The organism is Mycobacterium sp. Aquia_213 (genome assembly GCF_026625985.1).
Lineage (GTDB): Bacteria > Actinomycetota > Actinomycetes > Mycobacteriales > Mycobacteriaceae > Mycobacterium.
In genome coordinates, this window is sequence record NZ_CP113116.1 from 2682125 (window position 1) to 2736982 (window position 54858).

Annotated in this window: 60 protein-coding genes and 1 pseudogene (2 of these 61 only partly in view); 22 read left to right on the top strand and 39 right to left on the bottom strand. The window is 65.2% G+C overall.

What is annotated here, in order from left to right:
- On the top strand, nucleotides 1–540 hold the 3' portion of the coding sequence (gene katG / locus LMQ14_RS12560) for a catalase/peroxidase HPI (RefSeq protein ID WP_267735030.1). 1665 nt of this gene lie to the left of the window's left edge; 540 of the gene's 2205 nt are visible here — the last part of the coding sequence; its start codon lies off the left edge, out of view; it ends in the stop codon at nucleotides 538–540.
- A gap of 196 nt (nucleotides 541–736) precedes the next feature.
- Nucleotides 737–1612: an alpha/beta fold hydrolase gene (locus tag LMQ14_RS12565; RefSeq protein WP_267735031.1), complete on the top strand. Its 876-nt coding sequence runs from the start codon at nucleotides 737–739 to the stop codon at nucleotides 1610–1612.
- Nucleotides 1613–1620: 8 nt separating this feature from the next.
- Here LMQ14_RS12565 and LMQ14_RS12570 read toward each other — a convergent pair whose 3' ends face one another.
- From LMQ14_RS12570 to LMQ14_RS12590, 5 genes are all read right to left on the bottom strand, one after another.
- A complete protein-coding gene (locus LMQ14_RS12570; protein WP_267735032.1) occupies nucleotides 1621–2421 on the bottom strand; it encodes a DUF1906 domain-containing protein in 801 nt (266 codons plus the stop codon).
- A gap of 28 nt (nucleotides 2422–2449) precedes the next feature.
- The gene (locus tag LMQ14_RS12575) at nucleotides 2450–3241 is read right to left on the bottom strand and encodes an alpha/beta hydrolase (protein WP_267735033.1); all 792 of its coding nucleotides are present in this window, start codon (nucleotides 3239–3241) and stop codon (nucleotides 2450–2452) included.
- A 78-nt stretch (nucleotides 3242–3319) separates the two neighbouring features.
- The gene (locus LMQ14_RS12580; RefSeq protein WP_267735483.1) at nucleotides 3320–4876 is read right to left on the bottom strand and encodes a GMC family oxidoreductase; all 1557 of its coding nucleotides are present in this window, start codon (nucleotides 4874–4876) and stop codon (nucleotides 3320–3322) included.
- Between the two features lie 140 nt (nucleotides 4877–5016).
- The gene (locus LMQ14_RS12585) at nucleotides 5017–5469 is read right to left on the bottom strand and encodes an SRPBCC family protein (RefSeq protein WP_267735034.1); all 453 of its coding nucleotides are present in this window, start codon (nucleotides 5467–5469) and stop codon (nucleotides 5017–5019) included.
- Nucleotide 5470: 1 nt separating this feature from the next.
- Nucleotides 5471–6283, bottom strand: a complete 813-nt coding sequence (locus LMQ14_RS12590; protein WP_267735035.1) for an SDR family NAD(P)-dependent oxidoreductase — start codon at nucleotides 6281–6283, stop codon at nucleotides 5471–5473.
- A gap of 61 nt (nucleotides 6284–6344) precedes the next feature.
- Here LMQ14_RS12590 and LMQ14_RS12595 point away from each other — a divergent pair, with 61 nt between their 5' ends.
- From LMQ14_RS12595 to LMQ14_RS12610, 4 genes are all read left to right on the top strand, one after another.
- Complete coding sequence (locus LMQ14_RS12595; RefSeq protein WP_267735036.1) at nucleotides 6345–6968, top strand: TetR/AcrR family transcriptional regulator; 624 nt, start codon at nucleotides 6345–6347, stop codon at nucleotides 6966–6968.
- 318 nt (nucleotides 6969–7286) lie between these two features.
- Nucleotides 7287–8543 carry a glycosyltransferase family 4 protein gene (locus tag LMQ14_RS12600; protein ID WP_267735037.1) on the top strand — a complete coding sequence of 419 codons (1257 nt, stop codon included), beginning with the start codon at nucleotides 7287–7289 and terminating at the stop codon, nucleotides 8541–8543.
- A complete protein-coding gene (locus LMQ14_RS12605) occupies nucleotides 8537–9295 on the top strand; it encodes a class I SAM-dependent methyltransferase (protein WP_267735038.1) in 759 nt (252 codons plus the stop codon). Before LMQ14_RS12600 ends, LMQ14_RS12605 begins: the two co-directional genes overlap by 7 nt.
- Nucleotides 9282–10358, top strand: a complete 1077-nt coding sequence (locus tag LMQ14_RS12610) for a prenyltransferase (RefSeq protein ID WP_267735039.1) — start codon at nucleotides 9282–9284, stop codon at nucleotides 10356–10358. Before LMQ14_RS12605 ends, LMQ14_RS12610 begins: the two co-directional genes overlap by 14 nt.
- On the opposite strand, the gene LMQ14_RS12615 is transcribed toward LMQ14_RS12610, so the two are convergent.
- The gene (locus tag LMQ14_RS12615) at nucleotides 10339–11022 is read right to left on the bottom strand and encodes a class I SAM-dependent methyltransferase (protein WP_267735040.1); all 684 of its coding nucleotides are present in this window, start codon (nucleotides 11020–11022) and stop codon (nucleotides 10339–10341) included. The two genes, LMQ14_RS12610 and LMQ14_RS12615, sit on opposite strands and share 20 nt — an antisense overlap.
- Nucleotides 11023–11147: 125 nt before the next feature.
- Here LMQ14_RS12615 and LMQ14_RS12620 point away from each other — a divergent pair, with 125 nt between their 5' ends.
- Nucleotides 11148–11822, top strand: coding sequence for a cutinase family protein (locus tag LMQ14_RS12620; RefSeq protein ID WP_267735484.1), 675 nt, complete (start codon nucleotides 11148–11150; stop codon nucleotides 11820–11822).
- On the opposite strand, the gene LMQ14_RS12625 is transcribed toward LMQ14_RS12620, so the two are convergent.
- A complete protein-coding gene (locus LMQ14_RS12625) occupies nucleotides 11823–12617 on the bottom strand; it encodes a glycerophosphodiester phosphodiesterase (protein ID WP_267735041.1) in 795 nt (264 codons plus the stop codon).
- A 218-nt stretch (nucleotides 12618–12835) separates the two neighbouring features.
- Between LMQ14_RS12625 and LMQ14_RS12630 the strand changes: the two genes are divergently transcribed.
- Together LMQ14_RS12630 and LMQ14_RS12635 are read left to right on the top strand one after the other, a co-directional pair.
- Nucleotides 12836–13477, top strand: a complete 642-nt coding sequence (locus tag LMQ14_RS12630) for a carboxymuconolactone decarboxylase family protein (RefSeq protein ID WP_267735042.1) — start codon at nucleotides 12836–12838, stop codon at nucleotides 13475–13477.
- A 1-nt stretch (nucleotide 13478) separates the two neighbouring features.
- Nucleotides 13479–14174: a GntR family transcriptional regulator gene (locus LMQ14_RS12635; RefSeq protein WP_267735043.1), complete on the top strand. Its 696-nt coding sequence runs from the start codon at nucleotides 13479–13481 to the stop codon at nucleotides 14172–14174.
- A gap of 11 nt (nucleotides 14175–14185) precedes the next feature.
- Here LMQ14_RS12635 and LMQ14_RS12640 read toward each other — a convergent pair whose 3' ends face one another.
- Nucleotides 14186–14425, bottom strand: coding sequence for a hypothetical protein (locus tag LMQ14_RS12640; protein ID WP_267735044.1), 240 nt, complete (start codon nucleotides 14423–14425; stop codon nucleotides 14186–14188).
- The gene (locus LMQ14_RS12645; protein ID WP_267735045.1) at nucleotides 14395–14874 is read right to left on the bottom strand and encodes a hypothetical protein; all 480 of its coding nucleotides are present in this window, start codon (nucleotides 14872–14874) and stop codon (nucleotides 14395–14397) included. The genes LMQ14_RS12640 and LMQ14_RS12645 overlap by 31 nt, the downstream gene beginning before the upstream one ends.
- 744 nt (nucleotides 14875–15618) lie before the next feature.
- On the opposite strand from LMQ14_RS12645, the gene LMQ14_RS12650 reads away from it, so the two are divergent.
- Nucleotides 15619–16446, top strand: a complete 828-nt coding sequence (locus LMQ14_RS12650) for a glycoside hydrolase family 16 protein (RefSeq protein ID WP_267735046.1) — start codon at nucleotides 15619–15621, stop codon at nucleotides 16444–16446.
- Between the two features lie 9 nt (nucleotides 16447–16455).
- Here the strand turns inward: LMQ14_RS12650 and LMQ14_RS12655 are convergent, their stop codons facing one another.
- The 3 genes from LMQ14_RS12655 to LMQ14_RS12665 form a co-directional block, all read right to left on the bottom strand.
- Nucleotides 16456–17112, bottom strand: coding sequence for a hypothetical protein (locus tag LMQ14_RS12655; RefSeq protein ID WP_267735047.1), 657 nt, complete (start codon nucleotides 17110–17112; stop codon nucleotides 16456–16458).
- 53 nt (nucleotides 17113–17165) lie between these two features.
- Nucleotides 17166–18017: a TIGR03560 family F420-dependent LLM class oxidoreductase gene (locus LMQ14_RS12660; RefSeq protein WP_267735048.1), complete on the bottom strand. Its 852-nt coding sequence runs from the start codon at nucleotides 18015–18017 to the stop codon at nucleotides 17166–17168.
- A 174-nt stretch (nucleotides 18018–18191) separates the two neighbouring features.
- On the bottom strand, nucleotides 18192–19031 hold the full coding sequence (locus LMQ14_RS12665) for a class I SAM-dependent methyltransferase (protein WP_267735049.1): 840 nt from the start codon (nucleotides 19029–19031) through the stop codon (nucleotides 18192–18194).
- Between the two features lie 58 nt (nucleotides 19032–19089).
- Between LMQ14_RS12665 and LMQ14_RS12670 the strand changes: the two genes are divergently transcribed.
- The gene (locus LMQ14_RS12670; protein ID WP_267735050.1) at nucleotides 19090–20100 is read left to right on the top strand and encodes an NADP-dependent oxidoreductase; all 1011 of its coding nucleotides are present in this window, start codon (nucleotides 19090–19092) and stop codon (nucleotides 20098–20100) included.
- Here LMQ14_RS12670 and LMQ14_RS12675 read toward each other — a convergent pair.
- Entirely contained in the window at nucleotides 20097–20465 is a 369-nt protein-coding gene (locus LMQ14_RS12675; RefSeq protein ID WP_267735051.1) for a hypothetical protein, read from the bottom strand. The genes LMQ14_RS12670 and LMQ14_RS12675 overlap by 4 nt on opposite strands.
- Before the next feature lie 128 nt (nucleotides 20466–20593).
- On the opposite strand from LMQ14_RS12675, the gene LMQ14_RS12680 reads away from it, so the two are divergent.
- A complete protein-coding gene (locus LMQ14_RS12680) occupies nucleotides 20594–22060 on the top strand; it encodes an amino acid permease (protein ID WP_267735052.1) in 1467 nt (488 codons plus the stop codon).
- Between the two features lie 117 nt (nucleotides 22061–22177).
- Entirely contained in the window at nucleotides 22178–22432 is a 255-nt protein-coding gene (locus LMQ14_RS12685) for a hypothetical protein (RefSeq protein WP_267735053.1), read from the top strand.
- A 65-nt stretch (nucleotides 22433–22497) separates the two neighbouring features.
- Here LMQ14_RS12685 and LMQ14_RS12690 read toward each other — a convergent pair whose 3' ends face one another.
- Both LMQ14_RS12690 and LMQ14_RS12695 read right to left on the bottom strand, forming a co-directional pair.
- Nucleotides 22498–23952 carry an aldehyde dehydrogenase family protein gene (locus LMQ14_RS12690; protein ID WP_267735054.1) on the bottom strand — a complete coding sequence of 485 codons (1455 nt, stop codon included), beginning with the start codon at nucleotides 23950–23952 and terminating at the stop codon, nucleotides 22498–22500.
- 123 nt (nucleotides 23953–24075) lie between these two features.
- Nucleotides 24076–24546 carry a hypothetical protein gene (locus tag LMQ14_RS12695; protein ID WP_267735055.1) on the bottom strand — a complete coding sequence of 157 codons (471 nt, stop codon included), beginning with the start codon at nucleotides 24544–24546 and terminating at the stop codon, nucleotides 24076–24078.
- A 71-nt stretch (nucleotides 24547–24617) separates the two neighbouring features.
- Between LMQ14_RS12695 and LMQ14_RS12700 the strand changes: the two genes are divergently transcribed.
- Nucleotides 24618–25925, top strand: coding sequence for a hydroxyacid-oxoacid transhydrogenase (locus tag LMQ14_RS12700; protein WP_267735056.1), 1308 nt, complete (start codon nucleotides 24618–24620; stop codon nucleotides 25923–25925).
- A 5-nt stretch (nucleotides 25926–25930) separates the two neighbouring features.
- Here LMQ14_RS12700 and LMQ14_RS12705 read toward each other — a convergent pair whose 3' ends face one another.
- Nucleotides 25931–26833: an NAD-dependent epimerase/dehydratase family protein gene (locus tag LMQ14_RS12705; protein WP_267735057.1), complete on the bottom strand. Its 903-nt coding sequence runs from the start codon at nucleotides 26831–26833 to the stop codon at nucleotides 25931–25933.
- Between the two features lie 50 nt (nucleotides 26834–26883).
- Here LMQ14_RS12705 and LMQ14_RS12710 point away from each other — a divergent pair, with 50 nt between their 5' ends.
- On the top strand, nucleotides 26884–27771 hold the full coding sequence (locus LMQ14_RS12710) for an alpha/beta fold hydrolase (RefSeq protein WP_267735058.1): 888 nt from the start codon (nucleotides 26884–26886) through the stop codon (nucleotides 27769–27771).
- A gap of 71 nt (nucleotides 27772–27842) precedes the next feature.
- Nucleotides 27843–28631, top strand: coding sequence for a PE domain-containing protein (locus LMQ14_RS12715; protein ID WP_267735059.1), 789 nt, complete (start codon nucleotides 27843–27845; stop codon nucleotides 28629–28631).
- Between the two features lie 15 nt (nucleotides 28632–28646).
- Here LMQ14_RS12715 and LMQ14_RS12720 read toward each other — a convergent pair whose 3' ends face one another.
- Entirely contained in the window at nucleotides 28647–29831 is a 1185-nt protein-coding gene (locus LMQ14_RS12720) for an acyl-CoA dehydrogenase family protein (RefSeq protein WP_267735060.1), read from the bottom strand.
- 112 nt (nucleotides 29832–29943) lie between these two features.
- On the opposite strand from LMQ14_RS12720, the pseudogene LMQ14_RS12725 reads away from it, so the two are divergent.
- Nucleotides 29944–30324 (top strand): annotated as a pseudogene (locus tag LMQ14_RS12725) (NYN domain-containing protein).
- A gap of 77 nt (nucleotides 30325–30401) precedes the next feature.
- A complete protein-coding gene (locus tag LMQ14_RS12730) occupies nucleotides 30402–31280 on the top strand; it encodes an NAD(P)H-dependent flavin oxidoreductase (RefSeq protein ID WP_267735485.1) in 879 nt (292 codons plus the stop codon).
- Here the strand turns inward: LMQ14_RS12730 and LMQ14_RS12735 are convergent.
- A complete protein-coding gene (locus LMQ14_RS12735) occupies nucleotides 31277–31588 on the bottom strand; it encodes a DUF4333 domain-containing protein (RefSeq protein WP_267735061.1) in 312 nt (103 codons plus the stop codon). The genes LMQ14_RS12730 and LMQ14_RS12735 overlap by 4 nt on opposite strands.
- A gap of 168 nt (nucleotides 31589–31756) precedes the next feature.
- Between LMQ14_RS12735 and LMQ14_RS12740 the strand changes: the two genes are divergently transcribed.
- The gene (locus LMQ14_RS12740; RefSeq protein WP_267735062.1) at nucleotides 31757–32251 is read left to right on the top strand and encodes a hypothetical protein; all 495 of its coding nucleotides are present in this window, start codon (nucleotides 31757–31759) and stop codon (nucleotides 32249–32251) included.
- Between the two features lie 12 nt (nucleotides 32252–32263).
- On the opposite strand, the gene LMQ14_RS12745 is transcribed toward LMQ14_RS12740, so the two are convergent.
- The 15 genes from LMQ14_RS12745 to LMQ14_RS12815 form a co-directional block, all read right to left on the bottom strand.
- On the bottom strand, nucleotides 32264–32914 hold the full coding sequence (locus LMQ14_RS12745) for a CAP domain-containing protein (RefSeq protein ID WP_267735063.1): 651 nt from the start codon (nucleotides 32912–32914) through the stop codon (nucleotides 32264–32266).
- Nucleotides 32915–32940: 26 nt separating this feature from the next.
- Entirely contained in the window at nucleotides 32941–33327 is a 387-nt protein-coding gene (locus tag LMQ14_RS12750; RefSeq protein WP_420714643.1) for a DUF732 domain-containing protein, read from the bottom strand.
- 10 nt (nucleotides 33328–33337) lie between these two features.
- Complete coding sequence (locus LMQ14_RS12755; RefSeq protein WP_267735487.1) at nucleotides 33338–33820, bottom strand: hypothetical protein; 483 nt, start codon at nucleotides 33818–33820, stop codon at nucleotides 33338–33340.
- 104 nt (nucleotides 33821–33924) lie between these two features.
- Nucleotides 33925–34518 carry a mammalian cell entry protein gene (locus tag LMQ14_RS12760; RefSeq protein WP_420714644.1) on the bottom strand — a complete coding sequence of 198 codons (594 nt, stop codon included), beginning with the start codon at nucleotides 34516–34518 and terminating at the stop codon, nucleotides 33925–33927.
- 45 nt (nucleotides 34519–34563) lie between these two features.
- On the bottom strand, nucleotides 34564–36024 hold the full coding sequence (locus LMQ14_RS12765; RefSeq protein WP_267735064.1) for an MCE family protein: 1461 nt from the start codon (nucleotides 36022–36024) through the stop codon (nucleotides 34564–34566).
- Nucleotides 36025–37176: a virulence factor Mce family protein gene (locus LMQ14_RS12770; protein WP_267735065.1), complete on the bottom strand. Its 1152-nt coding sequence runs from the start codon at nucleotides 37174–37176 to the stop codon at nucleotides 36025–36027.
- Nucleotides 37176–38465: a virulence factor Mce family protein gene (locus tag LMQ14_RS12775; RefSeq protein ID WP_267735066.1), complete on the bottom strand. Its 1290-nt coding sequence runs from the start codon at nucleotides 38463–38465 to the stop codon at nucleotides 37176–37178. Before LMQ14_RS12775 ends, LMQ14_RS12770 begins: the two co-directional genes overlap by 1 nt.
- Nucleotides 38462–39733, bottom strand: coding sequence for a virulence factor Mce family protein (locus tag LMQ14_RS12780; protein WP_267735067.1), 1272 nt, complete (start codon nucleotides 39731–39733; stop codon nucleotides 38462–38464). The genes LMQ14_RS12775 and LMQ14_RS12780 overlap by 4 nt, the downstream gene beginning before the upstream one ends.
- Nucleotides 39730–40758, bottom strand: coding sequence for a virulence factor Mce family protein (locus tag LMQ14_RS12785; protein WP_267735068.1), 1029 nt, complete (start codon nucleotides 40756–40758; stop codon nucleotides 39730–39732). The genes LMQ14_RS12780 and LMQ14_RS12785 overlap by 4 nt, the downstream gene beginning before the upstream one ends.
- 39 nt (nucleotides 40759–40797) lie before the next feature.
- Nucleotides 40798–42183, bottom strand: a complete 1386-nt coding sequence (locus tag LMQ14_RS12790) for an MCE family protein (RefSeq protein ID WP_267735069.1) — start codon at nucleotides 42181–42183, stop codon at nucleotides 40798–40800.
- Nucleotides 42184–42187: 4 nt separating this feature from the next.
- On the bottom strand, nucleotides 42188–43039 hold the full coding sequence (locus LMQ14_RS12795; RefSeq protein WP_267735070.1) for an ABC transporter permease: 852 nt from the start codon (nucleotides 43037–43039) through the stop codon (nucleotides 42188–42190).
- 9 nt (nucleotides 43040–43048) lie between these two features.
- Nucleotides 43049–43822, bottom strand: coding sequence for an MlaE family ABC transporter permease (locus tag LMQ14_RS12800; RefSeq protein WP_267735488.1), 774 nt, complete (start codon nucleotides 43820–43822; stop codon nucleotides 43049–43051).
- Nucleotides 43823–44125: 303 nt separating this feature from the next.
- On the bottom strand, nucleotides 44126–44332 hold the full coding sequence (locus LMQ14_RS12805) for a ferredoxin (RefSeq protein ID WP_267735071.1): 207 nt from the start codon (nucleotides 44330–44332) through the stop codon (nucleotides 44126–44128).
- A complete protein-coding gene (locus LMQ14_RS12810; protein WP_267735072.1) occupies nucleotides 44329–44736 on the bottom strand; it encodes a nuclear transport factor 2 family protein in 408 nt (135 codons plus the stop codon). The genes LMQ14_RS12805 and LMQ14_RS12810 overlap by 4 nt, the downstream gene beginning before the upstream one ends.
- Nucleotides 44733–45998, bottom strand: a complete 1266-nt coding sequence (locus LMQ14_RS12815; RefSeq protein ID WP_267735073.1) for a cytochrome P450 — start codon at nucleotides 45996–45998, stop codon at nucleotides 44733–44735. Before LMQ14_RS12815 ends, LMQ14_RS12810 begins: the two co-directional genes overlap by 4 nt.
- Before the next feature lie 160 nt (nucleotides 45999–46158).
- On the opposite strand from LMQ14_RS12815, the gene LMQ14_RS12820 reads away from it, so the two are divergent.
- Nucleotides 46159–47328: a LuxR C-terminal-related transcriptional regulator gene (locus LMQ14_RS12820; RefSeq protein ID WP_420714681.1), complete on the top strand. Its 1170-nt coding sequence runs from the start codon at nucleotides 46159–46161 to the stop codon at nucleotides 47326–47328.
- A gap of 3 nt (nucleotides 47329–47331) precedes the next feature.
- Here LMQ14_RS12820 and LMQ14_RS12825 read toward each other — a convergent pair whose 3' ends face one another.
- Entirely contained in the window at nucleotides 47332–48855 is a 1524-nt protein-coding gene (locus tag LMQ14_RS12825; protein WP_267735074.1) for an aldehyde dehydrogenase family protein, read from the bottom strand.
- A 4-nt stretch (nucleotides 48856–48859) separates the two neighbouring features.
- Nucleotides 48860–49261 carry an SCP2 sterol-binding domain-containing protein gene (locus tag LMQ14_RS12830; RefSeq protein ID WP_267735075.1) on the bottom strand — a complete coding sequence of 134 codons (402 nt, stop codon included), beginning with the start codon at nucleotides 49259–49261 and terminating at the stop codon, nucleotides 48860–48862.
- A gap of 264 nt (nucleotides 49262–49525) precedes the next feature.
- On the opposite strand from LMQ14_RS12830, the gene LMQ14_RS12835 reads away from it, so the two are divergent.
- Nucleotides 49526–49918, top strand: a complete 393-nt coding sequence (locus LMQ14_RS12835) for a limonene-1,2-epoxide hydrolase family protein (RefSeq protein ID WP_267735076.1) — start codon at nucleotides 49526–49528, stop codon at nucleotides 49916–49918.
- 55 nt (nucleotides 49919–49973) lie between these two features.
- Nucleotides 49974–51167: a TetR/AcrR family transcriptional regulator gene (locus LMQ14_RS12840; RefSeq protein ID WP_267735077.1), complete on the top strand. Its 1194-nt coding sequence runs from the start codon at nucleotides 49974–49976 to the stop codon at nucleotides 51165–51167.
- An 11-nt stretch (nucleotides 51168–51178) separates the two neighbouring features.
- Here LMQ14_RS12840 and LMQ14_RS12845 read toward each other — a convergent pair whose 3' ends face one another.
- The 4 genes in view from LMQ14_RS12845 to LMQ14_RS12860 are tightly spaced (at most 24 nt apart) and all read right to left on the bottom strand, a layout consistent with a single transcriptional unit that may run on beyond the window.
- Nucleotides 51179–51949 carry an SDR family oxidoreductase gene (locus tag LMQ14_RS12845; protein ID WP_267735078.1) on the bottom strand — a complete coding sequence of 257 codons (771 nt, stop codon included), beginning with the start codon at nucleotides 51947–51949 and terminating at the stop codon, nucleotides 51179–51181.
- On the bottom strand, nucleotides 51946–53019 hold the full coding sequence (locus LMQ14_RS12850; protein WP_267735079.1) for a 3,4-dihydroxy-2-butanone-4-phosphate synthase: 1074 nt from the start codon (nucleotides 53017–53019) through the stop codon (nucleotides 51946–51948). Before LMQ14_RS12850 ends, LMQ14_RS12845 begins: the two co-directional genes overlap by 4 nt.
- A 19-nt stretch (nucleotides 53020–53038) precedes the next feature.
- A complete protein-coding gene (locus LMQ14_RS12855) occupies nucleotides 53039–54109 on the bottom strand; it encodes an alpha/beta fold hydrolase (RefSeq protein WP_267735080.1) in 1071 nt (356 codons plus the stop codon).
- A gap of 24 nt (nucleotides 54110–54133) precedes the next feature.
- Nucleotides 54134–54858, bottom strand: partial view of an FAD-binding oxidoreductase gene (locus tag LMQ14_RS12860; RefSeq protein WP_267735081.1) — the 3' portion only. It continues 1810 nt past the right edge of the window; the window shows 725 of its 2535 coding nt (coding positions 1811–2535); the start codon falls outside the window, past its right edge — the gene reads right to left on this strand; its stop codon occupies nucleotides 54134–54136.

Genomic DNA, 54858 nt, shown 5'->3' on the forward strand with positions numbered 1-54858 from the left:
ATCTCGGTGCACTTCGCACCGGGCCGCACCGACACCTCGCAGGAGAACACCGACGTGGAGTCGTTCGCGGTGCTGGAACCGCGCGCCGACGGGTTCCGCAACTACGCCCGACCGGGCGAGAAGGCCCCGCTGGAGCAGCTGCTGCTGGAGCGGGCCTATCTCCTCGGTGTGACCGGACCGGAGCTGACGGTGCTCATCGGTGGGCTGCGTGCTCTGGGCGCCAACCACGGCGGCAACAAGCACGGCGTGTTCACCGACAGGCCGGGCGCGTTGACCAACGACTTCTTCGTCAACCTGCTCGATATGGGCACGGAGTGGAAGCCGTCGGAGACCACGGAGAACGTCTACGAGGGCCGGGATCGGTCTTCGGGAGCTCTCAAGTGGACCGCGACCGCGAACGACCTGGTGTTCGGGTCGAACTCGGTGCTGCGCGCCCTGGTCGAGGTCTACGCGCAGGACGACAACGCGGGCAAGTTCGTCGAGGACTTCGTCGCGGCGTGGGTCAAGGTCATGAACAACGACCGGTACGACTTGAAGTGATACCGGCTTGATCGTCGGCACTAGACGACACCCCGTGGGCGCCCAGCTCGCGGGGTGTCGTTGATTTTGGGCGGGCGTGTCGGTCGCGTGAGGCCCACCACACTATTACCCATGAGTAACCTACGGAGGCGTAAGTTGGGTATCTAGGTAATGACCGATGCGTTCTAACTACCAAGACATGGGTAACGGTTTCATCATGAGCGAATTGACCTACCTCGAACTACATGGCGACCGGATCGCCTACCGGGATGCCGGCCACGGCGACGTCCTGTTGTTGATCCACGGGATGGCCGGCAGCTCGGCCACCTGGGAGGCGATCATCCCGTTGCTGTCGAAGAAGTACCGCGTCATCGCGCCCGACCTGCTGGGACACGGCATGTCGGCGAAGCCCCGTGGCGACTATTCACTGGGAGCCTTCGCGGTCTTTTTGCGCGATCTGCTCGACGAGCTCGGGGTGAGCCGGGCCACGGTGATCGGGCAGTCGCTCGGTGGCGGTATCGCGATGCAGTTCACCCACCAGCACCGCGATTATTGCGAGCGGCTCGTCCTGATCGGCAGCGGCGGTCTTGGGCCCGACCTCAGCCCGCTGCTGCGGTTCCTGTCGGCGCCCGGCGCCGAATTGATATTGCCCATCGTCGCGCCGCAACCGGTCCTCAAGCTCGGCAACAAGCTGGGTTCCTGGTTGACTTCGGCGGGGATTCAGTCGCCGCGAGCCGGTCAGATGTGGTACTCCTACTCCTCGCTGTCGGATGCGCGAACCCGCCAGGCCTTTCTGCGGACGCTGCGCTCAGTGGTGGACTACCGCGGCCAGGCCGTCAGCGCGCTCAATAAGCTGCACGTCGCGGCCGGATTGCCCACCTTGCTGATCTGGGGTGACGAGGACGGGATCATCCCCGTCGCGCACGCTTACGCGGCTCACGATGCGGTGGACGGCAGTCGTCTCGAGGTGCTCGAAGGTCTTGGCCACTACCCGCACGTGGAGGCGCCGGCGGCGGTGGCGGACATTCTCGAGGACTTCATCACCTCCACGGCTCCCACGGCAACCGGAACTTCGGTACCCCTGGGCATGTAGCGGCGGGCTCAGCGGTTCAGATCCCACTGTCCGTAATCGGCCGCGAGTACGTCGTCCACATCCACATTGATGCCGCCCAGCAGCGGGCCGGGGTTCGACGGGGTGTTGACGATCGCCTGGTAGAGCACCGCCATCGGCTCGCGCTGGCCGTGCGACCACGACCTCGTTTGCCACGCCCAGCGGTAACCCGCGCTGGTCGAGTTGCCGATCACCCCGTCCCTGATCGCCCACCCACACGCGCTGGAGTGGCCGTAAATACCGGTGCGGCCCACGCCCAGTACCGAGTTGATTCCCCGAAACCATTCGACGGCAAGGGTATTCCAGGTGTTCTGGTCGATATCGTCGTCGACGCTGAAGAAAATCGGCGCCGAGTTCGGTCCCCCTGCCGCGGCATGCAGTTGCTGAGCCGTTTGAGCGTCCGCCACACCTCCGTCGCGTCCGCGGGTGAGATCCGATGGCGTGGCGGGCCATCCGGGCTTGCCGTACTGGAAGTTGCTGACGATCTGAAGTCCCGCCGCGCGTAACGCGTCCGCGTAGTCGCGGGTGATGGGCTTCGCCTCGAAATGCGCCCCCGGCCGTTCCGCCGAGACGTAATTGATCACCCCGGCGTAACCCGCTGCCTTGATCTCGTCCGGCGCGATCCGCTTTTCGGCGAAGTCGATCAGCTTGATGTCGGCGGCCGACGAGGTCGGCGCCTCGATGGTCGCGGCCAGGCTGAGTAGAGCCGGTGTGAGGGCATATTTGAAGACCTCGCGTCGCGGGACTGGTCGCGGTCCGCCGCGACCACTTAGCGCAGCCGAATCGGGCACCGCGCGATGGTAGCAAGACCGGTGACGCTTACAGTCCTCGCTCCTGTAGCCACGACAGGATGCGGCCGGCGGCCGTGGCCCATCCCGGTTCCAGCATCATCTCGTGTCCCATGTTCGGGATCAGGATTGGTTGGGTTCCGTGGGCCCGGGCCGTCGCGTGCACGTCGGAGGGGCGATAAATCATGTCTCGCTCTCCGCCCAGCACCAGAACCGGCGTGGTGACGCGTGCGGTGTTGACGAGATTGAGCGCGACCATGTCGCCGAGGATCGCCCTCGTACTGTCCGGCTGAAGTCGCTCGGTGCCGTCGCTAATTAGGGATTCGGGTGTCTCTTCGCTGAAGAACAGCTCGCGCGCCCCTGCCATCGTCCCCCCGTAGAAGTCGCTGGGCCGGCCGGTGACGGCGAATTTTGTGCAGCCCCAAGGCCGTTGGCGCATCGTCCGCAGCATGGACCGCAGATGTCCGCGCGGCGGTGCGGATGCGAGCAGCACCCCGGCCGGTGCCTCGTTGTTTTCGAGATACTTCTGCACAATGAATCCGCCCATCGAATGTCCGATCGGGATCGGTTGTGGTGCAATCTTGTTCGCGATGGAAGAAACATCGGCGACGAAGTCCGAAATCGAACACAAACGCATCGGTTTGTCCACCGGGCTACGACCGTGGCCGCGATAGCTGGGCGCAACGACACGAAACCCGCGCTCGGCGAAGTAGTCAAGAAAGTGCACATCCCAGCACCATGCGCCCTGGAAGCCGCCGTGCACAAAGAGCAATGGGTGCGGGTGTTCCTGGCTGGGTTCACCCTTGTCTATTACTTCCAACATGAGATCGAATTCCTATCCACGCGTTGATGATTGGTACTGTGCATTCGGAGCCTACAGCGGCGCGGACTGACCCGCTCGTCAGATCCGGTGCTCGGCCTTGAGGAACTGCGCGGCGCGCTCGCCGATCACCACGCAGGGCGCCATGGTGTTGCCGCTGGTGATGCGCGGCATGATCGACGCATCGGCGACGCGAAGCTTCTCGATGCCGTAGACCTTCAGGCGCCCGTCGACCACCGACATCGGGTCGCGGCCCATCTTCGCCGTCCCCGATTCGTGCCAATAGGTGGTCACCGCGTTGCGCAGGTAGGTTTCCAGCTCGTCGCCGGTCAGATCGCCCGGCATCACCTCGCGCGTGACAAACGGGCGAAGTTCCGCGGAAGTGCCGATCTCGCGCAGGGTTTCGACGCAGGAGATTGCAGTCTTGACATCGTGCGGATCCGACAGCGCGTTTGCTTCGATCCGAATCGGATCGGTGGGACCCGGTCCCGACAACCGCAACCGGCCGCGGCTTTTCGGATGCGTGAGTGAGCCGAATAGGCTCCAGCCGTTTTGTGGCACGACGTATTTCGCGATGTTCTCGGGTGTGGCCATCGGCAATGCGCCCAGGCAAGCGAAGAGATCCGGTCCATCAACGTCGCCGAGTCCGGAGTCCCAGAACAATGCCGCCCCCGCCTGGGTGCTGCTTTGCACGTCCTCGGGAAACTCCCATATGCAGCTGAATCCGTAGTGGTCTTGGAAATTGCGTCCGACCCCGGGCAGGTGCTGGCGGACCCTGACTCCGGCGCGGTGCAGTTCGTCGGTGTCGCCGACACCGGACTGCATCAGCAGCTTGGGGGTATGAATCGCCCCGAGGGACAACACCACCTCGGTGGCCGCCGCGACGTGATGAACCGCGCCGTCGTGGATTACCTCGACGCCGGTGGCCCTATTGCCCTGGAATGTCACCCGCGTCACCAGGGCATGCGGCACCACGGTCAGGTTCGGCTTGTCCAGACGAGGCGCCGTGTAAGTGCGGAAAAGCGAGAGGCGCTTGCCGCCGCGGTATCTCACGTCGGTGATGGCGGCGCCACGCATATCTTCCATCAGCCGGCCGTTGGGACTCTGATAGGTCGGAATCCCCAGTGTCCTAGCGGCTTTCACCGTCGCAGTGGCGACCGGATGCACGTCGGGCGTCGGCTGCACGAAGACCGGCCCCCCCTTGCCGCGATGATTCGGCTCACCCGTGCCCTGCCAGTCCTCGATCTGCCGGTACAAGTCCAGGACCGGCTCGTAACCCCAGGCCGGTTCACCGGATTCGGTAGCGAAGAGATCCCAGTCGCTGCGGTGTCCGCGCGCCCAGATCATCACGTTGATGCTCGACCCGCCGCCGAGCACCTTGCCCATCGAAAATGGGATTGAACGCCCGTGCAGCCGTGGGTCGGGTTCGGACACGAAACCCCAGTCGCGTTCACTGCCCAGGTTCAGTGGCCACTGGCCCGCCTCGGTCACGGTCGGGACTTCGTCGCTGCCGCCGGCCTCCAGCAGCAGGACGTTCACGTCGGGGTTCTCCGCCAGCCGTCCAGCGATGACCGAACCGGACGACCCCGCCCCGCAAACGATCACGTCGTACCGCGGCTTCAACTCAACATTCACGATGGCTCCTCCGAGTCGCCTGGTTAAGCGCTTGATACCTAGCCACGCGGGGTCGAGCCGGATGGTTCACCGGTTTCGCGAATTCCCGCATGACTGATAGCAATTCGGAGTCGACAGCGGGAAGGTTGGTGCTGTGATGAGAGTTATAACCTCTCAGCGGCTTTCACGAGGCGATTAGCAAGGAAGCTGACCACGCCGTGCAGAAAAATGCGCATGATGTAGGACGTTCCGCGCACACTTTCGGTGAAGGACCCGGTCCAGCGGATGTCGGTGCCTCCCGCCGCATTGGGTGTTAACAGCAGCTCGGCCTGGTAATCGCGCGCCGGCAGCGGCGGCCCGATCTGTAGGTAAACGTGCCGGCGGTCTTGTTCGTACGCGATCGTCTTCTCCCGCATCAGCATCGGCCAGATGCCCACTTTGCGTACCGCGCCGATTCCGGCGGGTGCCGGATCACCGTGGCGCTCCCAACTTGATTGGACGATAAGTGGTTTCGCCCATTGCGACCAATGGGCGCCGTCGGTCTCCAGGCGAAACAGGGTGGCGGCCGATGCGTGCGTCGTTCGGTTGATCACGAACGTGAAGGTCTTGTCGGACATCTCACCGGCTCGCAAGCGTCGTCGTGGCCGCCGGCCGCAGCATCCGGGCGCTGATCAAGGCGGCGAGCCAACCCGGTGAGCAGCGCCCGCCGGTGGTCATGATCCGATTGCGCCAGCCGGGGACCGCGACGGCGCGGCCTCGGTCGAGTGCGCGCAGCCCGGCGGCCACCACCGGTTCGGGTGCGGCCAGCCGCCGGTAGATCGCGGTATGCGAGACATCCGAGCCCAGCGCGTTAACGAACCCCGTCCGGGTGGGTCCCGGGCACAGCGCGGTCACCGTGACGCCCGAGCCGCGCGTTTCGGCCCACAAGGCCTGGCTGAGGGAGAGCACGAACGCCTTCGAGGCGCCGTAGGTGGCCTGATAGGTCCCGGGCTGAAACGCGATGGTGGAGGCGACGTTGAGGATGCCGCCGCGACCGCGGGCGAGCATTCCGGGCAGCACCGCATGGGTGAGACGGACCAGCGCGTCTACATTGACCGCCACCAGCTCGTGCTCGCGGCCGGCGTCGAGTTCGGAGAACCGTCCGTAGGTGCCGAACCCGGCGTTGTTGACCAGCACCTCGACCGTCCGTCCATCGAGACGAGCCGCGAGGGTATCGACGCCGGCTTCGGTGCCGAGATCACCGACAACCAGTTCAACGTCAACGCCGGCCGTCTGACGGACCCGCTGTGCGACCGCGTTGAGCCGGGTCTCGTCACGTCCGGCGAGTACCAATGACAAGCCCCGCTTGGCCAGCAGGTCGGCGAAGATTTCGCCAAAACCGGAGCTGGCGCCCGTGATCACCGCCCAGCCGGTTCCTTGTTGAGATGACATTTCCGCTCCTTTCGAAGATGTGAATGTCATTAACATAGATCAGCATGTTAATGTCGTCAACATGTCCGGAAAGAAGTCTCCCGCGGCACCGAAGACCCGCCGGGACAGCTATCACCACGGCGATCTCAAACGGGCGCTGACCAGCGCCGCACTGTCGCTGGTGGCGGAGCGGGGACCGAAGGGTTTCACCTTGACCGAGGCGGCACGCCGGGCGGGTGTCAGTGCCGCGGCGCCGTATCGCCACTTCGCCGACAAGGCTCACCTGCTGGCTACCGTCGCCGAGCAGGGGTTTCTCGACCTGCACGCCGCATTGACCGTCGCCGCGGACGCCGCATCGGGGCCGGCCGACAGGCTGATCGGGATCGGTCGCGCCTATGTGCGCTGGGCGGTGGGCCATCCGGACCAGTACCGGGTCATGTTCGGTGCCGACACCGACAAAACCCAGCATCCGAGTCTGGCCGTCGCTGCAGGTCGAGCCTTCGGACACCTGCTCGACGCGATTGCCGGATGTCAGGCCGCCGGGCTACTGGGCGGCCAACAACCGAGCGAGTTGGCCGGACCGCTCTGGTCGCTCGTGCACGGCATCGCGTCCCTGGCCATCGAGGGCGAACTACGCAATGTCGGAATCGACCAAGACCCCCAGGACATGGTCTCTGACGCCTTGTCCAACCTGTTCGTTCGCTGAAACGGTTCCGCATTCGGCGCAATCCAGCAAACAAATGCTGCCCGGCATGGATCACTGCTCAGCCCATTGGCTCACAACATGTTCCGACTCCCGATCGCCTGCCCGCGACCCGGAACAGTTATCGAGCGGACCTCGCTGTCGGATGAAATATGGTCGAAACCTAGTATTGAAGGGCACCGATGCCGCGTTGCGTCGATTAGCTGATCGAACTATAGTCTGGACACATGTCCAGTTTGCTGTCAGGGAGTTCGGGAGCCCGTTGACCGCAATGGATTCGGCGCCCTCCCGCGTTCGTTAACCAGCAAAGAAGAGTTGAGTATGCGAATTGCCTTGCTGTCCTACCGTAGTAAGACCCATTGCGGCGGGCAGGGCGTCTACATACGACATCTCAGCCACGGTCTGGTGGAACTCGGTCACGATGTCGAAGTGTTGTCCGGGCAGCCGTATCCGGAATTGCTCGATCCTCGGGTGCGCTTGACCGAGGTTCCAAGCCTCGATATGTACCGCGAGCCCGACCCCTGGCGGATTCCGCGCCTGAGCGAGATCCGCGACTCGATCGACGTGCTGGAACTGTTGGGGGTCTGGACGGCGGGCTTTCCCGAGCCACGAACCTTCACGCTCCGCGTTGCGCGCTTGCTGGCCGAACGGGCGGGCGATTTCGACGTCATCCACGACAACCAGAGTCTGGGCACCGGGCTGCTGACATTGGCCGACGCGGGATGGCCGGTGGTGGCCACCGTGCATCACCCCATCACCCGGGACCGGGTGCTTGATCTCGCCGCCGCGAAGTGGTGGCGCAAACCCTCGGTACATCGCTGGTACGGGTTTTCCAAGATGCAGGAACAAGTGGCCCGCCGGATTCCGGATTTGTTGACGGTCTCATCCTCATCGGCCGCCGATATCGTCTCGGATTTCGGTGTCTCGCCCGATCAACTCCATGTCGTGCCGTTGGGGGTGAACACCGAGCTGTTCAAACCAGGTTCGGGCCCGCGTGAACCGGGCCGGGTGATGGCCATCGCGAGTGCCGACACCCCGCTGAAGGGCGTTGCCACCCTGCTCAAAGCCGTCGCCCGACTCCGGGTGAACCGCGATCTCGAATTGCGGCTCGTCGCAAAGGTGGAACCCAACGGCCCCACCCATAAACTCATCGCCGAACTGGGGATCTCGGACATCGTCCACATCACCAGCGGGCTAACGGATGCGGAGCTGGCCGCGTTGTTCGCTTCGGCCGAGGTCGCCTGCATACCGTCGCTCTACGAAGGGTTTTCGCTGCCCGCCGTGGAGGCGATGTCGAGTGGTACCCCGATCGTCGCGAGTCGGGTGGGTGCACTGCCCGAAGTTCTCGGGACCGACGGCGCGTGCGCCGAACTGGTACCGCCCGCCGACGTCGACGCGCTGACCCGCGCACTCGGTCAGCTCCTCGACTCGCCGGACAAGCGCCGCAGCCTTGGTAAGGCGGGCCGGGCGCGCGCGGTCAGCGTGTTCAGCTGGGAAGCCGTAGCGGCACAGACCGTCCGGATTTATGAGCGGGCGATCGCACGAAAGGCCGTCGTGCAAGGCGAACGGCAATGCTGACGGTCGACTTCGACCGGCTTGGCATCGGGCCGTCCAGCAAGGTGATCGACGTGGGTTGTGGCGCGGGCCGGCACGCGTTCGAGGCGTACCGCCGCGGTGCCGACGTCATCGCGTTCGATCGCGACGAGGCCGAATTGCAGTCGGTGGACACCATTCTGCGGGCGATGGCCGAAAGCGGCGAGGCGCCCGCTGCGGCATCGGCGGACATAGTTGTCGGCGATGCGTTGAGCTTGCCGTATCCCGACGAGACATTCGACTGCGTCATCGCGTCCGAAATTCTGGAGCACGTCACGCAAGACGACGCCGCGATCGCGGAATTGATCAGGGTTCTCAAAGTCGGTGGCACACTGGCGGTCTCCGTGCCTCGATGGCTTCCCGAACAAGTGTGCTGGCTGCTGTCCGACGAATATCACGCCAACCCGGGTGGTCACATCCGCATCTACCGGGCCAGCGAATTGCGGGACAAGATCGCCGACAACGGACTGGAATTGACGCACTCCCATCATGCGCATGCGCTGCATGCACCATTCTGGTGGCTGAAATGTGCTGTCGGAGTTGAAAATACAGACCACCCCGCGGTGACCGCCTACCACAAACTCCTGGTGTGGGACCTGATGCAGCGGCCGAGGCTCACCCGGATCGCGGAGTCGGTGCTCAATCCCCTGGTGGGTAAGAGTGTGGCGATGTACTTCACCAAGCCGCAAAAGGTTGGGACCGAAGCGACCTTGGGGTATTCAGTTGCGTCGATATAGCGCGCCGGCAGTTCCGGGTGTCTTCAGTCCGGAGCAGTGTCGCAAGACAGCTCTGTCCATCACCGCCGAGCAGGAATCATCGGGTGCCATCCCCTGGTTTCGGGGCGGTCACACCGACCCGTGGGATCACGTGGAATCGGCCATGGCGCTCACTGCGGCCGGATTGCTGGAGCCGGCCCGGGCAGCCTATGAGTGGAGTCGTCGCACTCAGCGCGCCGACGGATCCTGGCCCCTCCAATTTCGTGCCGGGACAATCGAAGACGCCAACAGCGACAGCAATTTCTGCGCCTACATCGCCACGGGCGTCTGGCATTACGTGATGGTCACCGGCGACAAGTCCTTCGCCGCGTCGATGTGGCCGGTGGTGCACAAGGCCATCGACTTCGTCATCGACCTACAGGTCGGGTACGGCGAGATCTGTTGGGCGCGAAGTGAAACGGGGCCGGTGCGCGAAGCCCTGCTAACCGGTTGCGCCAGTGTCTATCACAGCATCCGGTGTGCATTGGCGCTGGCCGCTCTGGTGGGCGACCCGCAGCCGGAATGGGAGCTGGCACTGGGCCGGCTGGGCCATGCGCTGGTCGCGCATCCGGAGGCGTTCACCGAAAAAGACCGCTACTCGATGGATTGGTACTACCCCATCCTCGGCAGTGCGCTGCGGGGTCCGGCCGCGGCCACGCGCATCAAGGCGCGCTGGGACGACTTTGTCGTCGACGGCCTGGGCATCCGCTGCGTCGACGACCGGCCCTGGGTGACCGGTGCCGAAACCTGCGAGCTGGTCATGGCGCTCGAAGCCATCGGTCAACGGTCCGTCGGGCAGCGGCAATTCGCGGCGATGCAGCACCTGCGTGAGCGAGACGGTTCGTATTGGACGGGGTTGGTATTCGCCGACGGGAAGCGCTGGCCCGAGGAGCGCACGACGTGGACGGGCGCCGCGGTGATCCTCGCCGCGGACGCGCTGTCGGACAGCACGGGGGGTGCCGGGATCTTCCGCGGCCACGACCTGCCGTTGGGTCTGCAGACCGACTTCGACTGCGAGTGCGTCGTTACCGGCCCTGGCCGGTGACGACGATCGGTTCACCCACCTGACCGCTGGTGCGCTCGAGCACCCGCAGCGAGCCGAGTGCGGAGATCTCCCGAAACTGACCGGAATCGATTGCGCGGCAATAGATGTAATACGGCGGCCGGCCGCCGTCGGCCGGATCGGGAAAGACGTCATGGATGACGAGTGCGCCGCCGAGACTCACCCACTTGGCCCATCCGTCGAAGTCCTCGGTGGCCGCGGCCTCGGAGTGGCCGCCGTCGATGAACAAGAAGTGCAGCGGCGTCCGCCACCCCCGAGCCACCACCGGTGACTTGCCCACGATTGCCACCACGTGGTCGTCCAGCCCGGCGGCGTCGAGCGTGCGACGAAATGTCGGCAGCGTGTCGAACAGTCCGGTGACCTCGTCGACCAACGACGCATCGTGGTATTCCCAGCCGGACTGATGCTCCTCGGAGCCGTGGTGATGGTCGATCGTGTAGAGCACGCCGGCGCTCTGTTGCGCCGCGGCCCCAAGCAGCAAGGTGGATTTGCCGCAGTAGGTCCCGATCTCGACACCGACACCGTCGCCCAGATACCGCAGCGCTGCTTCATAGAGCGCGCGCCCCTCGTCGTCCGGCATGAAACCGGTCACCTGTTCGGCCAGCGCGAACAGGCGCTCGGGTGCAGTCGCGTCGGTGTGGCTCATCAGCTGAACCTATCGTTCGGCGCGCGCTCGCCGACAGCGTGGTCAGGGTCTGTAGGGATTGGAGTTCACCCTGCGCAGCGGCCGCGGCGAGTTCGTCTTACGATCGTGCTGTGCGCTTTGTACTCATGTGTAAATCGGTGGGTGTGTGCCTGGGGGCGGTCCTGATCGCAGGCGCACTGATATTGGCTCCCGCGGCGCTGCCGGATGGGGCGCCGAGGGCGGTGCCGTCTGCGGCGGCCAGCTGTCCCCAGGTTCAGGTGATCTTCGCCCGCGGTCGGTATGAATCGCCGGGGCCGGGCGCCCTCGGCTACGCGTTCGAAAACGCGCTCGCATCCAAGGTCAACAAGAGCATCAGCAACTACGCAGTGAAATACCCCGCCGATACCGAGGTCGATATCGGCGCCAACGACATGAGCCACCACATCCAGGACACGGCCAACAACTGCCCGGACACCCGAATCGTGCTGGGCGGCTACTCGCTCGGAGCGGCGGTTACTGACGTCGTGCTCGCCGCGCCCATCAGCGCGTTCGGCTTCGACAGCCCGCTGCCGGCGGGCATGGATCAGCACATCGCCGCCGTTGCCCTGTTCGGCAACGGGAGCGCCTGGGCCGGTCCTATCACGAACTTCAGCCCGGTCTACAACGACCGGACCATCGAGCTGTGCCACGGCGCCGATCCGATCTGCAACCCGGCCGACCCGAACACCTGGAAAGAGAACTGGCCACAGCACCTCGCCAGCGCCTACATCGACGCGGGCATGGCCAACCAGGCCGCCGACTACGTGGCGGGCAAGCTGTAGCTAGAGCGAAGCCCACTCGTCGCGCGCGACGAGAACGTCACGCAGCAGGTCGGCGCGATCGGTGATGATGCCGTCCACCCCGATGTCGAGAAGCGTCCGCATCACCGCCGGGTCGTCGACCGTCCACGCGTGCACCTGACGTCCCGAGGCGTGCGCGGCCCGGACCAGGGCCGGCGTGATCACCGGCAGGCGACCCAGCCGCGGCGGCAGTTGTAAGCAGTCGCTGTCGTGCAGCAACCGCCAGGCGTACGCGCGGCTGGCCGGCGTTTTGGCCGCGACGAGTGCCGGGAACGCGACCGTGCCGGCCGAACTCGCGACCCGTTTGGACAGCAGGCCCAATGCGCGACGGCGACGCCGGTCGGAGAACGACGTGACCAGCACCCGATTGTGCGCGTTCAACCGTTCGATCACCTCGACCGTCGGTTCGATGGCCGACTCGGCCTTGATATCGATGTTGACCCGCATGGCCGGCAGCGCGGTCAGGAGCTCTTCCAGCGTCGGGATGGTCTCCCCCGCACCGAGATCCGCCATGCGGACCTCCCGCCAAGCAAGTCGGTCGATCGCATCCGGTCGCCCCGACCGCGCCGGGAGCCGGCGGTCGTGCAGGATCACGGCCACGCCGTCGCGGGTCGCCCGAACGTCGGTCTCGATGTAGCGGAATCCGAGCTTGGCCGCCTCGTGAAACGCGCCCATGGTGTTCATCGGAAACTTGAACGACGTAAATCCGCGGTGCGCCATGGCAATTCGTCCGGTGTCGCGCAGAAACTCGCACGCTGCCGCGCCGCGATCACTCATGGGGTCAACCGATCCGTCGTCTGCTCATTGCCAGTCCACGCAAAGGCTACGACGCCCGGGCGGGTTGGCGAAGGAACGGGGCCAAATACCTTCGAATCCACAGCCAAGATTGCACCAGACTGTACGCAATCCACGGCATAACTGACCCGCGAACTGCATTGACGTAGCGGCTGAGGCTGGGATTGAATGCAATCTGCACCGAGCCGAGAGGACACGCAATGCCGCGTCTGAATCCCGTTCCCCGGGCTGAGGTCAACGACGAATTCACGCTGAAGATGTACGACTTCATGTTCGGTGACCGTGATCCGGTGGCCGAACCGGGCACCGTCGGCGGGACTCCGGGGAACTGGTGGACGGTGATGGCCCAGTCCCCCGCCGCTTTGCGCCATGCCGTGCGCGGCTTTCGCCTGTACCGCCAAGAGGTAAGCATCCGGCCCGATCACCGTGAGCTCGGCCAGACAAGGGCGGGTTGGTTGGTCGGCAGTCGGTTCGTCTACTCCCAGCATTGCAAGGCATGCCGGTCGGCGGGGTTGTCCGAGGAGAAGATCGCGGCGATACCGTCGTGGGAAACCGCCGACTGTTTCGATCACACCGAGCGCCTGCTGCTGGCCTACGCGGATTGCCTTGCGGGCCAACAAGGACGGGTGCCCGAGCAGTTGCTCACCCAATTGCGGGAAGTATTCACCGATACCGAGATCCTCGAATTCACCTACACCACCACCATGTACGTCATGCACGCGATCATGTCGCGGGCGCTGCGCCTGGAGTTCGACGACGTTGACGACCCGATCGTGGAGGTCGACGACCCCGAGGGCGGCGGCGTGCTCGACATCGGTGCCGCGACGTCCGGGGGTGAATGAGATGACCGAGATGGACGGCCGATCGGACCTGGCCTACCGGCTCATCCGGCGCGCGATCGCTGAGGGCGATTTCGAGCCTGGCTCGCGGCTGGTCGAACAGCGCATCGGCGAGATGTTCGACCTGTCCCGCACCCCGGTGCGAGAAGCCTTGCGGGCCTTGGCCGCCGACGGCCTGGTCGTCATCGAGCGCAACCGGGGCGCGGTCGTCGCGACGATGTCCGAGGCCGATATCCGCGACCAGTACGAGCTGCGCGCCCGATTGGAATCGCTGGCCGCCGAGCGTGCCGCGACCCGGATGGGCGCCGAGGGCATCGCTGCACTCGACGTGGCGATCGCGGACTTCGACGCGGGAGTCGAGCTCGTGTCCGGTGGCTCACTGGAGGCCGGTCTGCGCCGAATCACGGCTGCCAACAACGCTTTCCATCAGCGCATCGTGGAGGGGTCGGCGCATCGGCGGCTGTCCATGCTGCTTGTGCACGCCGTCGATATTCCGTTGGTATATCAGGTGTTCCGACACCAAACGCGGGCCGAAAGCGAGCGCTCCAATCTCTTCCATCGGATGGTGCGCGACGCGATTGCGGCGAGCGAACCCGAGCGCGCCGGCGCCCTGATGGCCGAACACATCATGCAGGGGCGCGACTGCGTCCTGGCAGTGCGATCGCAGACGCGTCCGGAACCCCAAATCCACGCCTCGTGAACGGGACGACCTCAGACTTCGTAGGTGACGTGGTACCAGTGCCTGACCGGCTTATGTGCCTTGTCGGCCTGACCGGTGTCTGTCGCGCTCACCACGTTGACGTCGGTCGCGCCGGGATTGTGGGCTTCGATGTAGCGCTGCAGCTCATGAATAACCGCGCTATGCGGCTGATCCGGATTGGCTAGGGCCTTCGCCCGGTGTGTTTGCGGCACACCGAGGATTATGCCGACGTATTCTTCGATGTGCAGCATTCGCTATTACCTTGTCGCACAAGCCGGTTGGCTGCCCGTCGCCGCCGCGACCGCACACCGACGTAGCCGAGTACCAATCCGGCTCCGATCTCGCCGGCGGCCGTGAGCCACGAAAACCAGGTGACGTTGACGCGCGGTCCAGAGCTGAAGCTGTCTTGATAGTCGGGCAGAAAAGTGGGCAGGACGTGCGCGTACGTGAACAGTGCGGCACTGCCAAAACCGACGAAGGCCGCCAACCCTGGAGCCCAGCGGTGTTGTCGCAGAACCAGCACCAATGCGACAACCACAAAAACGCCCTGGATAGTCCCGCCGACCATCACAGCGGGCGGAGACGCCGTCATCCCCCGTCGAAAGTGATCGACGCCGTGCAGTCCGAATGCCGCGACGAACGCGATCATCGCCATCGTCAGGGAACGGTCCGCCGGCAGCGGATTCGAGTTGTTGGACATCTGCTGCTCCCAACCTCGTCTACTACGGAGAGTAGTAGTCAAGGTTGTGGATGTAAACGGTTCTCGACTAACGGGATAAAGCCGCATGCGGAACGGCGTCGATTTGCGCGTGCAGGCGGAACCGTTCAGCAAACATTATTCAACCGCGGGCGCACGGCTACCCGGGTATGCCGACGAGGCAAAAGTTGAAAGTGTCTGATGATCGCTAAAACGCCGTTATGACTTGGTGATAGCGCCGCGGCGCGGCCCGATCATTGGGTATCGGGCCGGGAAAACGCTTACGCGGGGGTGTCCCCGCTGGAATACACCTTGAAGTGAGGGCTACCAATGGCGACCGCGTGGTCTACCTCGGCAGCGCCCCGGCGGCCCCGAGATGACGGGTGACGATGCATGGATTCGGCGCGCTCGCGTTCACGTCGCTGGGCTGCAACCCAAGCCGGATGTGACTGAAGGAAAATAACCGTCGACCCTGGTGCATTCGCCATGATTGTCAACTCCTGTCAGAGCAACCGACTCAGCCGCAAAGCTACGGACGTGTTATGTGTTCGTGTCCAGGATGCCCATGCAATCCTGAGACCAAACCAAGCGTGATCATGAGAATTGACCGTGAATTCATCCCAAATCCCGAGCTAGTGTCGTTTCGCCGCCAGTTTCGGGCCGGCAGCGATCCAAATGCTAACGACAACCACCGACACAATTTTCGTTTCGACCCCGTACGACCCGGGCTGCTATCGTCGCTTGCTTATGCCTGAGATGGACCGTCGCCGCATGATGCTGACGACAGGGATCGGCGTGCTGGCGGCCGCGCTCCCCCTCCCTGAGGCGAAGGCTTACCCAGGGCGGATACCTCCGCCCAGCGCGCCGAGCGGGCAATCCGGGAGCTACATCTTCTCCGACGAATTCGACGGTCCGGCCGGTTCGGCGCCCGACCCGTCGAAGTGGGCGATCGCGAAGGCGCGCGAGACGATCAAGGATCCGACGTATTGGGAGCTGCCCGAGCACATCGGGCAGTACCGCGACGATCGGAAGAACGTCTTCGTCGACGGCAATTCCAACCTCGTCCTGCGCGCCGCGAAAGATGGGCCCACCTACTTCAGCGGCAAGGTCCAGAGCCTGTGGCGCGGCGGCGTCGGCCACACCTGGGAGACGCGGGTCAAGCTGAACTGCCTGACCCCCGGCGCCTGGCCCGCCTACTGGCTCGGCAACGACGATCAGGGCGAAATCGACGTGATGGAGTGGTACGGCAACGGCAGCTGGCCGTCGGCGACCACCGTCCACGCCAAGGCGAACGGCGGCGAGTGGAAGACCCGCAACATCGCGGTCGACAGCGCCTGGCACACCTGGCGATGCCAGTGGGATGAGGCCGGCATCAGGTTCTGGAAAGACTATTCCGACGGCGCCCAGCCGTATTTCGATGTGCCGGCCAGCTCGCTGCCGGATTGGCCGTTCAATGGCCCCGGCTACACGGTGTATCCGGTGTTCAACCTGGCCGTTGCCGGTTCCGGCGGTGGCGATCCCGGGGCGGGCAGCTACCCCGCCGACATGCTGGTCGACTGGATACGCGTCTGGTAGCGCGGCGCGTCAGCCCGGTATCCGATCCCCGGCGAACCACGCGCTTGTTACCGCTCGGGTCTGCGGCGGCGGAAAGTGGGCGCCCGGCGCCCCCAATTGACCGACTTTGACCGTCCACGTCGGTCCCGAGCGGTCGTCTACGCAGGTCTGCGTGGTCGGGAGGCACAGGACGACGAGGTGGGCGCCGCCGTCCCCGCACCAGTAGCCCCCGACGTAGCCGTCGTCTCGGCCGCCCCAGGCGCCGCCGTTGCGCAGCGAACAGCGGGTGCCGTCGTCGAGAACCAGCGCGTACGGCTCCGGTAGAGCCGGGGGCTGCGCCGACGGGAGCTGGCCGTTGTAGCTGACCCGATGCAAACGCTGATCCCACGGGTCGTCCACGCACAACAGCGAACCCGGCGTCGACGGCCAGCAGGTGCCGGCGCCGGCCGCGCTCGGCGAGCACGCGTAGACGTCGTCGGCCACCGCCGAGGGCGACGCGGTGCAGCCCTCGACGACGACGTTGCCTTGGGGCGGGGTTTCGTGGAAGCCGTTGACGGCCTGTCCCTTGGATCCGACGGCCACCGTGGTGATCTGCTGAGTAGGCGGCGGATCGGCACTTGCCGACCCGGGGAACCCGAACATCACCATGACAGCGACCGGCAGCACAGCAACTCGCGACGCGTCCACCTGGCTAACAATCCTCCACGTCGGCCGCGATGGGAATGGCGAACGAGCTCGGCCTAGACGGCCGCGACCGGTCGGCGGGCGGAATCCAGGGCGAGGCAACGTTGAAGTAGTGCTTCCGTTGGCGGCTGGCGGAATGCCAGCACCATCTCCTCGCAGCCGACCTGCTCGAACTGCGGCAACAATGCCAGCTGCTCGTCCACTTGGCCGGCTTCCGCCGGATGCAGTGACAGCTGAGCCGAACGCAGGATCTCGCCCGGCGCGCGCCCCAGGTCGGCACATGCCTGGTCGAGCTGGGCGTTGACTGCGCCCCATCGTTCGGGGCCCTCGTGTCCGGGCATGTTCCACATGTCGGCATGGCGCGCGACGACGCGCAGCATCTTTGGTTCGGTCCCGCCCATCACGATCGGGGGGTGTGGGTGCTGAAGAGGTTTGGGCTCGCAGAGCGCATTGTCGAGGGCGAAGAACCGCCCTTTGAAGGTGACCGAATCCTCGGTCCAGAGCCTGCGAAGCACGGTCAGCGCCTCGTCAACCATTGCGACGCGGGCCCCGGCGCCGGGAAAGTCGATCCCGTACCCGCAATGTTCGGCCTCGTGCCAGCCGGCGCCGATGCCGAAGTTGAGGCGTCCGCCCGAAATGTGGTCGACGGTGACCGCCATCTTGGCAAGAACCGCGGGATTCCGGTACGTCACGCTGGACACCAGGCAGCCGATTCGTGCCCGCTTGGTAACCGCGGCCATCGCGGCCAGGGTGGTCCAGCCCTCAAGGGTCGGGGCGGTGTGTTCTTGCGGCCCGTAGAAATGGTCGTAATCCCACATTGCTCCGAAACCAAGGCGATCAGCGGTGCGCCACAATTGCTCAAGTTCTGAGTAGTGGAAGCTCTGGTCGAATTTGACCGAGATGCGCATGTCGCAATCTTAGGATCGACGGCGCATTTTGGCAGCGCCAAATGGCCCGCATTCCGATCATGTCGCCCGATCGTAAGACGCCGGACTCGCTGCATTAAAGCAACGAGCAGTTTCACGATCGACAGGCGCGAGACGCGCCCAAATTAGTTGCGCAAGTTGGTAGTTGAGCAATGTTCAGTGGGTCAGCAACGCTACCGCGCTCGAGGGTCTGCGACCCGGGTTGCGCAAATCCGATCGAGGCAGCCAGGTAAGTGGGCGCATCCATATCGGTAAGCGGTGGAAGCGGTGGGCGGCCGCTAGCACCAATTCGGCTGCGACGGTCCGCCAGCCGAGGTCTTCGAAGAAGGCCAGCCCGTTCTCGGGTGCGAACTTGAACGGTGCGCTTTCGGCAATCCCGGCCATATTGTTGTTGATTCGCTTCTGCAGGCCAGGAAAGGCGAAATCGAGCATCCACCAGGCGACCTCGGGTCGCTTCAACGCATCCGAAAGCGCTTCGATGTCTCGGTATTCGAGGTACATCGACAGACCCTCCGTCAGCACAAAGGCCTTGTTCGCCCCGTCCAGCGCCTCGTTGAAGAAGGCGTCTCGGGCGCTCGGATCGGCAAGGTCGACGGCGGTGCGGATCAGCCGGCATCGCGCGGTCTGGTCGGCCAGCAGCTCCGTCTTTTCGGCGAGCAGCTTGGGCAGATCGGCTTCGATCCAGGTGAGCTCGGACGGGAGGTCCAACCGATACGGCCGGGTGTCCAAGCCGGCGGCCAGATTCAGCACGCGGTCGCAGCCGTTGGCGAGGGCGTCGGCGATGGCATCGTCGATCAGTTTGGTGCGCGCGACCAGCCACCAACCGCTGCGATCGCTCCATCGAACGCCTGCGACGATCGCGCGGCCCTGTTCACCGGCGAGACGTCCGGCGAGCGGGTCGTGGAACAAGGCGTCGGGGCGTGCCGACTCGGTGGCCCGGTGCAATGCGGTCCACCGGGCGGTATCGGAAACGTGAGTAATGGTGTGGTCGGCCATAGGCAGCGTTATAGCATCCGGCACCCGCGAGGCCGGCCCTGCGGCGTAGCGCGCGCTCATGCCTGATGTGAATCGCCGCTTCCTCTTGCGTGAGCGCCCCACCGGACGTATCGGGCCCGACACGTTCGAGCTCAGTGAGGAGGCCATCCCCGAGATCAGGGATGGCGAGGCGTTGGTGCGCGTCGAATGGATCTCGCTGGATCCGACCAACCGGACCTGGATCAATGACACGCCGACCTACCTGCCTCCGGTCGGTATCGGCGAGGTCATGCGGGCCGGCGGGATCGGCCGGGTCGTCGAATCCAAGAACCCCAACTATTCGGTGGGCCAGATCGTGCAGGGCCTCGTCGGTTGGCAGGAGTACGTGGTTGTCTCTGACACGATGCCGTTGTTCGGAGTCGAGGTCGCCGACGGCGTCTCCCCGAGTGCCTACATGGGCGCGCTCGGGACGACCGGGCTCACCGCGTGGGTCGGGATCCGCGACATCGGCAAGCCGCAGCCGGGTGAGACCGTTGTCGTCTCGGCCGCGGCCGGTGCGGTGGGTTCGATCGCCGGCCAGCTTGCCAAGGCGGACGGCGCCCGCGTCGTCGGGATCGCCGGCGGCCCGGACAAGTGCCGGCTGCTGACCGAGGAGCTCGGCTTCGACGCGGCCGTCGACTACCGCGCCGACGATTGGGCCGCCCAACTCCGTGCGGCGACGCCCGACGGCATCGACGTCGACTTCGAGAACGTCGGCGGCGTGATCATGGATGCGGTCTTCGCCCGCCTCAACATTCGCGCGCGCGTCGCATTGTGCGGCCTGATCTCCGGCTACAACTCGGCCGATCCGCCGCCCGGCCCGCGTGCATTCGGCAACCTGCTGATCCAGCGCGCGACGGTGGAGGGCTTCATCGTTCTGGATCACCTGGGCCGCGCGCCCGATGCCGTGCGCGAGATCAGCGGCCTGATCGCCGCGGGCAAGCTCACGCCGCTCGAGACCGTGGTCGAAGGCTTCGAACAGCTGCCGACCGCGATCAACATGCTGTTCGACGGCAAAAACGTCGGCAAGCTCATGGTCAAGACGGCTTAGGGCCTCGCGACGACGAGGACTTTCGAGCGATCTTCCGGATCGATTCGCACCGGCACTTCGGCGCCAACCTTGAGATGCGGGGCCGTCGACAGCTCGAGTAAAACGCGGCGCCTGGCGCGGTAGGTGTCGTGATCGGGCAACCGCACGTCCAGCTCCAGCTCGTGCCACGAACCCAGCACTGTCGTCGCGATGTCTTCCCGGATCGCCACGATTGATGCGACGCCCGGTAGGCCGTAGCGGATCAGCCGTTCCCGTTCGGCGTTGAGCGCGTTGAGTTCGGCGACCGCGTCGTTCGCGTGCTGCCGGTCGGCCCGCGTGACCCGCTGTCCCGCACTGGCTTTCTTTGCTCGCTCGAACCAGCCCATGTCGGTGAGCGTACGTTAATTGACAATCGGCGTGGTCAGGCGCGGGGCGTGAAGATAGGAATTAGCGTGTTTGGCACAGCAATGGTTAGCTGAGGCTGCCAAAGCTCGGAACCGCGAGGACGTGACACATGAGCGAGGACGTCGCCGAGCGCAATCCTGCTGTCTCCCAGCTCCATCGCGGCCTGCAGAACCGTCACATTCAGCTGATCGCGATCGGAGGCGCGATCGGAACGGGCCTGTTCATGGGCGCCGGGCGTACGATCTCCCGCGCCGGCCCATCGGTAGTCGTGGTGTACGGAATCATCGGGTTCTTCTTGTTTTTCGTGCTGCGCGCGATGGGCGAACTGCTGTTGTCGAATCTGAACTACAAGTCATTCGTCGACTTCGCGGGCGACCTATTGGGGCCCGGGGCAGGCTTTTTCGTCGGGTGGTCGTACTGGTTCGCCTGGATCGCCACCGGTGTTGCCGAACTCGTCGCGATCGCGGGCTACTTACAGTTCTGGTGGCCCGGGCTGCCGGCGTGGGTACCGGCGCTGGTCGCGTGCGGGCTGATCCTGCTGGTCAACTTGTTCAGCGTTCGCAACTTCGGCGAGATCGAATTCTGGTTCGCCTTAATCAAAGTCGTTGCGATCATCGGTCTGATCGTCGTAGGCGTCATCCTGCTATCCACCAATTTCGTTTCACCGCAAGGCGATCCGGCGACGATCGAAAACCTTTGGAACAGCGGCGGATTCTTCGCCACGGGTTTCATGGGCATGGTCGGTGGATTCCAGATCGCGTTCTTCGCGTTTGTGGGCGTGGAACTGGTCGGCACCGTCGCGGCCGAGACAGTGAACCCGCGCCGCACCCTTCCGCGCGCGATCAATGCCGTGCCGCTGCGGGTGTCGATCTTCTATGTCGGTGCGCTGCTGGTGATCCTCACCGTCGTGCCGTGGCGGCGGTTCGACGGCAACGAGTCCCCATTCGTCACCATGTTCTCGCTCGCCGGACTCGCCGGTGCGGCCTCGATCGTCAACTTCGTCGTCACCACCGCCGCGGCGTCGGCGGCCAATTCCGGGATGTACTCCACCGGCCGCATGCTTTACGGTCTGGCCGACGAAGGCAGCGCTCCGGCGGTTTTCCGCAGGCTGAATCGCGGCGGCGTGCCGGCCCCCGCCCTGTTCGTCACGGCCGCACTCCTGCTGACCGCCGTCCCCGTGCTGCACATCGGCGGTTCGGTGATAGGTGCTTTCACGCTGGTGACCACCATTGCGTCGCTGCTGTTCATGTTCGTCTGGGCGATGATCCTGGTCAGTTACCTCGTTTATCGGCGCCGGCATGCACAGCGCCACGCGGACTCGGCCTTCAAGATGCCCGGCGGCCGGGTGATGTGCTGGGTCGTCTTCGCCTTCTTCGCGTTCGTCGCGTGGACGCTCAGCACGGAGAAAGACACCGCGATCGCCTTGGCGTGCTTCCCCGGGTGGTTCGTACTGCTGGGTGCCGGCTGGCTGGTCACCCGACGCCGCCCCGATCACGCCGAGCGCTATCGCCAGTTCCTGGCCGAGATGAATCACCCGGTTGGCGACGGGGCGGAGAGAACAGCACCGGCATCCTGACCTGCGCGTGACCCCTGGGGGTCGGACGTTGTTGGGATCGGTAGCCGGCGTGGGCGCCTGTACTTATCGCAACGACGCCGCCAACGAGGTGGCGGCCCCACGAAAGGAAGACAGCAAATGAACATCGTGCCGACTGGCATCCAAGAGCAGATCAACCGCGTCGATCGCCAACGGAGCCTGTACATCGGGATCAGCACCGGCCTGGTTGCGGTCTGGAGCTTTTTCCGGCTGATTTGGATGCTCTACATCGGAATGACGTTCGGCTGGTTCTTTTCAGCGATGGCTTTCCAGCTGGTGCTGTGGGGCGTGATCGGCACCGCCGCGGCGGTGGCGTCCATCGGGTTCCTGACTCGGTACAACAGAACGTCTTGAGTCTGAGGGGCAGATAGCTCCGAACCCGGATGGGTTCGGAGCTATCTTGTTGCGGCAGCGGATATTTAGAGCTGAATCCAGGCCGACTTCGTCTTCAGGTAGATGTCGATGCCCTCTTTGCCGAACTCGTGTCCCCAGCCCGACTGCTTGTGGCCGCCGAACGGTACGTCGTGGTCGAACACCAACTGGCAGTTCACCTGGACGCTGCCGGCGTGCAGTCGCTTGAGCATCCGGTGGGCCCGGCTGACATCCTGCGTCCACGCGGTGGCCGCCAGGCCGTAGGTGGTGTCGTTGGCCAGCGCCACGGCCTCGTCCTCGTCGTCGAACGGCAGGATGGTGACGACCGGCCCGAAGATCTCCTGCTGGTAGAGCCGCATGCCCGTGTCCACGTTGGTGAGCACCGTCGGGTGCACGAAGTAACCCTTGCGGTCCAGCCGGTAGCCGCCGGTGACCACCTCGACGCCGTCGCTTTTGCCCTCGTCGATGAAGCCCATCACGCGGGTCAGCTGCTTCTGGCTGATCAGTGGGCCGCTGACGCAGCCCTCCTCGCTCGGAGCACCGAGCTTGAACGTATTCGCCATCATGGAGATGCCTTCTACGACCTGGTCGTACACGCCGCGTTGGGCAAAGATCCGCGATCCGCAGACGCAGCCCTGGCCGGAGTGCACGAAGATGCCCAGCGACGCCATCAACAGGGCCTTGTTCATGTCGGCGTCGTCGAAGATCAGCACCGGCGACTTGCCGCCGAGTTCGAGCGTGACCTTCTTCAGGTTGCCGGCCGATGCCCGCACGATCTCCTTGCCAACCTCGGTCGACCCGGTGAAGGCGACTTTCTCGACTCCCGCGTGCGCGGTGATGGCCGCGCCCGCGGTGTGCCCGTATCCGGCCAGCAGGTTGACCACACCCTCGGGAACGCCGGCCTCGTGGATGAGCCGGTCCAACAGCACTGCCGACAGCGGCGTCTCCTCGGCGGGCTTGACCAGCAGGCTGCTGCCCGCGGCCAGGGCCGGCGCAAGCTTCGCGCTCGCGTTGAAGATCGGGCCGTTCCACGGGAAGATCAGCCCCACCACGCCGTACGGCTCCTTGAGCGTGTAGGCGTGCATGTCCACGTAGGCGTCCGACGCGATGCCGTCGGTCTTCACGTCGTAGGCGACGCCGTTGAGCTTGGTACACCAGCCGGCGTAGTAGCGGAAGAACTCCGAAACCGTCGACATCTGCAACTGTGCCTGCATCAGGGGCATGCCCGTGTTGAGCGAGTCGAGTTGGGCGAACTCCTCGGCGTGCTCGTCGATCAACTCCCCGATCCGCCACAAAACCTTGGCCCGCTCGCGTCCGGGAAGCTGCGACCAGACGCCCGATTCGAAGGATGCCTTCGCGCGGGCGACCGCCTCGTCCACCGCCTCCGGTCCGCAGTCGGCGAACTCGGTGATGACCTCTTCGGTCGCGGGATTGATGACCGGAATGACCTCACCCGAGCCGGGGCGCTTACTTAGGTCGTCCAGTACTGCCTGCAGAGTCATGTGTTCCCTTCCCGATCAACCCTGATCGAGCCCGGCGCTCCCGTGCCCGTATGCTGAGCACCTGCTTAGCATTGCGATCCTAGCCCGGTCAAGATTTCGCCGTGTCGGCCGGCTCGGCGTGGTCTAGCGCTTGGCCCCGCTGATCGCCCCGTGCACCGCCGAAATGCAGCCGGCCGCATCGGGTTCGGGCCCCAGCCCGACGTAGTAACTGCCGGTTTGCTCACCCGGGAAGCCGGTGATCGTGAATCCGGCCGGATCGCCATCGACGGCGTCCGTGGTCATCGACGCCTGCGCCAATGGCACCGAAATCACCGCGGTCCCGCGCTTTTCTCCGTCGGTGGCCACCAGCAGCTGCGTGGGATGCAGAACCAGCGCGGTCCAGTGCTCGTCGTCGGGATCGACCGGATTTGCCCGACGGCCCAGTAGCTTGCCGAAAAGCGAACTGGCCGGCGGGTTTTCGCTGTGCGTGAGCCACACCTGGACATCGTTGAGGTCGACTTGGTGGGATGCGGCGTGTTCGGCCAACTTTCCGCAGATGCGGCGCGGCAGATCGACGATTCGCGCCGAGCGGGTGTGACGCACATAGAGCGGCATGGGTGCATCATGCCCGCGCACCAACCCGGCCGCCATTCGCGCGACCTGGTGTCGAGTTGTTGGATAGAGACATGGCGTGCTGCGAATTCCCGGCTGTGGTGCAGGGCTGTGACGGAGCCTTCACCGTCGACTCTTCCCGGATCACGTTCGGGCGCGGCTGTCTCGCGGAGTTGGGCGAGCGGGCCGCCGCGCTGGGCCTGCGGCGGGTGGCGTTGTTCTCCGATGCCGCCGTGGCTGGCCTGCCCATCTTCAGCACGGCCCGCGACTCGCTGGTCGCGGCCGGTCTGGACGTGGTCACCTTCGCCGACGTGCACGTCGAACCCACGGATGCGTCCTTCGCCGAAGCGACGCGCTTCGCCCAAGAGGTGAATCCCGACGGCTACATCTCACTGGGTGGCGGTTCGGTGATCGATACATGCAAGGCTGCCAACCTCTACGCCACCTATCCGGCGGACTTCCTCACTTACGTCAATGCGCCGATCGGCGAAGGCAAACCGGTACCCGGACCGCTCAAGCCGCACATCGCCTGCCCCACCACCGCCGGCACTGGCAGTGAGGTCACCGGAATCGCGATTTTCGACCTGCTGTCGCTGACGGTGAAGACCGGAATCGCGTCGCCTGCGTTGCGTCCCACCGAGGCGCTCGTCGACCCCGACAGCACCGCCAGTCTGCCCGCCGGAGTCGTCGCCGCGGCGGGCCTGGACGTGTTGTCGCACGCCCTGGAGTCCTACACCGCGCGCCCCTACGTGCACCGGCCCGCTCCGCCACGGCCCAGCTTGCGGCCGATGAGTCAGGGCGCCAACCCGTGGAGCGACCTGGGCTGCAGCGAGGCGCTCCGAGTGCTGGGCCGCAATCTGGAACCGGCGGTTCAAGATGCCTCCGACACCCAAGCGCGTGAGCAGATGATGTGGGCCGCGACGCTGGCGGGGATTGCTTTCGGCAACGCGGGTGTGCACGCGCCGCACGGCATGGCCTACGCGGTTGCCGGGCTGGTGCGTGACTTCCACCCCGCGGGCTACCCGTCCGAGGAGTCGCTGGTCCCGCACGGCATGTCCGTGATCGTCAACGCGCCCGCGGTATTTCGGTTCACCGCGCAGGCCAGCCCGCAGCGCCACACCGAGGCGGCCCGACTGCTGGGCGCCGACACCCGGGACGCCGGTTCCGACGATGCGGGCGAGGTGCTCGCGACCGAACTGATCCGCATCATGCGCGCGGTGGGCATGCCCAACGGGCTTGGCGGGGTGGGCTACACGGCCGACGACATCGCCGCCCTCACCGAAGGTGCCTTCCCCCAGCAGCGTCTGCTGCAGAACGCGCCGCGAGAGATGAGCAAGCCGGTTCTGGCCGATTTGTTCGGCTCGGCGATGCGCTACTGGTAGGCGCGTTACGCGCTGACGAGCTCGGGGTGGAACTTGGTCGCCATGCGCCGCATGCCGTCGCGCCAGTCGACCGTCGCGGCGCCGACGAGCTCGCGCATCCGGCTTGCGTCGGTGGGGTTGCCGCGCAACGCCTGCTCGCTCTCCTCGAACACCGGCTCCTTGCCGACCAGTGATCCAAGGTAGGTGCACCACTCCTGCAGGCTGACGGTCTGCTCGCCGCACCAATTCAGGGTGGTGGCCGGGACCGACGCCACCTCGAACAGCTTCGGGATGGTCGCGATGATGTCGTCCTCGTGGATCGGCGTGTAGCGGGCCGGGCCGCCGTGCGGTACCGGAATCGGGATGCCGCCCAGCATCATCTCCATGTGGTAAAACGGCCACCCGCCGTTGTCGCCGTAGGGGACGTTGAGGCGGGCGATGGTCGTGGGTACGTCCAGGGCACGCGCCATGGTCCGTGCGACGACCTCGCCGGCGATTTTCGAGATCGAATAGGTGGGGAACAGCGGCTTGTGGTTGTCGCCCAACGCGGCGTCCTCGGTTCGGATCTTGTCGTCCGGTGGGTCGTACACGGCCCCAGATGAGCAGTGCACGAACGCTTTTGCACTACGGCAATGGGCCATCAGAAGTCCGACGGATTCGGCGTTGGCCGCCAGATCCTTGTCCCAGTGGCCGCTCTTGGCCACCGCGAGATTGAGAACGTAGTTGAAGTCGTTTGGCAGACCGGCGAAGTCGCCGGCGGCCAGGTTGACCGTCTGGCACCGCACGCCGGCCTTCTCGAGGTCGTCGCGGACCGCGGGATTGGTGAACCGGGCGATGCCCCACACTTCGTTGTCGGCTGCCATCGCCTTGGCGACGGGGGTGGCAACTTGTCCGGTCGGGCCGGTGATCAGGATTTTTGAGCCGCGCATGCGCTGATGGTAGGCGACGCTCGGGTGGGCATTGGCCGTGGGAGGTGGCGATGCCGCGAGGCGGCGTGAACAAGGGCTCGCCGCGCCCCGACGATCGGCGTAATGTCGCGCACGTCATGGCAGATTCGGTGCGGTTCGTCGACGCGAATGGGCTCAGATTCGCCTATCTCGAGGAGGGCTCGGGCCCCCTGGTGCTGATGCTGCACGGGTTTCCCGACACCGCGCACTCCTGGGACTCGCTGCGCGCGCGAATCGCCGCGAAAGGCTACCGCGCGGTGAGCCCGTTCATGCGCGGATATGACCCCAGTGGAATACCGGATCGCGACCCGGATCAGGAGACCCTGGCTCGCGATCCGCTGGCGTTGATCGAAGCGCTCGGCGCGCAAGACGCGATCGTGATCGGCCACGATTGGGGAGCGTCGGCTGCCTATGGCGCGGCCGCACTCGGGCCCGATCGTGTGAAAAAGCTTTTCGCGATCGGCATTCCGCATCCGGCGGCGCTCAAACCAACGCTGCGGAAGGTCTGGGGCGTCCGCCATTTCGTGGCCTACAAGCTGCCGGGGGCGCCGAACCGCTTCGCGCGCAATGACTTCGCGGCGCTGCCCGCCATTTACCGGCGATGGTCCCCGACGTGGAACCCGGATCCGAGCGAGTTCGACGCCGTGCGCGCGAGCTTCGCGAATCCGGCGAGTCTGAACGCCGCGTTCGGCTACTACCGCAAGCTCTCCCCCATCCCCAGTGCGTCACTGAAGGTGCGGATCAAGGTGCCCACGGTTGCCTTTGCCGGACTGGATGATCCGGTCGCCGAGCCCTCCGACTACCGGGGTGCCGCGCGGATGTTCGAGAACGATTACGTCGTCGAAGAGGTTCCCGGCGGACATTTCATGCACCGAGAACATCCCGAGGTGTTCACCGATCGGTTGTTGACACACCTGTGATCGGACGCCGATAACCCGGCGCCCCAGATTTGTGCCGCTGGCAGCCGGGCGCCTCGGTAGAATCACTGCACATGACATCCATGTCGCACGATCCCGCCGTTGCGATCATCGGCGCTCAATTGACGGCAATGGGCGCCGCCGCCATCGCGGCGGCCGCCGCGGCGGCGCCGGCGGTGACCGCGCTGGTGCCCGCGGGCGCCGAGGAGATCTCGACCACGGCGGCCATGGCGTTTGCCGCCGAGGCCGGCAAGACGCTGGCCGCCCACGCCGCGGCACACCAAGAGATTTCGCGGACGGGCGCCGCGCTGGTGAATATCACCCGGATGTACGCCCAGACCGACGCGACGGCCGCGGGCGCCCTGCAAACCAACGCCGCGCGCAGCACTGCCGTCGAATTCGAAAGCGCCGGCGCGCCCATGTCGAGGTCGCTGGCCAGTCCGGCGCCGGCCACACGGCTGCTGCGTGCCGAAGCGGTGCCCGGCGCGGCCGGCACGCCGGCCCGCACCCCGGCGTTGGCCAACCTGGTCCAGGGAGCGGCCGCCGCGCCGACCCCGGCGGCCGGGGCGGCCACCATGCCTTCGGCGATGAGCGCGGCATCGACGCTGCTCAGCGCCGGCAGCGCGCCGCTGAGCACCCTCAGTTCGCTCGGCTCGTCGCTCGGCTCGGTCGGCCAGGGCGGCCTCGGCGGCGCAACGGCAGGCGGTGCATCGGCAGGCGGAGCGGCCGCGAGTGCGGCCGGCGCGAGTGGAGCCGCCGCGGGTGGGTCGGGCACGGCACTGGCGTCCTCGCTGACCAACGACGACGGCAACCCCGACGCCAAAGATGCCGATGGCAAACAGACTGGTGAGCAGGTGCTCTGAGCGGGCTTGCCCGGTTTATAGCCCCGGCTGATCCTCGATGATGCCCAGCCATATCTGCGCGGCGTCGATGGCCACCTTCTCGCTGATAAAGGCGTGTTGGGTTCCGGTGTAGATGTCGCGGAATGCGCGCTCGAGGCGGGTGCCCTCGCGGATCGAGCTGGTGCCGGCGACCAGGTGGGCCCATTCGGCACAGCTTCGGGCCGTATCGGTGGCGTAGACGGCGGCCACCCGCATATCCGCGCGCAAGCCCGGCGTCAGCTCCTCGCCCGCGGCGACCGCGGCCTCGGCGGTGGTGAAGGCGTCGAGCACCAGCAGGCGCGCGGCGCGCCAGGCCGCGCGATGATGGGCGAGGCCCTTTTGGAAGGTGGGGCGGCTGGCCAGTGACGCCATGTCACTCATCCGGAATTTCGTGGCGGCAAGTTCCTGCACGTCGTCGAGCATGCTCTTGGCCACGCCCAATGCCCACGACGCGTGACCGGCGGCGGTGACCGGCATCAGGCCCATCCGGGTGGCCGGCGACGTTCCGCGATGTGGGTGGCGGGCGAACAACTCGAAGGTGCGGCTCTGTGGGACGAACACGTCGGTGACGCTGTAGTCGTAGGAGCCGGTTCCCTTGAGTCCTTGGACATGCCATCCGTCGTTGAAGTTGACCTGTTCTCGTGGCAGTACGGCCACGTGCATCTCGGGCAGGCCCTCGCTGATCCAGCGCATCTCGCCGTTGTCCACCGGCAGAAATCCGGCTGCGACATATTCGGAGTGGCCGATGCCGGAACCGAAACTCCACGCGCCGTTCAGCAGATAGCCGCCGTCGACAACGGTGCCCTGGCCGTTGGGAAAGAACTGGCCGCCCATCGTCACGCGGTTGTCGTGAGCGGTGAACACCTCGGCGAAACCTTCGTCGGGCAGATAGGCCGCCGCGGCGAACGACGACGGCAGGTTGGCGATGCCGACCCACCCGAATGAGCCGTCCTGCCAAGCCATTTCGATCCAGGTCCCGATCATCTCGGTAAAGGACGGCTCGAGACCACCGGCGACCGCGGGGTTGAACGACGACATCAGCCCGCTGGCCCACATTTCGTCCACGATCGGCGCGGACAGGGTGCGAATCCGCTCGGACTCCGCGGCTTGCTCCTGCACGAGATCGCGCATGCCGCGTGCCAGCGAGACCACACGGTCGCTCGTATCGGCTAACGACGTCATTGGCGCTCTCCTTGTCGAACCCGGGACACTGATACCGGTGACCGTACCAATCACTCAAAGTGTCTAGCCATCGAAATCGCGTGTTGCTACCGGTCGGCCCTACGGTGGCGTGGTGCGGTGGATCGTCGACGGGATGAACGTCATCGGCAGTCGCCCAGATGGGTGGTGGCAGGATCGAGAGCGGGCCATGGTCGCTTTGGTAGACAGGTTGGACGAATGGGCCGCGGCGCAAGGATAGACCGTGACGGTGGTATTCGAACGGCCGCCCAGGACCGCGATCACGTCGACGGTGATCGAGATCGCGCATGCGCCCAAAGCGGCGGCGAACTCGGCCGACGACGAGATCGTCCGGCTGGTTGAAGCCGACGCCAGCCCGAACGAAATCCGGGTGGTGACATCCGACCGGGCGCTGACCTACCGCCTCCGTCAGCTGGGTGCGTCGGTCTTCGCGGCGGAGCGGTTCCGTGACCTCGTCGATCCGCGGGACCGATGACCGCCGGCCGGGCCGGGCCCGCAACCAATCGGGTGTGCGAACTCGCGCACATCGATATCCCGATCATCCAGGCGCCGATGACCTACATCGCCGGCGCCCAGCTCGCCGCCGCGGTGTCCAACGCCGGCGCGTTGGGGATCATCGAGACCACCTCCGATCAGGGGCGGGCCGACATCCAACGGGTGCGCACCCTTACCGGCGGTTCGGTGGGCGCGAACATCGCACTGCTGTTCAACCGTGATCTGACGGTCGTCGACCTGCTCGTCGCCAACGGCATTCGCTTCGTCACCACCTCGGCCGGGAGCCCCTCGCTGTTCACCGAGCGGCTCCACGACGCGGGCATCACGGTGTTCCACGTGGTGGGCACCCTGGCCGCGGCGAAGAAGGCCGTCGATGCCGGAGTGGACGGCCTCGTCGTCGAGGGGGTCGAGGGCGGCGGGTTCAAGAACCGGTTCGGGGCGTCGACAATGGTGCTGCTGCCATTGGTGGCCGCTCACGTCGATGTCCCGATCGTGGCGGCGGGCGGAATCTGCGACGCGCGATCAATGGCCGCGGCGTTTGTCCTCGGTGCCGAAGCCGTCCAGATGGGCACCCGGTTGCTGGCTTCGGCGGATTCGCCGGTGCACGGCAACCTCAAACAGGCGGTCGTGGCGGCCGACGAGACCGGCACCGTGCTGCTCCCCCTTGACGGCAAGCGGATGATGCGCGTGATCCGGACTCCCGCCGCCGAAAAGCTAGATAGATCAGCCTCTTTCGAGGAAGGCGGTGCCGCGCTGCAACGCGTCCAGCGACTGTATTTCGAGGGCGATATGGACGCCAGCGTCGCCAACACCGGTCAGGTGGCCGGCCGGATCGACGACCTTCCACCGGCCGCCGAGATCATCAAGCAAATGTGGACCGGCTGCCGCGAGGTACTGGCCACCACCGCGGATCGGTTCCGGCCCGGCCCGGCCTAGCTCGGGTGGCTGTTGACGGCGAACTCGACCTGCTCGCCGTTGACCTTGGTGATCTTCATGTTCGCGGTGTACTCCTTGCCCTCCGGGCCGGTGAAGTGACAGTCGAACTGGACATCGACCTTGGCCTCCACACCGTCGGGGCAGTGCACATCGGTGGGATGAAAACCGGTCTGCTTCGAGACGACGTCGACCACCGATTGTGCTGCCCCCTCGGGCTTGACGGTCGACTTGCTGCTGCAGCCGGTCGCCAGCACACTCATCAGGCTGACAGCTACGGTCGCCGCCGCAACCTGGGCGATACGCATCATTGCGCGATTACTCCTTTGTCTGCCGTGCCCGAGGCTAACGCGACGGGAATCGACAGGCTAACACGCATCGGTGCCGACGCTACAGCTCAGAAGCGCCGAAAGTTCGGTCCTGCAACGAGTATTCGCATTGTCGGGCAACCCGGCGCCGGGTCGGACTAAAGTGACGCGATGGCTCTCAGGTACCCGGCACGAGCCGGGTGGCTCGCTCTTGTCGCCGCCGTCGTCGCCGCACCGGCAGCCGGCGCCGACCGGTCGCAACCCGTCCCGCTCAACGGCGCCTACGACACCTTTCTCGATCATTCGAGGCAGACGTTCAATGGCAAACCGCGACCTTCGGAACCGTCGATACAACCGGCGAGCTTCACCACCACCTGCGACGCCTCCGGCTGTATCGCGCACTGGCTGATCGACCCGTTGGCGGACAACCCGACTGCGCCGACCCTGTTCGACTACCGGTGGTCCATCGACAGGTGGGTATCGAGCTCGGACTACCCGTTCCACTGCGACGACGGCAGCTTGGTCGACACCAAGCGCTCCGACTTCCTGATGCCCAACGGTGACGGAAGTTTCCGTGGGGAGCGAACTTTCACCGTCGGCGCACCCGGATGCCCCGGCGACGGCCCGGGCGTCTACTGGCTGCCGTTCACGCTGACGCCCAGCTGATCGGAGTTTGCGCTACTGCGGCGGAATCGCGGGCGGCGGATATACACCTCGCAGGATCCACGGGAGCCAGTTGATGCCGAACTCGACCTCGTCGGTCGCGTCGTAGTCGGGGCTGGGATCCAGCGGGATGTTCTGTTGCATTGCCACCACAGGCGGCGGCCCCGCCGTGGGTGGTGTGGCGGGCGGCCGATCGGTTTGTCCGTAGACGGCGACCACGACGGTGCGATCGCGACCGTTCTCCGACCACACTCCGATCTGGCTGTTGGCGCAGTCGGACATGATCGCGAAATACCCGGGGTTGTAATACCACTGGTTGATCAGCTCGACTCCGCTGATCGCGATGGCGGGATTGATCGCCACGGTCTCGGCCACCCGCCCGCGAAAGCCGGCGGCGTTCGCCCGGTCTTGTGGCGTGGACCCGTCAGAACCGATGTCGTCGTTGAGGTTTCGGTTGTTGAGGACGTCGACGGTGTGGCGTTGGGCGGCCAGTTGCAGCTGCGGGTTGATCTTCACGTCGTTGGTGCAGCCGGCTTGGTGCTGAACCGTGAAGACGTTGGCGACCAGGCTGTCGTTGAGTCGCTTGTTGTCGGCCTGCGCCGCGGGCGCACCGCATACCGCGCCGGTAGCCGTGCAGCACAATGCGAAGAGCGATCGATACCGCATGTGGTTGTTCCCTTCCATCGGCTTCGTCAGCTGCCGGCCGCGGACGGCGGTCGGTAATGTGCTGCCGAGTTTCGTAGCTGCCAGATCAGTGCTGGGCACAGCTCGGTGACCGCCTGGCTGATCAGGTACGAGGCCTGGTATTCATCGGTGGTGTTGAAGTCGGCCTTCACATCACCCATGACCTGTGCGTAGCTATGACCCTGAGATACCTTGTCGCAGATCCCATGTCCATAGCTCAGGGCGGCGTCAGCGTTGGCGAAGTGGTAGCCGGGCCGCATCGTCACGTTGACCAGGTAGGCCACCGTGTCGGCGTGCGCGCGCGGCGCCATCGCAGTCGCGAGCAGCATCGCCGCCGCCAAAGCCGCAGCCGCGAGCGGCTTTTCGGATGTGTGGTCAGACTGCCGGCGTTTCATCGTGGTGAGCTCAGACCGGGTCGAATTGCGAGATCAGCCAACGCCCGTCGATCTTGTCGAGCGTGACGCGCACGCTGGACGCGGTGCTGGTCGGCGCGTCTTGACCAACGATGATGGTCTGGTTCACGAAGAGTAGGACGACGGCGTGGTCGGTCGTAGTCGATACCGACGCAGCGCCCGGGACGGTAGCCACGGCAGAGATCTGCTTCTGCTTCGACCCGGGGATCACCACGTCGTGCGTGAGTTTCGTGTAGGCGTTCAGGAACGTTCCGGTCAGCTTGGTCTGTGCGGCCTCGAGTTCCTTCTGCACGGTGTCGGGCCGGTAGGACAGCAGCGCAACGGTGCCGTCGGTGGCGGCCTGCACGGATTCCGCGCGGGCGGCGGCGGTGTCGCGCACGGAGGCGTCCCGCCATTTGAGAAAACCTGCGCCGGCCGCCGTTGACAACGCCAGCGCGGGCAGCAGCGCGTAGGCGATCAACCGCGACCAGCGGATACGACGCCGCGCACCGGCCGGGCTCGCCTCGGTCTCCGGCATGTCGGCCTGCGCGGCAATTTCGGTCTCGGCGGGCTCGGCCACGTGCAGCGACTCGATCGCGCTCATGGCACGAATCCGACGTTGGAGATCTTCACCTGATCGCCGACCTTCTGAACGGTGATTCGCATCCGCCACACTCGCGGAACCGGGTCGCTTTCACCGGCATTCGAGGTCTGCACGGACACTGCCACCAGCGCCTGGGCGGTGTCGGCGGTCTGGGACTCCAGGCCCGCCTCGGTGATGGTGCCGACCGTCGTTGCCTTGGCTTGCTGCAGTACTTCGACGAATGGCTGTGAGCGCTTGGAGAAGTCGTTGTAGAACTCGCCCGTTGCCCCGTCCAGAATGCGATGCACGTCGGCATCGGCATGCCGATAGTCGATGGTCGTCAGGTTCAGCGCACCCTGCCTGGCCACTTGGAGCAGCTGACTACGCTGAGCCTGCCCCTGCTGCGATTGGTGATCGCGAAATCCTAACCAACACAACAGCACCGCCAGTACAACGACGACGATCAGCCCGAAGATTGTCGCGTAACGCGGCCCGGCCCTTTTCGGTCGGGTCTGCGGTGCGCAATCCTGCTCGGCCACTTCGGATTCGGGGAATTTGTCCTCGGGAAGGTCAGCCTCCACCGCCGGTTCGGAATCAGTCAGTACCGACATACCGTCCTCCATCGACATCGTGGTTGGTGCGTGTTGTCATCGTCGTCAGCTCCCCGGTGGCAGCAACATGGTTTGCCATGTCTTGTCTTTCGGCGCGGTTTGAGCCAGGTCGGATCGCGTGTATTGATGGCCATCCGGCCCCGTATAGGTGCCGGTGGCCGGGTCGTATTGGGCGGCGGTGATGGGTGGCGGCGCGGGAGCGGGGGGACCCGGCGCACGCGGAGGCGATCCGGGCGGCAACTGCGGGATGTCCTGACCGGACAACGTGGCGTTGGGGTCGCCCTTCCAGTTGAAGCCGTCATTGAGCGGCACGTACTGTTCGTTGCTCTCACACAACTTCACGGTGGGTGCGCGTTTTCCCGGCACGGTTTCACACGGGATGTTCCGGGCCCCACGGACATTGAGTTGTGAGTCCTGCGGGACCCGACAGTACAGGTCGCCGGCCGGGCGGCCCGGGTAGTCCTCGGCCGTGGGAACGCGCTGCTGTTGGGCCGGCAGGAATCCGGTAGCGCACGGTGGCGGCAGATTGAGGTTGAGGTTGAAGCTCAGGTACTGGCCCCGATACGCCTGCTTGGTGTTGAGGTTGGCGAGGATGCCGGCCTGCTCGGCGCCGATGGCCATCGGGAATACCACCAGCAGCTGTTCGATGTCGTTTTGGTAAGTGACTGCGACCTGCCCGACGCTGACCAGGTTGGCCAGCAGGATCGGCAAGGTGGGTTGCACGCGCTCGATCAGTTGACGCATCTCCCCCAGGGCTGGACCGCCCTGATCGATGACCTGGGCGACAGTTGCGTCGTGCGTTTGCAATTCGGTGGTGACCGTGGCCAAATGCGATGCCCAGCCGGCAATCGCGTCCGAGGTGTGGCTCTGCGAATCGAGCACCGGTCGCGCCTGATCGATCAGCGCCACCATCGGGTCGAGATTCTCACGAGCATCGCTCGCCAGATCCGACGTTCCCACGATCAGCCGGGAAAGCTCCGGACCAAGGCCGCCCACCGCCGTATACGACTCGTCGATGACGGTCTTCAAGTTGTCGTGCGGGATCGCCCCCAAAGCGGTATTCGCCGCGCTGAGAAGGGCATTGATGTCGGGCGGTACCGAGGTATTGGCCAGCGGAATGACGTCGCCGTCCTTCAGCGGTCGCGATGTGGCGTTGCGGGGCAACAATTCGACATACGATTCGCCGATCGCCGTATGGCTGTGCACCTCGGCTTTGAGGTCCGATGGAATGTCGATGCCGGACTTCAGGGACAGCACCGCTTGCACGCCGGTGTCGGTCAGCCCCACCGATTCCACCCGGCCCACTTCGAAACCGCGATAGGTGACATTGCCGGTGCCATAGAGCCCGCCGGACTCCGGGAGCTCCATCTTCACCGTGTAGCGGCCGACGCCGAACAACATGGCCGGCAGCTTGACGAAGTGCAGGAAGGTGACCGCCAGCACGGCCAGCGCAATCACGATGAAAACGGTCAGCTGCACGATGATCCGGCGCGGTAGATGCAGCATCTAGGGCCCCTGATCCCAGTGATATGGCGCGATCAGCGGATTGCCCGGGGTGCCCCGATAGCCTGCGGTGCACGGGCTGGGGAACTGGCCGACGGTGCGACCCCACTGCAGCTCGAGCTGGGTCAGATGGCATTCCCATCGAGTGCCGGTCAACAGGCCCTGGTCGATCCGGCTGAGCGTGAGGTCGACGATCGCGGTCAAGTTGGCGTAATCGCCGCGCTGGAAATTCTGGAATGTCTCGTTCGGAAACGGGAAGGTAGCCAGCAGGGACAGCGATCGCGTCAAGGCCGGGCCGGCGTTGGCCAGCGATTCCAGCACCGGTCCGACTTGCTGTAGCTCCTTGATCAGGTTCGTTTTAGTCTTGTTGACCGAATCGACAGTCAGGGCACTGAATTTACTCAACTGATCCGCCGCCTCGACGAGCTTGTCCCGCTCATCGTTGAGCACCGCCAGGGCGTCGGGAACGGTCGCCAGAGCGCGGTCCAGGACCGCTTGCTGGGCGGCGAACTTCCCCACCACGCGGTTCAGGCTCTCGGTGGCCGCGATGATGTCACCGGACTGGTCGTTGAGGTAGGCGGAGAACTTGTCCAGCTGTGAGATCAGGCTGCGCACGTCGTGCTCGCGGCCGCGGAACGCCGTGCTCAACGCCTCGGTGATGTCCTGTACCTGACCCAGTCCGCCGCCGTTGAGTACCAACGACAGCGCCGCCAACGTCTGCTCGGTGCTGGGGTAGGCGCCGCCGTGCGCCAGCGGGATGACGGAACCCGCACGCAATTTGCCCTGCGGTACTTCGCTTTTCGGAGGGCTCAATTCGATGTGATAGGAGCCCAGCAAGCTGGTGGTGCCGATCTTGGCCGTTGCGTTCGCGGGCAGGGAGACGCCTGCGTCGAGCTGCATGCTCACCAACGCATGCCAGCCCTGACGCTCGATTTTCGTCACGTGGCCGATCGTCACGTCGGCGACGCGCACCCGCGAGTTCGGTTGAATGTTGTTGACATCCGGCATCTGTGCCTGGATCACAAACGACCCCGGCCCCGCGCCCTGGGTTCCGGGCAGCGGCAGCGAATTCAGCCCGTGCCAACCGCAGCCGGATAACCCGGACACAGCCGCGACCGTCAACAGACTCGCCGCGCAGCGGCGCAACCGTCTCATCAGCCAGCTCCCGGCGGCATCATCATGCCGCGCAGTCCCGCCGCGGGGTCGGTCGACACCGTCTCACTCACCGGCACGGCGGGAGCCGGCGGTGGCGCGTTCGCGGCGGGCGGAACGTAGTCGGGGCGCATCGAATCCTCGCTGTAGGTAACCTCATTGGGCCTCGCCTGCGCGCCGACGAAAAGGTTCTCCCCGATCGGCGGGTAGTTGTATTGACGGTTCTTCACAATCGGCGCCATGTACTGCGCGCAGAGTTTCGCCGCTTGCTCGCCGCCCAACCGGGAAGCGGCCTGAATTGCGCCGCACAGGAACGAGATTGGATTTGCCATGTTGCTGCCCGCCAGGGCGCCGGTCAGTGCACCGTTGGCCGGCTCGAAGATATTGTTGAAGTTCTGCAACACCGTCGGGCTGATGTGCAGTGTCTGCTTGATGTCGCCGAGGCTGTCGACCAGCACCTTGCTGATCGACGTGAGCTTGTCCGACGCGGCGCCGATCGGCTCACGGTTCTCGGCGGCGAAGCTCTGCACATCGCCGACGACCGCGTTGAGGTCCTCGGCCGCTTGAGCGACTTTATTGGGATCATCGGCCAACAGCGAGGACACTGCGGCCAAGTTCTGGTTCAGTTGCTCGAGTAGATCCGCGCTGTCATGCAGCGCCGTCACCAGTATCGACAGATTCTTCAAGGTGGAGAAGATGTCTTTGCTGTGATCGCCGAGCGCCGAAACCGCCTGCGAAAGCTTGATAATGGTGTCGCGGATGGTGGAGCCTTGCCCGCGCAGGTTGTCGGCGGCGGTATTGATCAAGGAGCCCAGCGTGCTGACGCCGCCCGGCTGGGTGGGCTTCAACAATTCGGTCAACCGCTGAACTTGGGCGCGCAAGTCATCCCACTCGACCGGCACCACGGTGCGGTCCTGGTCGATCACCGCCCCGTCGGCCAGTACGGGACCGCCCGCATAGGGCGGCGTCAGCTGGATAGCCCGGCCCGATACCAGTTGCGGCGACAAGATCGCGGCCTTGGCGCTTGCGGGCACCTTGTACTTGCTGTCGACCGAGAACGTGATCTTGGACCGCAGCGGCTGCGGCTCGATCTTGAGGATGGTGCCCACCGGCACCCCCCGGATGCGCACGTCATCACCGGCAAACACGCCATTGCTGTTGTCGAAGTACGCGACCACGACGGTGCGGGCGGCCTCGCCCGCGGTTCGCATCGCGACGATCACGCCCGCGACCAGCACCAAGATTAGGGTGGTCGCCAACACGGATCGAGACCGTCGGAGTTTTGTTGTCACGGTTGGCCTCCCGGCGCCAACGCGGGCGGCCCGGGCGGTGGACCGCCGGGCGGCGGGGCCGGGGGCGGCTCCCGGTAGGGGTAGCAGCCGGGACCGGGCAACGGCACGCCGGGCGGACCGCACGGATGGTCGCCGGGATTGCCGGTGATCGCGTCGGGCAGATTCAATCGCGGCTCGCCGCCCTGGCCCGTCCGCGGATACGGGACCGGCAACGCCGGAGTTCCGGGTTGGCCGGTCGGTGGGTCCGTCAGCTGCGACGGGAGCAAGGTGGCCGGGTCCAGTCCCAGGTCGGAGAACGCGGCATTGACGAATGGCTGAACGAACTGCCCCGGCAACAGATTTACCACATACGCTTTGAAAAAGGGGCCGGACGACAGGGACTCGCCCAGCGACATGACGTAGGAGTTGATCAGCGGAATGGCCTTCTGCACCCGTTCTTTTCGGTTCTCGACGATGGCCAGCACGCCGTTGAGCTTGTCCAGCGCCGGCCTCAGTTGCTGTCGGTTTTCGGCGATGAACCCTTGCAGTTGCCGCGAGACCGCCGAGATATTCGTCCAGAGCTGATCCAGGGCCGAGCTTTGTGTCCGCAGCTGTGCCAACACCGCATTGGTGTCGCGCACCAGGGTGACGATCTGATCGGTGCGCTTGGCCAGCACCCCCGTTGCTTTGGCGGCGTTGTCCAGCAAGCTACGCAGTTGGGAGTCGCGATCGTCGAGCGTTTGGGCCAGGCGGGCCACCCCTTTGAGCGCGCTGCGGAAATCCGCCGGTGTATCGGCGAAGGTCTGCGCCATGGTGTCCAGCGATTCGGACAGCCGGTTGGTGTTCAGCCCGCTGATCGTGGTGGCCAAATCGCCTAGTGCGTCCGGTAATTGGTAGGGCGAGGTCGTCCGCTCGATGGGAATGGGCCCCTCGAGCCGGCCCTCACCGCGCGGCAGCACGTCGAGGAACTTGCTGCCCAATAGGCCTTTGGTCTTGATCGCCACCTCGGTGCGGTTTCCGAGCCGAATGTTGTCGTCGACCTTGAACGTGACCAGCACACCGGGCCCCTCGAGCTCGATACTGGACACCTTGCCCACCGGGTAGCCCGAGACTTCGACGGTGTTGTCGGTTCGCAGCCCGCCGGCGTCGGCGAAATACGCGGACACACTTTTGCCCTGATCGAGAAATGGCAGATTCTGGTATTGCAGCGCGCCCAGCACAATTGCGGTGATCGCCACGATGCCGACCGCACCGATGATCAGCCGTTTGCGTTCCGCGCGTGACGTCATTTCGGTGCACACCGTCCGGTGGCCTGACCGGCGACCTTGATGTAGACGGGCTGGCCGCCCTTGCCGTTGACCTTGAGCACGACATCGCAGAGGTAGAAGGCAAAGAAGTCGCCGTACATACCCTGACGGGCCAGTGCCAGGTATTTGTCCGGCAGCGTGTTGAGCAGATTGTCCAGGTAGTCGTGGTCGGCGAGTGCGACGTCCGCGACTCGATCGGTCTCGTGCACCACCTTCGAAAACGGCGCGCGCGCTTGCGACAGCAATTCGGTGATCGAGCCGGCCGCCGCGTTCGTGTAGGCCACCGCGTTGGAGATGTCCGTCTTGCGTTCGGCGAGCCCGTGCACCAGTTGCGACAGCGATGTCACCGCCTTGTCTAACCGATCACTTTGGCCCCCAAGCGAACCCAATACCACGTTGAGGTTGTTCACCACTTGCCCGATGAGCTGATCGCGGTCCGCCAAGGTATTGGTCACGGCCGCGGCCTGATCGAGAAATGACGTGATCGTGGGGCCTTGCCCCTGAAACATCTGCAGCAACTGCTCGCTGAGTGCGTTCACCTGCTCGGGGTTCAGCGCACGAAACAGCGGCTTGAAGCCGCCGATCAGGGCATCGAGATCCAGCGCGGGTTTGGTGCGGGCCAGCGGAATCGTTTGGTGCGGACTGAGTATGGCCAGCCCGCCGGCACCTTCTTCCAGCGCCAGGTAACGGTCGCCGAACAGGTTGTCGTATCGGATCACCGCCTCGGTTCCCTGGGTGAGGGTGACCGAATTGTCGGCGGTGAACTCGACCCGCACCGTCGCGTCCGGATTGATCGAGATCTTTTCGACCTTGCCGACCTCGACGCCGGCTATCCGCACCAGCTTGCCCTCCCTGAGGTTGGACACGTTGGTGAACTCGGCGTAGTACGTTTTGCCGTCACCGAAACGCACCTCGCCGAACACGGCAACCAGCAAGGACGCGGTCAGCAGGCACACCGACAGGAAGATGCCCAGGCGCAGTGCGACGCCTTTCAGGTTCTCCTGCATCGTTTTTCTCCTGCATGTCGATCGTGGGCAGTCACGGGATTACGGTGGCGGGGGGCCTGTTTCCGGCGGCGGCGCGGCGGCGGGCTCTGGCGGCGGGCCGGGCGCCTTCGGGGGCACCCCGGGCCAGAGCGGTACTCCGCCCGGTCCATACAGCGCCGCACCGTACGGCGGTCCTCCCGGGTTCGGCCCGATCGCCGGCCCGGGAATGCACTGGCGGATCGAGGGCGGTTTGGGCTCGGCGCGGGTCACCGGGAAGTAGTCGGCCCAGCAGGGGTGCCCGAGGCCTGGGTTGGGCCTGATGTCGAGCCCGGTCCCCCACCCCGTGTTGGTGACGAGTTCGCGTACCGGGAAGTTCTTGCTGGCATCCGGCAGTGATCCACACCCGGGCTTGCCGCCGGGGCCGCCCTTGGCCGCGACGAGCGGCACGTTATCGGGAAAGACGTACGGGTCGTTGCCCAACAGCAGCGCGACGTCGAGTTGCAGCGTGCGACCATCGGCGCCACCCCACGCGGAATAGCCGCCGTTGTCGAGATACCACTTGGTGCCCTGCAGGAAGCAGGTGTACTCGGGGTTGTATTTGAGGAGCAGGTTCGTGGTCGGCTCGAGGAGGTTGACCGATGCGACGAGATTGTCCCTGCTGTAACCAAGCAGGTTGGCGCCGGAAGTTGACACGCCAATGACGTTGAGCAGCAGGGTATCCAGTTGATTTGCATGGTTCACGACGGTCGTGCTGGTCGTGCTGGCGGCATTCAGGATCGTCAGGATGTCTTGGGCGGCAGCACTATAGGTGTCGCCGAAGTTCCTCAGTGAGCGCCAGTCGGCACGGATGGTTTCGCTGCGCGCGTTGAGCGCCGCCAGTACCTGGTTGAGGTCGGTGGTGGCTTTGCCTATCCGCTCGCCTTGGCCGCGCACGGCATCGGCCACCGCGGTCAGCACCGCGTTCAGTTTGAGCGGATCGATCATGTTGAGCAGGTCGACGACATTCTCGAACACGGTGTTGATCTCCGTGCTGACGTTCTTCGAATGCAGGACAGCCCCGGCGGACAGCCGCGCCCGACTGGGGTTCTGCGGTATCACCAGGTCGACGAACTTGGCCCCGAACGCGGTGGTCGCGCTGATCTGCGCCTCGACATTAGCTGGGATATAACGGATTTGGCCGGGCTCGATCTCCAGTTGGAGGCTGCTCCCATTCTTGTCGTCGCCGATCTGGTTGACCCGGCCCACTTGCACACCGCGCATCATGACCTTGGCGCCGGTGTCCATCACCAGCCCCGAACGGTCCGCGGTCAGTGTCACCGGCACATAGGACCGCAGGGTGCCGTCGAAGGACATCGCCGTCACGAGGACAACCAGACCGATTGCCGCCAACAGGATCAGCGTCCACCACGCGTCGTGCAAACGGTGCGTACTTGGCCCGCGACTCATGCCGCTAACTCGCCAGGTGGAAGTTCGGGGACTGGCCATAGATGGCCAGCGTCATGATGACGATCGCGATCGACGCGAGGACCATCGAGGCACGCACGGCCCGGCCGACGGCTTCGCCGACCCCGGCGGGCCCGCCGTGCGCGGTGTACCCGTAGTAGGTACACACCAGCATGATCATCAGCGAGACCACGACGACCTCAAACGACGACCAGAGCACATCGGTCGGGCGCAGGAACGTGTTGAAGTAGTGGTCGTACACACCGGAGCCCTGCCCGTACACCGCCGTGGTCCCGATGCGGGCGGCCAGGTATGCCGTCATGAGCCCCACGCAAAATAGCGGGATCGCCACCACCACGCCCGCCAGTACTCGAGTGCTGGCCAGGTAGCTGACGCTGCGGATACCGATCACCTCGAGCGCATCGATTTCCTCGTTGATCCGCATCGCCCCCAGCTGGGCGGTGGCGCCGGCGCCGACGGTGGCGGCCAGCGCGACCATCACGGTTCCCGGCTGAATCTCGCGGGTGTTGAAGAAGGCCGACGCGAAGCCGGTCAAGGCTTCCACGCCCACGGAGGCGAACTGGTTGTAACCCTGCACCGCCACGATTGCGCCGGTGGTCATCGCCAAGAACCCGACGATGACGACCGTTCCGCCGATCACCGCGAGAGTTCCTACGCCCAAACCCATTTGCGCGATCACCCGCAGCAGCTCGCCACGGTAGTGCATCACGGCGTCGGGAATCCCCGCGACGGTGCTGACATAGAACCGTACCTGCGAGCCCATCCGATTCCACTCGGCCACAACGGATTTCGCAATGCGCTGGACCTGTGTTGGGCTGCTCGGAACACTGACCGTCATCGGTTCACCTCACGACACCATGAACGGCATACCGACGGCGGTGACGATGATGTTGATGACGAACAAGACGATGAAGGCGAACACCACCGTCTCGTTCACCGCCCTGCCGACACCGGCCGGGCCACCACCGACGGACATACCCTTGTAGCAGGCGATCAGCCCCGCCATCAGCCCGAACAGCGTCGCCTTGATCATCGAAATGATCACGTCGATCGTGTGAGTAAGGGTGGTCAGGCCCGCCACCCAGGCGCCCGCCGAGACGTGCATCAGGAATACCGAACAGAAGAACGCGCCGATAAGACCTGTCGCGGTCACCACCGAACTCAGGGCCAGCGAGATCGTGGTGGCCGCCAGCACGCGCGGCACCGCCAGCGCTTGAATCGGATTGATGCCCATCACCCGCAGCGCGTCGAGCTCCTCTCGGATGGTGCGGGCACCCAGGTCGGCACACATCGCGGTGGCACCCGCACCCGCAACCACCAATACCGTGACTATCGGGGCGCTTTGGTCCACGGTGAAGATCGCGCAGCCGGTGCCGGAAAAATCTGCGGCGCCGATATCGGTCAGCAGGACATTGAAGAGGAAGCCCGAAATCACCGCCCACGGGATCGTCATCAACACCCCGGGCAGCGTCGACACCCGCGCCACAAACCAGCACTGATGCAGGTATTCCCGCCACGCGAACGGTGGCCTGAAGATGGCCACAAACGTCTCGGCCGACATCACGAAGAAATCGCCGATCGCGCGGACCGGCTTCGCCGCTTGGCCGACCATCGTCACCATCGCGCTGTGCACCGCCTGGATTCGACGCTGTGTCGTCGGGTGGAGTTGCTCACGTTGCCCCCCGGACAGGTCGAAGTGGACGAGTGACATCCGCGAGGGTACGCGGCGCTCGGCCATCATGTCCATAGTCAATACGCATGATTTCCGCTGACTGATTCGTAAATAACGAAGCAAACCCGCACTTATGTGTGATGATGTATCTAGTTAGTACCGGCGTAACGCCGGTCGAGTTGCCGCGTGCGCGGCTGTCCTGGGCGTTGTTTCGGGGCCCGCCTCCGGGCCGTGTCGGGTTGGCCGGACAGTTCACTCCGGAACCAACTGCAGTGCCCCCGACGGGCACAGTTTGACCGCGGTATGCACCCTGCGCGCGACATCCGGTTCGGAGGCGTCCGGAACTTCTGCGGAGGCGAGGAGCACGACGCCGTCGTCGTCCTGGTCGAAGAACTCGTCGGCGGTCATCACGCACATTCCGGCGGATATGCAGATCTGGCGGTCCGCGGCGACCTTCATGAGAAGGCCTGCAGGGTTAGCGCCGAATTCATGAAGTCGCGGAAGTACACCCAGCGGCCGTCGCGCAGCGTAATGATATGTGCGAACTCGGATTCCCACTCGTGTCCGGTGGCAGGCCGCCGGAAGCGTTGCCGGCCCCAGGTGGCCAGTTCGTCGCCTTGGGCGATGAACTTCCATGCCTGCATGTCGACGATCTCGATGTTTTCGCCAACCTTGGTGAAGAACATCGTCGCTTCGTCGATGCCGCGGTAATCGCCTGCGTAGGGAATGATCTCGGTGCCGTAGTAGGTGATCCGCACCTCGGGATCGAGATAACTCAGCGCGGTTTGCAGGTCGCCGGCGGGGATCGCGGCATAGATGGCTTTGGTCGCCTCGATGTTGCGCGACTCGATGGTGGTCGTCATGAGAGGTGAAGGGGCAATCGGACATAGGCGTGGGTCAGCAGGCTCGCGGTCTGCTTGGTGCCGGGGTCCTCGGTCAGGGCGATCGTCTGGTAACGATCGAGCACGGCGTTGAGTACCGCCATGACCTCCAGGCGGGCCAGCGAAGCGCCGAGGCAGAAGTGCAGTCCGTGCCCCAGCGACAGCTGCTGGCGGATGTTCGGCCGGTCGATGTCGAGTCGATCCGGATTCGGAAACACCGCGGGATCCCGGTTGGCCGAACCGAAGAACAACGCCACCCACTCCCCTTTGCGGATCAGCTTGCCGTCGATCTCGACATCGCGGGTCGCGATGCGGAACAGTCGTTGCGGTGGCCCGTCGAGTCGAAGTGTCTCCTCGACAAAGAGATTCAGCAGAGTTCGGTCGGCGCGCAGGCGCGCCTGAACCTCGGGCTCCCGCGCCAGCGCGTGCAGTAGGTTGCCGATCAGAAAGGTCGTGGTTTCGCTGCCCGCCACCACGAGGGTGACGCAGAACCGCACGATTTCCTCCGGGGTCAGACGCTGCCCGTCCACCTCGGCGCGCAGCAGCGCCGAAATCAGGTCTTCGGCGTCCTCCACTCCCTCGCTGTCATCGCCGATCTCCCGCTCGGCCAGCCGGGCGGTGTGCTCGGCGAGGCGAGTGGCGAACGTCGTGACCATCTCCTCGTTGCTGGCGATGCGCTCCTCGGGGGTGAGCGATGACGAGAGCATGAAGGCGTTGGCCCACCGCCGAAACCGGACGTGGTCGCCGTCGGGCAATCCCAGCAGGCGCACCATCGCCCGGGTCGGAACCTCGGCGGCGAATTCCATCACCTCCGCGGTCCCGTCGCTGCCGTCGTCGAGTGACTCGAGCAGCTGCGGGATCAGCTCGCCCAGCCAACCCTCGAGCTTCTTGACGCGGCGCGGGGAGAACGCCTGGCTGACCAGCTTTCGTTCCACCTCGTGCTTGGGCGGATCGGTGTTGACGAGCATCAGGCTCGGCGCCGACGAGGCCTCTTGCAGGGGATCGCGCGACGAGAAGGTCGTGCTGTCCTTGGCGGCCTCGAAGACCTGGTTGTACCGGAAGAGTGCCCACGCGGTCACGGGCTCGTCGGCGCCGGGAATGGTTCCCGGCGGCCAATCCCGATACCCCGCAACGGGTGAGAGATTTCTCAGCTGTTCGTACAGCGGATACGGATTGGCGACGCCAACTGGGGTGGGAAGTAATTCGATGGCTGAAACCGTTTCCGAAACGGACGCTGAGGACATGCGATCAGCCTCTGTCAGTTGCGGCGGCAAATCGATCCCCCGTTGGAGGGGACTCCTGCCCCCTTACGAGGTGAATTTCTGATTTCCGTCATGCCACGGCGCTTCCCGGAGGACAGTGAGCATCGTGATTGGTGTCAACGTTGACGATGTCGATTCCGGCATACTCGATCCCCCCGCGCCCAACGCGCTGGCCGACGGCAACCACCCCGGCTGGGCGTCGCGTCCGGCCAGGGAATCGGATGCCGCGCGCCGCTACCGCGAGGCATTTCAGGAATGCGAGGTCGATCCCACCGATGACCCGTTGGCGGTGGTGGCCGAGGCCATCGACACCAAGGCGGCGATCGTGCGTAATGCGTTGGAGCCGCACGGGGATGAGCACGCGCTCAATGCGCTCGACGGGCTGCTGGACCTGTGCGCGCTGGAACGGGAGCTGATCGAGGACGGCGCCAAGCGGCGCACGTTCGCGTTGCTCGCCGTGCAGGAGGGCTTGAGCAAGCTGCGCGCCGTCGATGACGTCGCGACGATCGTCGACCGGGCGCCGCGCGAGATGGTGGAGTCGTGTGGATTCGACCGCGCCGTGCTCTTTCGCGTGCACGAGGGCCGAATGGTGATGGAATCAGCCTATTTCGGTGAGGACACCGAGGGCGCAGAGAAGATGGTGGCCTTCGCGCAGTCGGTCGCACCCCTGCTGGATCACATGCTGATAGAAACGCAGATGATCCGTCGCCACGCGCCCGCGATCGTGCGAGACGCCCGCAACGACCCACGGGTCAATCGGCCGATCATCGATTTCTCGTTGACGCATTCGTACTGTGCGGCTCCGATCATGCCGACGGGCAAGGTGATTGGGTTCCTGCACGCCGACCGCCTCTACTCGGGCCGCATTGTCGACGAGATCGACCGCGACACGGTGTGGGCGTTCGCCGAGGGGTTCGGTTACGCCTACGAACGCACGGTCTTGCTGGAGCGAATGCGACGCCAGCACGACGAAGTCCAGCGTGCGCTGGCGTCCGCGGACCTGGCGGCTCGCGCGCTGCAGGACGCGGATCTGGACTTGCGCAAGATCGAGCCGGTCGAGCGCAGCCCCGCCGCACGGTCATTGGCCGAGGTGCAGACCCGGGTGATGACGATGCTGACGCGTCGTGAGGTCGAGGTCCTTCGCCTGATGGCGGCCGGCCGCACCAATCAGCAGATCGCCGATGAGCTGGTGATCTCGGCGGGCACGGTCAAGTCTCACGTCAAGAGGGTGCTGCGCAAGCTGAACGCGACCAACCGCGCGGAGGCGGCGTCGGCGTATGTGCGGCTGGCCAGTGTGCCCGAAGTAGGTTGATGCTCAGACGTTATCGGCGTTTCCGAGCAAGACGTCGTACGGCTTCGCCTCGCGTCCGCCGGACAGGTCCAGGTGTATCGTCTTGACCTCCGTGTAGGCATCGAGGGCATCGGGGCCCAGTTCGCGCCCGATTCCGCTTTGCTTGTAGCCGCCGAACGGCAGTCGGCAGTTGATCTGGTGGGCGTCGTTGATCCACACGCTGCCGGTCCGAATCTGTTCGGCCATCGCCAATCCCCTGGCGTTGTCGGACGTCCAAATGCTTGCTGCCAGACCGTAGTCGCTGTCGTTGGCGATCGCGACGGCTTGTTCGTCGTCGTCATACGGGATGACCACGAGCACCGGGCCGAAGACTTCTTCGCGCGCGATCGTCATTTCGTTGGTGACCCCGGTGAGAATCGTTGGCGCGACCCAGAATCCCTTGTCGAATGATCCACCCGTGATCGCTTGTCCACCGAGTGCGACGCCGGCGCCGGCCGCGCGCGCCTCGTCGATGTGGTTCAGGATGCGAATGCGCTGGGCCGCGTCGATCACCGGACCCAAATCGGTATCCCAGTCGCGGGTCGGGCCGACCACGATGGTTTTCGCGCGCGCGACGAGGCGCTCGACGAACTCGTCGTGCAGTGTGGCGGGAACCAGTGCACGAGTTCCGGATTCGCAGATCTGGCCCGAGTAGGCGAAGCAGCCGTAGAGCACTCCGTCGACGGCCAACTCGAGATCGGCGTCGTCGAGAACAATCGAAGGGCCCTTGCCGCCCAGCTCGAGTGTCACCTGTTTGACCGTGCCCGACGCCAGCCGCATGATTTCGCGTCCGACTGCGGTGGAGCCGGTGAACGCGATCTTGCCCACATCGGGATGCGAGGCGAGCCGGGCCCCGGCCTCGTGCCCTTCGCCCGGTACGACGTTGAGCACCCCCGGTGGCAAGCCGTTGCGTTCGGCGATGCGGGCGAACTCCAGGATTGACAGCGGGGTGTGTTCGTCGGGCTTGACGACGACGCTGTTGCCGGCCGCGAGTGCCGGCCCGATTTTCCAAATAGTCAGCAGCAGAGGGAAATTCCACGGTGTGATCGCGCCGACGACACCGATCGGCTCGCGATGTACGACGCTTTGACTGAGCACGGGGAATGTCTCGACGGGGGCGGGCCGTTGCCACGCGTAGGTCTCGGCGAGGTCGGCGAAATAGCTGAAATGACTCAGCGCGTAGCCGATGTGAAATCCGGTGGCCAGTCGGATGGTGGCGCCGTTGGACGCCATTTCCAATTCGATGAGTTCATCGCTGGCCTGGTTGGCCGCGGCGGCGATGCGGCGCATCACCTCGGCACGATCCTGCGGTGTCGCGCGCGACCAGGTGCCCCGCTCGAAGGCGGCCTTGGCGGTCGCGACGGCCGCGTCGACATGCGACGCGTCGCCTTGGGCCACGGTCGCGACCAGGCTCTCGTCGCCGGGGTCGAAGATTTCCATCCGCCGGTCGGAGTCGACCGGCTGGCCGCCGATCAGCATCGGGTGGTGCGGGACAGTCACCGTGGTCATGGACTCAGGCCACCCCGCGATCTTTGTCGGCAATCTTGGCGCGGTACATCGGGAACAGCGGCTTGGTCAGCGGGATGAGTCGCAGCAGCTTCCCGATTTGGCCCTTTGCCTTGACCTGGCCCTTGGCCAGACCGACGGTGAGGTTGTAGTCGCCGCGCCAGAATCGGTCTGCCACATCGGCGGGCATCGTCATGGTGATGTCGGGCTTGAGATCGCTTGGGCCGCAGATGACTTGGAAATCTTCGCGCAGCGCGACGGTGAGTTCGTAGTCCGGATCGCGATAGATGACCCGCAGGACGATGTTGGCGGCCCGGAATTTGGGTCCGGACTGCGGGTGGTTTCCCGCCTCGCGAAAGACGCCGCCGATGTACGTGTCGATCTCGCTGGAATCCGTGAAGAAACTCATGATTGGCAATGCAATCACCGCGGCGACGCCACGGTCAGACCCCAAAGGGGAAGTCTTGGTGCCCCGAAGGGGGTAGGCGCCGAGAGCGGCGATGCGCACCCGGGGCGACGAGCGCCGGTATATGTCCATGATCAGTATGTGATTGACCACCGATAAATTCGATGAATAGCACTGTTATCGCGCATATATGCCAAATGATGTATCTTGATAATCCGATCGAAAATCACACCGACGCGGCAAATGCCCCGAGGAGGAGCCGGTCGCATGACCGATACCAAGGAAGTGAGCGAGAAGCTGGTCCGGGACTTTCTGGGATCCTGGCAGGCGCGCAGCCTGGAAAACATCTGCGGCGGCTTCGCCGACGACGCGGTCTACCACAACGTGCCGGTCGAGCCGATCGAGGGCATTGCCGGCATCCGCGCGGTCTTTCGGGCGTTTCTGGACGCGTTCTCCGATGCCAAGCTCGACATCCTCACCCTCGCGGCGGAGCCCGGTTTGGTGCTCGTCGAACGGATCGACTACTTCACGATGAACGACGGCCGGAAAGTTGTGCTCCCGGTGACCGGCGTGTTCGAGGTCAAGAATGGCAAGATCGCGCGCTTCAGCGACTACTTTGATCTCGCGGACTTCGAGGGGCAGAGCGGAATGAAGCTGTAGCCGATGCTTATGGCAGGATTGGTAATTCGCGCGCGCACGAAGGGGGCTCGAGTCGATGGGGACCGTCGCTCAACCCGTTAGGCGCCGCCCGAAGGATCGCAAGCAGCAGATTCTGGAGCAGGCCGTCGGCCTCTTCATCGACCGCGGCTTCCATTCGGTCAAGTTGGAAGACATCGCCGAGGCGGCAGGAGTCACCGCGCGTGCGTTGTATCGCCACTACGACAACAAGCAGGCGTTGCTCGCCGAGGCCATTCGCACGGGCCAGGATCAGTATCAAATCGCGCGTCGCCTCACCGCCGGCGAGGCCGAGCCGACACCTCGGCCGCTGAGTGTCGAGCTACCGGACCACATCACCGCGGCCGTTGCATCGCGGTCCCTGGCGGTGTTGTGGCAGCGCGAGGCCCGTTACCTCAACGAAGGCGACCGCGCCGAAGTCCGGCGCCGCATCAACACGATCGTCGCCGGGATGCGCGACAACGTCGACCTGGAGGTGCCCGGCCTGAGCCCGCAGCACGCGGAGCTGCGCGCGTGGGCGGTGGCCAGCACGCTGACCGGCCTGGGACGGCACAATCTCACGCTTGGAGCCGATGAACTCAAAGAGCGCCTCTACCAAGCCTGTATGGCCGCGGCGACGACGCCGCCCGTCGCCGAGTTGACGCCGCTGGATGCCGCGCGCGACGAGGACGGTGTGCTGTTCTCCCGCTATGAAACCCTGCTGGCCGGGGGCGCGCGGCTGTTCCGTGCGCAGGGCTATCCGGCTGTCAGTACCAGTGAGATCAGCAAGGCGGCCGGCATCGCGGGCCCGGGTCTGTATCGGTCCTTCTCGTCCAAGCAGGCCATCCTGGATGCGCTCATCCGCCGGCTCGACGAGTGGTGGAGCCTTGAGTGCATTCGCGCTGTGCGAACGAATTCGGAAGCCGTGCAACGTCTTCAGGGGCTGGTGCAGGGGCACGTCCGGATCAGCCTGGATGCCCCCGACCTTGTTGCTGTCTCGATCACCGAGCTCCCGCACGCCTCCAGCGAGGTCCGCGACGGGTATTTGAGAAATCAGGCCGACCGCGAAACCGTGTGGATCGAGCTGATCACCGAGCTGGTCCCGCAGACCACCGTCGTGGAGGGGCGAATATTGGTCGCGGCGGCGATTAGCTTTATCGAAGACGTCGCTCGCACATGGCATCTCACGCGATACGTTGGGGTCGCGGACGAGCTCACCGCCATCGCAATGTCAATCCTGACCAGCCGGGCCTGATTCGCGATTGCTCACCACAGCGCCGCGATGGTTCCACCGTCGGCGATCTGAGTGGTGCCGGTGATCATCGACGCGTCGTCGGACAACAGGAAAGCCACGATGCTGGCCATCTCCTCGGGTGCGGCCATCCGGCCTTGCAGGCGCTCGATCATCTTGCCGGCGCCGCCTTCCCCGAGCGTTTCGTCGAACGTCGTCATCGCGATCTGCTGCATCGGGGTGTCGACGAAGGCCGGCAACAGCGCGTTGGCCCGGATGTTGGACGAACGCAGCTCCGCGGCGGTGATGCGGCTCAGGTGGCTGACGCCGGCCTTGGACATGCCGTAGGCGCCGCTGCCGCCCACGCCGATATGGCCGGCGAGCGACGACATGCTGACGATCGCTCCCCCGCCCCGCTCGACCATCCTCGGCGCCGCATGCTTGGTACACAGCCACGCGCCACGCAGGTTGATCGCAATGACACGGTCGAAGTCCTCGACGGTGGTGTCGATCAGCGAGGCCATATGCACGACGCCGGCATTGGCGACCAGTTTGTCCACGCCACCGAATGCGCTGACACAGGCGTCGACCATGCCGATGACCTGTGTCTCGTCGCTGACATCGACCCGATAACCGATTGCGCCAGAACCGATCTCGGCGGCCGCCGCATCGGCCGCGCTGCCGTTGACGTCCGCGCACAGCACGCCGCAGCCCTCGGCGGCGAGCCGTCGCGCCACCGCAAGGCCGATCCCGGCGCCGGCGCCGGTAACGATTGCGGCCTTACCGGCCAGGTCCGGATGGTTCAACCCGCGGCCGCCAACGCATGAGTTCGGATGCCCTGCTCGCGAATTGCCCCGAACATCACCAGGCCAAATCCTGGCATGTCGTCCGAGAGTTTGAGGGCATACAGCCCAAGGTCGCGCAGAATCCACCCCACGGTCTCCGGTATCGGATCACCGGTCGCGGCGCGCCGGGCGAAAAGGCCGCAGGCCCGCGGCGGCCCGGACGGACGCAGATAGATCACCACGCCGCTGTCCTGGGCCGACATCCGGGCCAGCGCGGTGTTGAGTTCGCCGCCGCACCGGCACGCCTTGGAGCCGAACACATCCCCCGTCAGGCACTCGACGTGGACGTGCAACGGCACGGGTACTCCGGCACCCGCCGAGCCGATGATCATCGCCAGATGCTCGCCACCGTCGTGCGCGTCGCGGAAGCCGATGACGCGCGAAACGCCCGCCCAGGTGGGCAGGACGGTCTCGGTCAGCCGGACCACCTGAGGTTCGGTCCGGCGCCGGTAGGCCACCAGCTCACCGATCGAGACGATCGGCAGCCCGTGTTCGATCGCGAATTCGGTCAGCTCGGGCCCGCGCGCCATCAGTGCGGGATTGCGCCGCGAGACGATCTCGCACAGCGCGGCTGCCCGACGCCGTCCGGCGAGGCCGGCGAGGTCGACGGCCGCCTCCGCAGGGCCGGGCCGGCCAAGCACCCCGTCCACCCCGGCTTGCAGCGGGACCACATGTCCGGGGCGAAGGAAATCCGAAGCAGCAGCGGCACCGGATGCCAGTGCGGCGATCGTGCGGGCGCGATCCGTTGCCGAGATTCCGGTGCCCGTCCCGCGGACGTCGACCGACACGCACAGCCCGGTGTTCCGGTGGCACATCGGCGGGAGATTCAACCGCTCGCATTCGGATTCGGGCAGCGCGACCCGCACATAACCGGAGGTGTGGCGAACCATGAACGCCAGCAGCGGAGCGGTTGCGGCGTCAGCGGCGAACACAAGATAGCCGTCGCTGTCCGAATCCTCTTTGACGACAACGGGTTGCCCCGTCGCCATCGCCGTGATCGCGCGCAGCACCCGCATGTCGGTGGTTTTCATCCGGGCTCCCCCGCCGTTCTCATGAACCCAGCCCGCCCAGGAAATCGAGCAACAACCGGTTGGTCTCCTCGGGCGCTTCCTGCTGAATCCAGTGCCCGACGTCGGCAATCAGGTGCGTTCCCCGGTAATTCGGCATCACTTCGGGTGCGCGCTCGACGGCCTCGGCGCCCCAGGTGGTGCCGACGTCGTACTGGCCACCGATGAACAAAGCGGGTGGGGTGAGCGGTTTACCTTCTTGGTCCGCCAGGTCGTGCCAGTCGTTGTCGATGTTGTGATAGAAGCTCAGCGGCCCGCCGAAGCCGGAACGCTCGAACTCGCCGGCGTAGAAGTCGACATCGGCATCGGTGAACCAGGCCGGCATCGTTTCCGGATAGACGAAGGCGTCCTTGAGCTTTGCGCCCTCAGCCATGCAGAGCGGGCCGGCGCGGATCACGTCGATCGGGTCCATGGACGCCAGGTCGACGCCCGCGTCGACCGCCGCCTTGGTGGCGGCCATCATCCCCTCACCGGAGACCGTGTAGGTCAGCCCCAGTAGCCACCCGCGGACGTCCTCCTCGATTTCGGCGATGATCCCATCCTGCGCGGAGAAGTAGTCCTGGTACCAAACCCGGCCTTCGCCCGCGAGCTCGACGTGGTAGTCGTTGGGGCGGTGCTCGCCGAAGGGGCTGCCCGGCAAGCCAATCACGCCGCGACCCGCGAACGGAACGCTGATCCCGACCACCCCGGCACACCGGTCCGGGTGCAGCCACGCGAAGGTCCACGCGACGGGTGCGCCCCAGTCATGACCTATGACGATCGCTTCGTCGGCATCGTAAGCGTCGATGACGCCGAGCACGTCGCCGACCAATTCCTTGATGCGGTAAGCCGATTGCACCCGGTATTTCGACGAACGTCCGTAGCCGCGCTGGTCGATTGCCACCACGCGATAGCCCGCGGCGGCGAGCACGGGAATCTGATGACGCCATGAGTACCAGGACTCCGGAAACCCGTGCAGCAGCACAACCAGCGGGCCTTCTGGGCTGGGGGGGCCGTCTTCGACGGCATGAATGCGCGTACCCCGACAGTCCAAAAACCGATGAACCTGCGCCATCATCTTCGCCTTTCTGGCCGAGTGCTAGAGAGTTTGGCCCGGCACCGAACCACCGACGGCCACCAGCCGTTCTGCGGTATCGGCAACCGGTACCGTGCGATTTTCAAAGTTGCGAGCGATCAGAGTCTTTTGCCCCGACAACCTGGTCCGCGCCCATTTGCCGATGACGCGGCCGGCAACCCCGGGCGTCATCAGCGCCGATGGTGGCTTGACGAGGTGTACGACCGCCAAGAATTCGCGATAGGCGTCGAGATCGTCGTGCACCAATTCCATCAGCCGATCCATATACCAGGTGAGTATGCGGAAATAGAAGGGCCGCTTCTTGTCCACGTCTTTCATCCAGTCGAATCGGAGGTTCTGTTCGCGGATGACGAACCACGCCGTGTGGGCCAACTTTGCGATCGACTTGTAGTAGCGGTGCGGAAGGTCTTGGTGGCCCGGACCGTATTTGCCCAGTAGTACCTGCATCTCCCGAACTTCCTTGAGCGCCAGGCTCATACCCAAGCCGGAAACCGGGTCGGCGCTGGTGTATGCGTCGCCCACGGCCAGCAGCGCGCGGGGCAGGTGGCGCTTGCGCTCGTAGTGCAACCAGAGCATGTTCGGATAGCGGAAGTTGTAAATCGCCGAGGCCGGTTCCAGCCCGTCGATGTTCTCTCCCACCACCGGCGAGGGCATCAGGTCGGCGAATTCGCGGAACTCCCGGGCGGTGCGCGGCGGCGAGTAACAGTTGTAGGCCACCAGGGAGGTGG

Coding starts and splice junctions, on each gene's coding strand:
- LMQ14_RS12640 (WP_267735044.1), bottom strand. CDS start 14,425: ATGCTGCACATCGAAGAATACGTCGGCATAATCCTCGGTGTGCCGCAA.
- LMQ14_RS12635 (WP_267735043.1), top strand. CDS start 13,479: ATGACCGAGATGGACGGCCGATCGGACCTGGCCTACCGGCTCATCCGG.
- LMQ14_RS12750 (WP_420714643.1), bottom strand. CDS start 33,327: ATGAAACGCCGGCAGTCTGACCACACATCCGAAAAGCCGCTCGCGGCT.
- LMQ14_RS12625 (WP_267735041.1), bottom strand. CDS start 12,617: ATGAGTGATCGCGGCGCGGCAGCGTGCGAGTTTCTGCGCGACACCGGA.
- LMQ14_RS12810 (WP_267735072.1), bottom strand. CDS start 44,736: ATGACGACCACCATCGAGTCGCGCAACATCGAGGCGACCAAAGCCATC.
- LMQ14_RS12695 (WP_267735055.1), bottom strand. CDS start 24,546: ATGCCGCTCTATGTGCGTCACACCCGCTCGGCGCGAATCGTCGATCTG.
- LMQ14_RS12600 (WP_267735037.1), top strand. CDS start 7,287: ATGCGAATTGCCTTGCTGTCCTACCGTAGTAAGACCCATTGCGGCGGG.
- LMQ14_RS12615 (WP_267735040.1), bottom strand. CDS start 11,022: ATGAGCCACACCGACGCGACTGCACCCGAGCGCCTGTTCGCGCTGGCC.
- LMQ14_RS12805 (WP_267735071.1), bottom strand. CDS start 44,332: ATGAAGGTCGCCGCGGACCGCCAGATCTGCATATCCGCCGGAATGTGC.
- LMQ14_RS12575 (WP_267735033.1), bottom strand. CDS start 3,241: ATGTTGGAAGTAATAGACAAGGGTGAACCCAGCCAGGAACACCCGCAC.
- LMQ14_RS12645 (WP_267735045.1), bottom strand. CDS start 14,874: ATGTCCAACAACTCGAATCCGCTGCCGGCGGACCGTTCCCTGACGATG.
- LMQ14_RS12785 (WP_267735068.1), bottom strand. CDS start 40,758: ATGCAGGAGAACCTGAAAGGCGTCGCACTGCGCCTGGGCATCTTCCTG.
- LMQ14_RS12680 (WP_267735052.1), top strand. CDS start 20,594: ATGAGCGAGGACGTCGCCGAGCGCAATCCTGCTGTCTCCCAGCTCCAT.
- LMQ14_RS12765 (WP_267735064.1), bottom strand. CDS start 36,024: ATGCTGCATCTACCGCGCCGGATCATCGTGCAGCTGACCGTTTTCATC.
- LMQ14_RS12825 (WP_267735074.1), bottom strand. CDS start 48,855: ATGACCACGGTGACTGTCCCGCACCACCCGATGCTGATCGGCGGCCAG.
- LMQ14_RS12850 (WP_267735079.1), bottom strand. CDS start 53,019: ATGAAAACCACCGACATGCGGGTGCTGCGCGCGATCACGGCGATGGCG.
- LMQ14_RS12650 (WP_267735046.1), top strand. CDS start 15,619: ATGCCTGAGATGGACCGTCGCCGCATGATGCTGACGACAGGGATCGGC.
- LMQ14_RS12670 (WP_267735050.1), top strand. CDS start 19,090: ATGCCTGATGTGAATCGCCGCTTCCTCTTGCGTGAGCGCCCCACCGGA.
- LMQ14_RS12675 (WP_267735051.1), bottom strand. CDS start 20,465: ATGGGCTGGTTCGAGCGAGCAAAGAAAGCCAGTGCGGGACAGCGGGTC.
- LMQ14_RS12630 (WP_267735042.1), top strand. CDS start 12,836: ATGCCGCGTCTGAATCCCGTTCCCCGGGCTGAGGTCAACGACGAATTC.
- LMQ14_RS12590 (WP_267735035.1), bottom strand. CDS start 6,283: ATGTCATCTCAACAAGGAACCGGCTGGGCGGTGATCACGGGCGCCAGC.
- LMQ14_RS12735 (WP_267735061.1), bottom strand. CDS start 31,588: ATGATGCGTATCGCCCAGGTTGCGGCGGCGACCGTAGCTGTCAGCCTG.
- LMQ14_RS12710 (WP_267735058.1), top strand. CDS start 26,884: ATGCCGCGAGGCGGCGTGAACAAGGGCTCGCCGCGCCCCGACGATCGG.
- LMQ14_RS12770 (WP_267735065.1), bottom strand. CDS start 37,176: ATGAGACGGTTGCGCCGCTGCGCGGCGAGTCTGTTGACGGTCGCGGCT.
- LMQ14_RS12740 (WP_267735062.1), top strand. CDS start 31,757: ATGGCTCTCAGGTACCCGGCACGAGCCGGGTGGCTCGCTCTTGTCGCC.
- LMQ14_RS12660 (WP_267735048.1), bottom strand. CDS start 18,017: ATGCGCATCTCGGTCAAATTCGACCAGAGCTTCCACTACTCAGAACTT.
- LMQ14_RS12835 (WP_267735076.1), top strand. CDS start 49,526: ATGACCGATACCAAGGAAGTGAGCGAGAAGCTGGTCCGGGACTTTCTG.
- LMQ14_RS12595 (WP_267735036.1), top strand. CDS start 6,345: ATGTCCGGAAAGAAGTCTCCCGCGGCACCGAAGACCCGCCGGGACAGC.
- LMQ14_RS12790 (WP_267735069.1), bottom strand. CDS start 42,183: ATGAGTCGCGGGCCAAGTACGCACCGTTTGCACGACGCGTGGTGGACG.
- LMQ14_RS12795 (WP_267735070.1), bottom strand. CDS start 43,039: ATGACGGTCAGTGTTCCGAGCAGCCCAACACAGGTCCAGCGCATTGCG.
- LMQ14_RS12730 (WP_267735485.1), top strand. CDS start 30,402: ATGACCTACATCGCCGGCGCCCAGCTCGCCGCCGCGGTGTCCAACGCC.
- LMQ14_RS12720 (WP_267735060.1), bottom strand. CDS start 29,831: ATGACGTCGTTAGCCGATACGAGCGACCGTGTGGTCTCGCTGGCACGC.
- LMQ14_RS12585 (WP_267735034.1), bottom strand. CDS start 5,469: ATGTCCGACAAGACCTTCACGTTCGTGATCAACCGAACGACGCACGCA.
- LMQ14_RS12815 (WP_267735073.1), bottom strand. CDS start 45,998: ATGTCCTCAGCGTCCGTTTCGGAAACGGTTTCAGCCATCGAATTACTT.
- LMQ14_RS12800 (WP_267735488.1), bottom strand. CDS start 43,822: ATGGTGACGATGGTCGGCCAAGCGGCGAAGCCGGTCCGCGCGATCGGC.
- LMQ14_RS12705 (WP_267735057.1), bottom strand. CDS start 26,833: ATGCGCGGCTCAAAAATCCTGATCACCGGCCCGACCGGACAAGTTGCC.
- LMQ14_RS12760 (WP_420714644.1), bottom strand. CDS start 34,518: ATGTCGGTACTGACTGATTCCGAACCGGCGGTGGAGGCTGACCTTCCC.
- LMQ14_RS12605 (WP_267735038.1), top strand. CDS start 8,537: ATGCTGACGGTCGACTTCGACCGGCTTGGCATCGGGCCGTCCAGCAAG.
- LMQ14_RS12565 (WP_267735031.1), top strand. CDS start 737: ATGAGCGAATTGACCTACCTCGAACTACATGGCGACCGGATCGCCTAC.
- LMQ14_RS12745 (WP_267735063.1), bottom strand. CDS start 32,914: ATGCGGTATCGATCGCTCTTCGCATTGTGCTGCACGGCTACCGGCGCG.
- LMQ14_RS12665 (WP_267735049.1), bottom strand. CDS start 19,031: ATGGCCGACCACACCATTACTCACGTTTCCGATACCGCCCGGTGGACC.
- LMQ14_RS12700 (WP_267735056.1), top strand. CDS start 24,618: ATGGCGTGCTGCGAATTCCCGGCTGTGGTGCAGGGCTGTGACGGAGCC.
- LMQ14_RS12830 (WP_267735075.1), bottom strand. CDS start 49,261: ATGAGTTTCTTCACGGATTCCAGCGAGATCGACACGTACATCGGCGGC.
- LMQ14_RS12690 (WP_267735054.1), bottom strand. CDS start 23,952: ATGACTCTGCAGGCAGTACTGGACGACCTAAGTAAGCGCCCCGGCTCG.
- LMQ14_RS12715 (WP_267735059.1), top strand. CDS start 27,843: ATGACATCCATGTCGCACGATCCCGCCGTTGCGATCATCGGCGCTCAA.
- LMQ14_RS12620 (WP_267735484.1), top strand. CDS start 11,148: ATGTGTAAATCGGTGGGTGTGTGCCTGGGGGCGGTCCTGATCGCAGGC.
- LMQ14_RS12685 (WP_267735053.1), top strand. CDS start 22,178: ATGAACATCGTGCCGACTGGCATCCAAGAGCAGATCAACCGCGTCGAT.
- LMQ14_RS12855 (WP_267735080.1), bottom strand. CDS start 54,109: ATGGCGCAGGTTCATCGGTTTTTGGACTGTCGGGGTACGCGCATTCAT.
- LMQ14_RS12780 (WP_267735067.1), bottom strand. CDS start 39,733: ATGACGTCACGCGCGGAACGCAAACGGCTGATCATCGGTGCGGTCGGC.
- LMQ14_RS12840 (WP_267735077.1), top strand. CDS start 49,974: ATGGGGACCGTCGCTCAACCCGTTAGGCGCCGCCCGAAGGATCGCAAG.